The following is a 53033-nucleotide window of genomic DNA, read 5'->3' as shown; positions in this document are numbered from 1 at the left end:
AATTATGAGTTGGCTCTGGGGTCTAAAATTCAAAATTTTTCATTATAACATAGATTTTTTTTGCAAGAGGTCTAATCAAGTTAGCTAAGTTATGTTAGAAAAAAAACAATTATTGAATATTGACTTATTATCTAATCGTACTGCTGGATCGCTACTTGCTGCGGCAGCGGGTGATGCAATGGGGTGGATGACTGAGTTTATCCGATCGCCCGATGACCTCCAACGCAAAATGGGAGTCGATCGCATCACCGAATATCAAGCATGGAGTAAGCGAGTTGGTGGACGATTTCAAGGTTATGAAGATTATATTGCCCCTGGCGATTACTCTGATGACACCCAATTAACCATCTGCACTGCCGCTTGTATTTCCCCGAATGGCTCTTTTGACTATGGGACTTTTTGCACCTTGGAGTATCCGATGTGGCTGGAGTACGCTCGTGGTGCGGGTGGTACCGTCAAAGAAGCCGCAGAGAAAATCCAGCGCAAATCGGCTGATTGGAATAATAATTTTTTCAACCGGAAGATGAAACAAGGAACGATAGATTATCGGGATGGCGGTGCTAATGGTGCGGCTATGCGAATTTCCCCTCATGTCTTGGCTAATGTTGGACGTTGGACCCAAGCTGAGGCTGATATCTGGCGCAATTCAATTATTAGCCACGGACATCCCCGAGCGATTATTGGAGCGATTCTCTACGGATATGCATTGCATCTGGTTTTAGAGGGGTCAGCACCTCCTGTCCGGGAGGAGTTAATTGAAACACTAGGCAACTGGGTAAAATCCTTAGAAATTCCCCAAATCCCTGAGTTGAAAACCTGGATAACTGAATGGAATAAGGGAAGGGGAGAATCTTTCAATACGGTTTTTGCTAACACTAAACAAGAGGCTGTTGAGCAGTTGCGTTTAGTCTGGTCAGCATTACATAAGGATGAATCACCAAAAAGTGTACTGGACAAATTAGGATGCTTTGACCGCAATACTAAAGGGTCTGGACTAGGTACGGCGATCGCTGGAATTTATCTGTTTGGCCGTAATCCCGAAACTACCCAGGAAAATATTATCACCGCCGCGAATATGATAGGCAGCGATACGGATTCGATCGCCGCTTTTGTGGGGGGATTGGGGGGTGCAGCTTTTGGATTACAAGCAATTCCTGAAACTTGGCGATCGCAAATTCAAGATGCTCGATTTCTGATTGAGCTAGGCAAGCATTTAGCTACCATTGCCCTTCAGAAACCGGACAACCTGAAGATTCGCCCTGGCGCAAGTGGGATGAAGTTAGGAAAACCCTTATCTCGCCTGAACCTAAACAACAATCTGCAAGTTTTACATCGTCGCTTAGGGATGGGGACGATCGCAGCCGTTGATACACAAGCTCTACTCACCCAAGGGCGAACCGCAACCATTGTCAACATTAATTTTGAGGTGGGTCAAACTTGTAAGTTTGTCTTCCGTAACGACGCTCCCCGGGAAACGTTATTTCTCCTTTAAACTGTTCTCTTGTTCTCTTTCGTTGCTCGGTTGATTCATCCAAGTAGGGAAGGCCTCGCTAACCGTACTCATAGGTATTCGGCGGATCTCTCCAATTACCAATCCCAGGTTTCAAATAGCTCGGAAACGGCTAGGGAAAAACCGGGGATAATATCTTCGCCATCGAGCCGATCGCCTGAGCGCAAAAACCCATCGGGTTCGGGGGTATGGTAAACTAAAACAAACTTTTCATCGGGATGAATCACCCAGACTAACTGGGTATCATTCTCGAAATATTCTACGATTTTACTATGAATTTCTTCTACAGTATTGCTGGGAGATAAAATTTCAATGGCTAGATCCGGTGAGCCTTGAAAAAATCCTCGGGGGGGTCGGGTTAACCCTTGCAGTCGGTTTTTGGCAACAAACGAAACATCTGGAGCGCGTTTATTCCCATTTTTTAGGGTAAAGGCTGTACTGGAATCGCAAATGGCCCCGAGTTTATTGGGTCTGACTATGGTGATTAAAGCGGCTACTAAAATGCAGGCGATATAGCCATGTTCCATCCCAGAATTTCCCATGTCTATGACTTCTCCATTGACTAACTCGTACTGATTTCCATTTCGGGATAAGGCGATCAATTCTTCATCGGTCCAGTGTTTTTGTTCCGTGGAAACGGTCATAATTTTTATCAATAAATGAGGAGGGGAAGTTTTATTATAGACTTGGGGAATGGGGGAGAGGGGGAAACGACAGCAAGTCGTTAGAACAAACATTTATTTCCCCTATCTCCCCTATGCAACCAGAATTGATGATTATTGGAGACGAGTGAGGGCTGCTCGGAGTTGTTGTTCGGATTGGGGATTAGTTTTAACGATTTCGGTGATTTCGTTAAAGCGTTGGATGGTTAATCCGTTACTGGTGACTAAGTTTTTTGAGCTTTCGCAATAGTTGACGACGATCGCTTTGACTTCGCGATCGAGTTGGTTGACTGCATCAGCATTTCGGCAGTCAATGGCGGGAACGTAATTGAGGATTGTTTGGACTTCTTGGGAAGCTTGCGATCGCTGTTGTTCGATCGCCAGGATGGAACGGGCGTAGTTATCCATTTCTTCGGGGGTAATGCTTTGCGCCGAGGCTGAATACGTCCCAATCCAGTTGGCAGAATCGAGGGACAGATGGGGAACGGACCCGGTGAGGATTCCCAAGGCGGAAAGTACACTGATGCAGAGGAGTTTCACTCGGATTCTCTGAACATGAACAGGGGACAATTTGAACATTATCATAACATCTATTGGTGATAAATTAACTCAGCAAGAATCAGGATAAGTTGAAAAAACAAGTTTTTTTGACAGCAATTGTTAATCCCTTACAGAAGGATGAAACTTAGATTTAATAATTGTTTTTCTTCTGATTTATGGTATGATATGGATTCACTTAGCTGATTTTGGGGCTGCTTTTTATGATTCAATTCTACCGGGTTTAGTTCCGGTTGGGTGGGTCGAGAGGGCGGCTTTACAGAAATTTTACCGAAAGGAAGTGGGACGACAGAGTTGGCATAGTTCTATGGTTTTGGTTTGTAAAGTGGAGAGTTCTTCTGTCCCTCGTTTGAGGCTGACTTCTAGTTCGAGGAGGAGGGCTAAGATTTGTTCTAATTGACTAAGGGAGAGGGAACTGACTTCTTTTCTTAAGAAGTAAATTCGGTTAAAGTTGCCGATTTCCGCAGCAGCAGCGATCGCCTTTTCGTCACGCTCACCACTTTCTATCATCAGTTTAACCCAGAACCAGGTTCTAAACTGCCTGGTGAGGGTAGCGGAAATTTTCAGGGCGGGTTCGTTGCGGTTAATCAAATCTGCGACTAATTCTAAAGCAGTTCCTACGTCTCCTTGGCGAATGGCACTGGCAAGCTGTAAGCTGTTTTGAGTCGTTGCAGTGACGAGTTGATCCACGGTAGCGGCACTCAGGGGTTGAGGTCCGGCACTCAGGGAATACAGGTGCAACTTTTCCAGGGCATTATACAGCGATCGCGTATCATTGCCGACGGATTCGGCCAACAGGTCCACGGCATCCGGGGTGAGTTTGACTCCCACTTCCTGGGCGGCTTTGCGGACGGATGAGACGATTTCATTATGTTTTAAGGGGGGTAAGGGGGAAAATTCCTGGACTTGGGCGTACTTTTGTAACAGTTTGGTGGTTTTGAGTCGGCCATCGGGTTTGTTGGGGGTTGTCAGTAGCAGGACGTTGGTTTCGGGGATCACCGGCAGGGTGCGTTCCATTTCTGCTAAGACTTCGCCGGATGCCTGTTGACAAACGTTGGTATCCACCAACCAGACAAAGCGCCCCCCACTGCCAAAGGGCGGGGTGACGGATTGATTAAGGCCCTGAATCACGGCATCGGACTGTTCGGGGGAAATTTTGTCGGCGTTAAAGGTCGCCCAAGCAGGATCCAGGGTGCGATCGCGCAAAGAATCCACCGCTTTTGCCATTGCAAAGTCATCTGATCCCCAATAGAGGTAAATTGTCATATAGAAGACTATGGATAAGATCCCAGGGTCAAAAACACAGGAGGGTTAACCCTTCCTTTAGGATAAAAGAGATTGGCAATGGTCATCTCACTGATCCCCGTTCAGAGCAAAAGGCTCAGAATGGAGTCATTCTCTAGCACCTAAGACTAGCGCGAAAACCTTTATAGATATAGACAAGAGAGGCAATAAGAATTGGACGATACTTTACAAACCTATTTGAATCGAGTGGCGCGGATGACCCTGAAAGATGCCTATCAGTCGGGACTCCAGCATATTCAAACCTCTCCCAAATTTCAGGTCCAAGAAGGTGGGGCCAGAAAGCCGGTGTCTTTTCCGGGGTACACGGTGATTACCCCACCGATGGGAGAAGATGTTGAGAATCAAGAGTTTTATAAAAATATCGAGAGTTGCCAGCAACAACTTCTGGAGATGCTGGAACCGGGTTTAATGGTGCCGGTCCCGGCGGATAGCTTTCATGTCACCCTAGCGGATTTAATTTGGGACGGCAGTTACCGAGATGCGTCGGCGGAAAATCCGAACTATGATAAGCAACTGCGATCGGCGATCGCCCAAAGTTTCCAGCAATGCCAGTCCCTTGCTGGAGGTCCCCCGATTCGCTGGCAGGCCCTGGGGGTAATGTTGCGGACTCGGGCGATCGGGATTTGTTTAGCGCCAAAAAATGAACCCTCTTATGAGCAAATCGTCCAATTCCGGCGATCGATTTATCAAAATCAACAATTAATGGGGTTAGGAATCGAGCAGCAGTATCATTTTACTGGCCACATTACCTTGGGCTATTTTGGTGAAATTCCCTCCAGTTTGGACCGGGAGCATCTCAGCAGTATCTTGGCGGACTTTAATGATAAATGGCTGGATAGTCCCCAAGAAATTTTGATTCAACAAGCCGAAATTCGCAAGTTTGACGATATGACTCGTTACTATCGCGAAGAAGATTGGCCGGTATTTCAATTTTAAGAAGGAGATTACTGTCATTGGTCTTATGTCCTTTGTCCTTTGTCCTTTGTCCTTTGTCCTTTGTCCTTTGTCCTTTGTCCTTGGGAGGAATGACCAGGGACCAATGACAAAGGACATAAGACCAATAACCAATGACCAATAACCCATGACCAATGACCAATGACCCCCTAATTCACCCGATACTGCAACAGAGTTTTGCCGTCATTGATGCGGAGATTGGCGAACATTCTTTTACTACCGCTGAATATGAAATTATTCGGCGGGTGATTCATAGTACCGCCGATTTTGAATTTAAAGACTTGATTGTGTTTAGTCCGGGGGCAATTGAAGGGGCGATCGCCGCCTTGCGTCGGGGGGTTCCGGTGGTGACTGATGTCAGCATGGTGAAACAGGGAATCAGTGGGTTGCTTGCCAAAACTTTTGCGAATCCCTTACACTCAGCGGTAGAACGGGTCCCGGTGGCTACGGAGGGCAAAACCCGCACAGAAATGGGGCTGTTGCAATGCTTTGCGGAATTTCCCGAGGCGATTTATGCGATCGGGAATGCGCCTACGGCTTTGTTAGCCCTATGCGAGGTCCTCCCCCAGTCCCCGATTCAACCGGCGCTGGTGATTGGCGCACCTGTGGGGTTTGTTTCGGTGGTGGAATCTAAGGCGGTACTGGCGCAACAGAATGTCCCTCAGATTATCATCAAGGGTCGCAAAGGGGGTTCTCCTGCTACGGCAGCGATCGTTAATGCGTTAATTCTGTTGGCTTGGCAGCCAGAAAATTAAGACCGAAAAATCCCTAGCTTTGGGATTATTATAACCCTAGAGAGCATCTGGCTCGCTTCCTATAAAAACTTTAAATCAAGAAGAGAATGAGCAGTGCGAGGAACTGGCTCACCTGCTTTTTTAAAAAATAGCGATGTTTGGAAGTTTAATGGTATAAACTCAGTGGTGATCGCAACGAATATAAACGGATGATTCATGTCATAGGAATTGGGTTGGATGGGGTAGCGGGACTCACGGAAGCCGTGCGCCAAATTATCGAATCGGCGAATCTTCTTGTGGGAAGCGATCGCCACTTGAGTTATTTTCCCCTGCATCCCGCCGAACGCCTGGTTATAGAAGACATTGGGGTAACCTTTAAAACCCTCTGCCGTCAATTAATTCGCTGGAATTCCGGTTCATTAGAGAGCCCTGCGGGGCGAAATCTTGTGGTTCTCACCAGTGGGGACCCGTTATTTTTTGGATTAGGACGGTTACTGTTAGCAGAACTCCCTGCGGACCAGCTTGATTTTCATCCCCATTTAAGCTGCATTCAATTAGCTTTTAGTCGGATTAAAGTCCCCTGGCAAGATGCCCGAATTGTCAGTGCACATGGACGCGCTTTAGATGAATTATTAACGGTATTACGGGAAGGTGCATCCAAAGTTGCTATCCTCACCGATGGGAAAAATACCCCGAGTACAATTGCGCGTCTGCTGCTATCATTGGATTTACCCAGCCGTTATGACTTTTGGGTGTGTGAAAACCTCGGCGGTTCCGAGGAGCGCATCCAGACTTTTTCAGTTCAGCAAACTGATGATATTATCGCCTTAGAATCCCAAACGTTTTCCTCTTTAAATGTGGTGGTTTTGGTGCGGCAGGTGGGTCATCCCCATGAAAGATTAGAGATTCAAAATTTACCCACATTTGGATTACCGGATAGTACCTTTTTAACCTTTAGCGATCGCCCCGGTTTGATGACCAAGCGAGAAATGAGAATTCTTATCCTCGGGGAGTTAGGACTCCAATCCGGTCAAATTGTCTGGGATATTGGGGCGGGAACGGGTGCAGTTTCCATTGAAATTGGGCGCTTATTTCCCAAATCTCAAATTTATGCCATTGAAAAAACAGGCGCGGGGATTTCTTTAATTGAGCAAAATTGTCAACGCCTCCAGGTCCGAAATGTGATTTCAATTCATGGTAGCGCCCCAGATATTTTAGATAGACTTCCGGTTCCCCATCGGATTTTTATTGGGGGAACGGGGGGACAATTGCGGACGATTCTGGGGTTTTGTGGGGGACAATTGGCTAAAGGAGGAACCATGGCGATCGCCTTAGCCACCCTAGAACATTTGAATGAAGCATTAAATTGGGTCAATGAACACCAGTGGGATTATCACATCTTGCAGGCGAATTTATCCCGTTCCGTTCCCATTGCTCATCTCACCCGGTTTTGCCCCTTAAATCCCGTGACCATTCTCACCATTAATAAGCCGGAATTTTAGAAATTGAGTACAGCAGCGGATTGAAACAACGGAATTTTAAACATTTTTTTGATAGAGAACAATAACCCTAATAAAAACCTAATTTTTCATCCTCCAACTGACGCAACTTTTCAAAGAGACGATACATATCCTGAGCAAACTTTTTAGGATTCCACAAGGGGGCGAGAGTTTCCGCTGTTTTGGATTGGATTAACTGCTGTTTAATTTGCTGATGGAAGCGTTTATCGCATCCGAAGCGGACCCCCCACTCCACATACTCCTCCCAACTCCATGCCACTCCCGCTTGAATTCCCAAAGCTTGTAAGAAAGAATAGCCCATTCGAGAGAGAAATTGTTCTCCACTGCGGGTCACCAGGGGGAGGTTAAACCATAACGCTTCTAAGGTATGGGTTCCGCCATTATAGGGATAGGAATCGAGTAAAACATCGGCTAATAAATAGAGGGTTCGATGTTCTTCTTCAGTGCGAGTTCGGGGTAAAAAATGAAGGCGAGAAAAACTGACATTTTGTAGCTGGCATTCTTGTTGATAAGTGGCAGAAATGACAGCGCGATCACCTTTTCCTTTGTACAGTAAAACACTATCAGGAACTTGCTTGAGAATGGCAACTTGAGCGCGGACTAAATCCCCATTGAATTTACGTCCTGGGGCGACACAGAGATAAACCACCTGGTTTGAATTAATTCCCAAAGAATGTCTCAAAGTATCGCTGTCAGCTTTCATTCGCTCAAATCCCGAACTCGCCACAAAGGAATCCGGCATTCGGATTAATTGTTCTTGATAGTAGGATTCGCTTCCCTGGGGGTGAGTCTGCCAATCCCCAAGAAAGTAGTTTTTTGAGGAAATAAACGGGGCCTCAAAGCCCAACCAAGAAATACAAATAGGGGCGGGATGAGAGGCTATAATTTCAATATTCGTATCAATAGTTAGCGAGTCTAAATCAATTAAAATATCTAAGTTATCATTCTGGATTTCTTCAAAAATAGTTTGACGACTGACTCCTTCAGAGGGATGATAGAATTTAGCGGCTAAGTTTTCAAAAATAGTCGTGCGATCGTCCGGTTGGAGAGGACCTGTGACATACAGATACAAATCCGGCGTGAGTAGAGATAACTCGCGAAGGATATCTGCACTGCACCAACCCACGGAATGTCGCCTGTAATGGGGAGAAATGATGCCAATTTTTAACGGGGTTGAGGCAAGGCGAGGGGAGAGATTACGGGATGGAGGGGGAGTCTGGAAGCGAGGTATGGTGGGAAGAAAGCGTTGAGAAATTTGGCGATAAAAGTGAGAATTTTGGCGCAGATTATCGCGGATATTGGTGAGGATATAAAAGCTGTTGTAATAGAGGCGTTGGATATCCCGATCGCAAAGGTTGTCTAAATTTTTCAGGACTTGCGACTCTAAAGTTAAAAAATGCTGGTAGGCATTTTGAGCGCTGCCTGCTTTGAGATAGGCACTAATCCAGGCGATCGCTGCCATCGATTGCCCTTCCCCTTGACAGTGTTCTATATAGCAATCAGCAGATTTACGCGCAGCGGCAAAATTGTTAGAACTGCTGAATAATTCATATAAATTCCAATGCGCTTCTACTAAATCCGGTTGAAGCGATATCGCTGTTTTATAGCTATTGATGGCTTCTTCCATCCACCCTTGTTGCCGGTAAATGATGCCTAAATGAACATGAGCTTCCGCTGAGGTAGGTTCAAGTTCTAAAGTTGTTTGAAACAGGGAGCGCGCTTCTTCTAACTCGCCTTGATTCAGCAAGTCTGTACCCAAGGTAAAATAACCGGAAGCGCCGACTAATTTGGGATTCATATTAAGGGCTTCTTTTTGATAAAATATCCCTTGATTGAGCTCTCCGGTTTCTTTGAAGACTTTCCCTAAGTTCCAGTAGAGTCCCGCTAAATTGGGGTTAAACTCTAGGGCGGTTTGATAGGCTGCGATCGCCTGTGTAAAATCTCCTTGCTGATAGTAAAGGGTCCCGAGGTTTCCGTGGGCTTCTGCAAACTCAGGACAGAGGGCGATCGCCATTTGGTAAGCCCGAATCGCCCCCTCACGTTTCCCCGTTGATTGCAAGACATTTCCCAAGAGTTTGTAACTAGGAGCAAAATCGGGCTGCATCTGAATCAATTGATGGCAAACCGTCAGGGCTGACTCTAATTCTCCCTGACGGTAATATGCCTCCGCTTGCTCAATTAATGGTTCAACGGGCTTATCCTCTTTTTGGATGAGGTTGGGCTGATTCATAATTAATTAATATTATAAAAATAGGTGATTTAATGAGCCAACTTCGCCAAATCTATTAATTTTACGAGAGATTCAATATTGACATAAATATCGTCAGTTCTTGCCTCCTTATAAATTCGCTTAAGGGGACGAATCTGGGGTCTGGTAGCGTAGTAATTTTCCAGACTTTCTCCAATTAAATAATAATAGTTTAAATTGATATGATTGCTTAAAATCCAATAACAGTTTTCGACATAGCGGGGGGCAAAGATTTCAATCAGTTTCGTCCCGGGTTGACAAAATACGGCATTACTGAGTCCGGCACCATGAGGGGCAACTATCGCTTTTGCCGATGCCATAATTGCAATCTGCTCAGATACAGAAAAAGATTCTAATATAACCATTTTAAATCCAAATTTCCCCAAACAGTCTAATATTTCCTCTTCATTTACAAATCGCCGAAACTGTGAGCGCTGACGGCTAATATAGATCCGTTCATATCCCTTCAATGGGTTGGGTGCCGCTAGAGGCATCAATTCTTGACGCAGAAATTTACACACCCAGGGAGGTACTCCCTGAATATAATTGCCAAACCATTTCGGTATGCTGCTAGGAACCGAGGGGACGATTAATTGAGAAGCTTGAATATGGGGATATTCTACACTGGTGATGATTTTTTCTTCTGGTATCCCCAAAAAATTCAAAGTTTCTCTTTGAAAAGCGTGTTTGTAATTATTAATGACAAATTTATCAATATTATTCCAGTCAATACCCTGATATTGAAGTAACTTGAATCGGGGTAAAATGTCCATCATCCAATGGTAATAAGTATCACCGCCTATGGCCGATAAAAATGCTATAGTTCCATCAATTTTTTTAATTCTAGGGAGCTTATTGACTTGCGTAAAATGAGCAACATTTCCGGTAGAGAGTTCGGCCAGGAGTTGATTTTGTTCGGTCAAAATAGCGGTGGTAATTAAATCTCCCCAAGCCCGCCCATTGGGGAGAATTGCCAGATACCTTTCTGGAAACTCTCCCCACCTTTCTTGGAGATTAGGAGGGACTTGAGGGAAGTTACCTGAATAATTTTTGGGAGATCGGAGATACACGGATTGACCGGAGTTAATTTTAATATAGGTTAAATTGGGTTTATTTGTATCAAAATCAACAGCAATATTTGCTAGTGATAAGCAGACGGTTTTAGTAGGATAAGTGGGAACCGCTACTAACTGATTAAGAGTCGCTTCTAAATGATTTTGTCCTTTAAAAAATAGCAAAGATAAGTCCGGTTGGAGTTGAAAGGCTTTGTGAAAAGCTGCGATCGCCTCACATAATTTTCCCTGGAGTTGCAGGGACATCCCTAAGTTTCCGTAGGCAGCAGCAAAATCGGGTTGAAGTTCACTTGCTTTTTGCAAACAAGCGACGGCTTCTTCCAGTTGATTGCTTTGTTGAAAAACCTGTCCTAGCTTATGGTAAGCATTCGCATAATCCGGTTTAATTTCAATAGCCTTTTTTAAATAACAAATCGATTCCGTAAATTTACCTTGCTCAAATAATAAAGCTCCTAAATTACCATACAGTTCTGCTAAATCAGGCTTTAAAGTAATTGCTTTTTTTAAACAGTTAACCGCCTCACTGAATTGATTGAGTTCGGCCAAGAGGTTAGCTAAATTTCCATAAGCCTCAGCTAAATTGGGTTTAATCTGAATTGCTGTGGTAAAACAATCAAATGCCCGTTTTCGGTCTTCCACCTCATGTAATAAAATTCCCAACGTGCAATAAGCCTCGGCTGAGTCGGGTTGTAGAATAATTTGTTTCTCTAAACAGGCGATCGCTTTTTCTATCGCCCCAATTTGGATTAAACTATCTCCTAAATATGCATAACATTCGGCTAACTGGATAGAGCCATTAGGGGTTTTTTCAAATAAATCTATTCCCGATTGGTAAGCGCGGATTGCCGCCTCCAGTTTTCCTGATAATTGCAATATATTTCCTAGGAGTTTGTAACTAGGCGCAAAATTAGGCTGGAGCTGAATCACTTGACAGCAAACACTCCGGGCCGAATCTAATTGTCCCAGTCGGTAATATACCTCTGCTTCCTGAATTAATGGTTCAACTAACTTATCCATTTTTTTTGCTTAATTTTGGAAATTCTTGTTAAGAACTGCAAGTTAACGCTAATTTCTACCCCTAAACAAACCCCGCCCATTTCATCAGTTGAAATAAAGATTCTATTTTAACATAAATATCTTCAGCCCGAGGGGGACGATTCAACGAATTGGGGCGCAAATGGGGATATTTTTCATAATAATTTTTCCCATTGTCCCCAATCAGATAATAATAGTCTAACCCCACTTGATTACTAATAATCCAATAACAATCGGGAACATATCGGGGAGAAAAAATCTCCAGGAGTTGAGTACCTGGTTGACAGAATAGAGTATTCGTTAATCCGGCCCCATGTGGAGCTATAATCGTTTTAGCCCCGGTCATTAAAGCAATTTGCTCCCGGACAGAAAGCGCTTCTAACATGACCGTTTGAAACCCCAAGGATTCTAAAAAAACGCTAATTTCATCTTCATTAATAAAGCGACGTACCTTGGCTTTGCGACGGCTAATATAAATTTTTTCTGGGGTTTCAGAACTCGGGAAATCAGCCAGAGAGGTAAATCTTTTTCGGAGAAAGTCGCAGACCCATTTTGGCGGACCTTCAATAAAAGGACCAAACCATTTTTCCGTACTACTGGTAACGGAAGGAACCAATAACTGAGTGGCTTGTAGGTGGGGATAGTCCAGACTGGTTATCAGTTTTTCGGGTGGGATATTTAAGGTATGAATTAAATCTTTTTGGAAAGAATGACGAACATTATTGATTACAAATTTATCAATTTTATCCCAATCGATTCCACTGCGGCGTAAGAGTTCTAGTCGCGGAATAATATCTACCCACCAATGATAATAAGTATCTCCTCCGAGGGTTGAAATAAAGGCCACAGTTCCTTCAATTTTATGAACGGGAGGCAATTTATCTAATGCGAATAAAAAAGGGACATTTCCTGTAGAGAGATCCGCTAAAAGAGTATTGTCTTCAGACCAAATCACACTGGTATATAAATCACCCCAAGCGCGTCCATTGGGGACAATCGCCAGATAGGTTTCCGGCGAATATCCGTGGGTTTCGGGGAAATAAATCGGAACTGCCTCATCGTTGAGTGCAAGGGTTTTCCCTGCTGCTAAATGAACCGGGATACGCGGACTCATTTCCAAATAAGTGATATCTGATCCGGGATAATTTAAGTTAAATTGGGTAGCTAAATTTTGAGTGAATCGACAGACTTTTTTAGGTGAACTCACAGGAAGTTCCACCAACGATTCCCGAGGTATGGCTTCTAAATGGGGTTGACCTCGGAAGTAAAGCATCATGAAATCGGCATCATATTTTATCGCGTTTTGGAAACAGGAAATGGACTCTTCCAGTTCCCCTTCTCGGTGTAAAATATTCCCTAGATTGCCATAGGCCATTGCTAAATCAGGTTCTAGGGCGATCGCATGATGCAAAGAGGCTTTGGCTTCATCCAGTCTGCCTTGTTGTTCCAGAACATAGCCTAAATTGCCATGGGCGAGGGCAAAATTAGGCTCAATTTTAATACAGTCTCGCAAACAAGCCTCCGCCGCTTCTAGCTTGCCTTGTACTTGAAAGGTGGTTCCTAAGTTACGGTAAGCTTCTGCAAAATTTGGGTTAATTTCAATGCCTTTTTTAAACCAGAAAATTGCTTCTTCTTCCTGATTAATTTTTCTTAAAATTAACCCTAGATTATTGTAGGCTTCAATCCAATCCGGTTGCAGTTCTATCGTTGCTTTAAAACAAGAAGTTGCAGATTGAAGTTCATTTTTTTGTTGCAGTAAATAGCCCAATTTAAAGTGAGCAGCGGCGAGATTGGGTTGTAGAGTGATTGCTTTCTGAAAACAGGCGATCGCCTCTTCTATTTTACTCTGTAATTCCCAAAATATCCCTAAATTCAAGTAAGCGGGACCCCAGTCTGGGTAAGTCTCGGTAAACCGCTGATAAAATGCTGTGATTTCTTTCAAAGTTGCCCGTTTACTTAACTCTAATCCCACTTGATTGTGCAGATCCGGGGGAAACTGACTCGGATTGAGGTTTAAAGCTATTTTCTGATACTCAGTCCCCTCATCGACTCGTCCTTGTTCCTTAAAAACTTTTCCTAAATTCCAATAAACCCCGGCCCAATTTGGCTGAAGGGTCAAAGCTTTTTGATAGCAGAGAACCGCTGAGTCTAACTCACCGATTTGATAAAAAATTGTCCCCTGATTGGCATGAACTTCGGCAAATTCTGGATTAAGAACTAATGCGCGATGGTACGCCCGCATTGCTGCATCTAGTTTACCTTGAGCTTGTAAACTATTGCCCAAAGTTTTATAAATTGGAGCAAAATTTGGCTGAATTTGAATGAGTTGATGGCAGAGGGTCACTGCCTCGGTCCACTTACCATCCTGATAATAGCGTTCAGCTTGTTGATTGGTTGCAGTCGCCTCAATATGCATCACGGTTCCACTTTTCTCGTTTGTCTGGTTATCCCTATACAGGGATGACCCACGGAAACAGTTAAAAGGACGGGGATATTATATCATTAACCGCGATCAAGATGGAAGGCTTTAGCCCCCCTTGTCAAGGGGGGTTGGGGGGATCCAAGACTATTATGGTTTTTGAAAAAGGCGAGATATTATCATAACAATCGCCCCAATGGGAAAGGGGTGCAGTTTTTACTACACCCCTTGGGATTGATGAAGCGTGATAAATTATAGACCTCTTGCAAAATAGCGGAGAGATCCCCCCAACCCCCCTTAAAAAGGGGGGCTTTTGAATTGTTTAGAGATACTCTGAGACAAAGGCTGGATTTTGTTGTTTTTCAAGATATTGAATTAAGGCATAAGCTAAGTCGTTTCGCGTCATGGGTTCTAAGGGACGAATGGCTTGATTGCGATCGGTATTGACAAACCCTTCTTGTAAGGCGGTTGCTATTGCTTGCTTGGCCCAATCCGGGATATTTAGGGCATCGGGATGCTGATTTAACAAGTCGGTAACGGCATTTTCAGATAGTTGAAATACCCCATAAGCTTGGGCAAAAATTGCCAATCCTTCAGCGCGAGTTACGGGGCGATCGGGGAAGAATCGGCCTTGATTATCCACGGTCATTGTGCCAGTTTTTAAGGCAATTTGAATGGCGGCATAATCCGGTCGATCGCTGGTCATATCTTGAATAAAAATCGCTGGATTTTCCGCTGTAGTGCGTTGGTGTAACTTAAAGGCTTTTCCCAGAACTTGTGCTAGTTCTGACCGAGTAACTGATGCTGTGGCATCAAAGGTTTCATCCTTGTCAGAATGAGATATCCAACCCATAGAAAAGAGTTGTTCTATCGAGGTTTGGTTCGATTGATTTTGAGGCATCATTATCCCTGGTTATAGTCTAGGTGAGTCTGTTTTGTTGACTTTCTGTTCTTACGAGAAGAGGACAGGAAAATCAGGAATTTTTACTCGCTATCCAGGGACACCTGATAATTTTATCGGGCTGAAATTAAATGCAGTGCAGAACTTTAGTCCCTCAAACTCTTTGTTAAATATCCAAGATAACCATTGCTATCCATCCCTCTGGGGTGGATTCAAGTTTAAATTGATGTAAGGTGACTGCTTTGACATCAACCCGCTGTTCATGGCGATCTGGGTCCAGGGTTTCTCCTTTGGCGATCGCCTCTAAATGATAGACTCCATTCTTCTGGGCGATCGTCACCTGTTGTCCGAGTAATAACAACTGTTCACTATCTTTATAATACAGGAATTCCTGTAAATAATTAAACAGCAACATATCCAATTCATCGTTTTCTAAAGTGAAGTGACGCTGTTCAGTTAGGGCAATAGTTTCTAACTCAAAAATCATTGCATTAACCGTGGCATTTCCAGCGGCAAGAAATAATTCTTCTAACTCTTTCCCTTGGGCCACAAAGGCGATATCCGCTGTGGCTACTTCTTCTAAAAATTCATAAGGCATCGGCTATTCCTCACAGGATTGCAATCGCTGGATGATGTCAGATTGGCGAATCGGCATTTGTTTACCAATAAACACTAACTCGGTTCTTTCCCATTGAAAGGGTTCCAATTCCCAGCGTCCAGCGACGAAATTAAACAGATAATTCCCCTCAGCAAACCGGATGAATCCTTTGGCGCGATAAACCTCGGATTCTAGGCTATCAGCGAAGGATTCAAACCGGGAACGATGGAAGAGTTGGTGCGAGGTATAGCTAAAGGAATCAAATTCCGGCTGATGAACGTGATGGGGTGGTTTTTGAATGCGATCGCGATTTAATCCAAACAGCAAATCAGGATCTACTTGACAGCGTTCGGTTTTAACAATCGGGGCGATACTATTAATCTCCGTTAGCTTCCTCTCAATTTCCCTTAATTGTTCCTCATCGACCAAATCCACCTTATTTAAGAGGATAAAATCCGCCCCTTCAATTTGCAGGCGGCTGGTATGACCAATCGTGGGATATTTAACTAAACCATCGGCATCAATGGTGGTAATCACGCCATCCAAAATCACTTGAGTTAAAGTTTCTTGAATGTCAAACACCAAAGCATCGGGTTCAGCAACCCCAGTAGTTTCTACCACAATTACTTCGGGGTGAATCGTTTCGAGAATTTCCTCAACTGCTGCCTCAAATTCCCCCGCCAGGGAACAGCAAACGCAACCCCCGCCTAATTCAGCAATCTGAATATTTTTCCCCTCAATGACTTTGCTATCAATAGCTATTTCGCCAAATTCATTCATTAAAATAGCAATTTTGCGGGGAACTGTCTCCAAAATATAGCGCAATAAAGTGGTTTTTCCACTGCCTAATGGTCCCGTAATCACCGTAATCGGAGTGCGTGTTTTCATGGTGATTATCCCTTGACATTTCCAATCGGAACTAGGCGAACTACCCGCTTACTTAATCCTGCTAATTCCGTGGCTTTGACCACAGCATCCACGTCTTTATAAGCACCTCCAGCTTCCTCAGCTAAACCCCGCCAGGAGGTGGTTCTAATGTAAATCCCTTGCTTCTGCATATCTTTTTGTAATTGTTCCCCATTCCACTGTTTTCGCGCCTTGGTTCGACTCATGGTTCGTCCGCTACCGTGGGCGGTACTAAAGAAACTTTGAGCACCTGTGGATACCCCTGCTAAAAGATAGGATCCGGTTTCCATACTGCCGCCTAAAATCACCGGCTGACCATAAGGTTTATAGCGGTCGGGAATGCCTTCCATTCCTGGACCAAAGGCGCGAGTGGAACCTTTGCGATGGACCAGTAGCGATCGCATTTTGCCATCCACAATATGATCTTCTAATTTGGCCGTATTGTGGGACACATCGTAAACTTGATGCATTCCTAATGCTTCAGCCGACTTTCCAAAAACATCAGAAAAGACTTCGCGAATCCGGTGTAAAATCACCTGGCGGTTAGCAAAAGACATATTTAATCCACATTTCATGGCCGCAAAATAATCCTGCCCTTCCGGAGAATTAAACGGCGCACAAGCTAGTTCTCGGTCTAAGATATTAATCCCATATTTGGATTCCATAACTTTGAGAAAGACTTGCAGATAGTCCGTCGCCACCTGATGCCCAAATCCGCGACTGCCACAGTGGAACATTACCACCACTTGATTAGGAATGGTAATCCCAAAGGCTTCGGCTAATTCGGGGTCAACAATATTTTCAGGACGGGCGACTTGAATTTCTAAATAGTGGTTACCGGACCCCAAAGTTCCGATTTGATTGCAACCGCGATCGATGGCTTTGTCGCTAATTTTAGAAGCATAAGCCCCGGCAATACAGCCATTTTCTTCCGTGAGTTCTAAATCCTCGTCCCATCCGTAACCCTGGTTAATACACCACTTGGCCCCCTCTTGAACCACTTGGCGAAATTCATTCCGAGAGACTTTCACAAAGCCTTTACTTCCTACTCCTGCGGGAACTCGTTCATACAGCTTATCAATTAATTTTTTAATCTTAGGCTTGACCTCTTTTTCCGTGAGATTGGTCACGAGTAAGCGCATTCCACAGTTAATATCAAAGCCAATGCCTCCGGGAGAAATTACCCCTCCTTCAGCAATATCCATTGCGGCAACACCGCCAATAGGAAATCCATAGCCAAAGTGACCATCGGGCATACATAAAGCACTTTGGGTAATTCCTGGCAGCGTTGCCACATTGCTGATTTGGTCCGCCACCGCTTCATCCATATCGTGGATTAACTGTTCCGTGGCATAAATTCGGGCGGGAACGCGCATTCCGGGTTTGTAGGAGGTGGGAATTTCCCAGAGATAATCAGAAATTCGTTCTAGGGGTTTCATAAAATTATTTGGAGGACAAAATTGGGAAAAGTAACAGGTAGGCAGAAAACTCAGGGATGGATTACCGCCCCTAAGTTATCTACCTCTATTCTGTCTATCCTAACCTTTGCCTCAGTCTTTTGCCTACTCCGGTGAGATTGTGAAGGTAAATCCTGTAAACAATAACTACCGTCTGCCCTTTATTTTAGCCTTCAGACTGCAATAAAATATGAGATTGTTGTGGTTTATTTGCGCTTTTTATTCTTTTTATTTCCAGATTTCTTCTGAGTTTCAGCGGACCCAAACCCAGAGGCGACTTGGGGTTTAGAACGTTTTTTGTGATGTTCTTCAAGCAAGGCTAAAATCCCATCGGGGTTTTTCAGTTTCTTCTTGGGTTCTTTTAACCCCAACGCCACCTGGACGAGTTCCCAATTGTCGCACCAATCTTTATTAATGCGATCGCCTGCAAATGCTGCCTCAATTTCCGAAGCTGCTTCCACTGCTTTTAATCCAACTAAACTGAAAACAATAAAACCGTTTAAAATTTGAGACTCGGGATCCGAATAGGCCAATCTTTCGGTTAAAATTCTTACACATTCGTCCCGGACTTCTGGATGCTGAGTCGCTATCGCTTCCAGAGAATTGGCGGCAGAGGATCGGGCGGAGGCATTATAATCAGGATTGGCTAAATAATCTCTCAAAGCTGGAATTGCGACTGGGCCAATTTGGGCCAAAACGTGAGGGAATTCGTCTATAAACCAATCGTCTTCATCTAATAGGGTAACCAAGGAGAGCAAGGGATGAATCGCCGCTTCATTCCGGAGTTCTCCCAGCGATCGCCAAGCATGAATCGGTCCCCAAACTTCCAGACTTTCAGAATCTGCCTTGTTTAATTCCTCATCACTTACCATCCGAATTAATTCGGGAATGTGTTCTGCTGTAAATCCAAATTTTTCGAGATAAAGTGTACTGTTTTTGAAGTCATACTTTAAAACCTCCCCATAAGTCAAAAGTTGGCTAACCGGGGGAGCATAAGTGTGTAAAGTCGTCATTTTTTGTTCCTTACTTAACTATTTTTCAGCGTTTTATCTGGCACTAAAGAAAAAACTTAAAAGCCATTTTCTTCAGAAAAACCCAAAAATTTAAACCTGTTCGCGCCGCATTTTCTCTCGACGTTTGCAAATTTGAAAGCTGAGAATTGAGACATTCAGCCAAGCAAAACCCGTGGCATATCCGGCTAAAACATCCGTGGGCCAATGCAAACCGGCATACATTCGACTCCAACCGATCGCCAATACGAGCAGCAGGGTTCCCAGATAAATTAACCACCGCCATCGGGGAAAATATCGGCCTAACAAATAGCCACAAAACCCATAAATCACTAACGCATTGGTCACATGACCACTCGGATAGCTGGAGGTATTCAGGTGATCATGCAGCAGCGGCACCCACAGCAGGGGTCGAACCCGATTGAAACCGGCTTTAATCAACAGATTGACCAGACTTCCGCCTCCGGCTGCTACCAACAATCCAAACAATTCAATCCGTTGTCGGCGCAGCCAAAACTTTACCGCTAATCCCACAGAAATCCCAATTAAAACAATAGGTCCGCCTAGATGAGAAAAGATTCTCATCGGTATGTCGAGAAGGGGAGTATGAGTTTTTTGAATGGCGAGCATGATGTTTAAATCCAAATCCCTAGTCTCTAGGTTTAGCACCCCATTGGTAATATACCCAAATGCTCCCATTGACAGCAAAAATAGTAAAATTTGCTGAACCAGTCCAGGGGAGAGAAGGGAAAAAAAGGATTGAAAATTAAATTGCTTCTTTCCAAACTGAACTAATTGCGCTGCTTTTTGGCGAAACCTGAAAATCGTCATCTTAAATCCAAATAATTAACCTAAACAAAACCTGAGATGCTCCCTTGAGTTTAGGAGGAAAAGACTCCGGTAGAAATTAGACTGGTGAATAAGCTGCGATCGCCCCCTATGGAGATGTTTTCCATCCGGTCTCAAATGGTGCAGTTTTTGGATATGATTAATCATTTGCAAGCACTGGTTGAAAACATAACTATGACCCAAAACTACCGCATAACTCTTCTTCCCGGCGACGGCATCGGCCCTGAAATTATGGCGATCGCGGTAGATGTCTTAAACCTCGTCGGACAGCAACTCGACTTGAGTTTTACCTTCACCGAAGCGGCGATCGGCGGATCTGCCATTGATGCCACCGGAGAACCCCTGCCTTCGGAAACCCTCAAACAATGCCAAGATAGCGATGCCGTCCTCCTCGCGGCGATCGGCGGCTACAAATGGGACAACCTCCCCCGCCACCAACGACCAGAAACCGGCTTACTGGGACTGCGTGCCGGTTTAAATCTCTTTGCCAACTTACGACCCGCGACCATTTTACCGCAACTGGTGGATGCCTCTAGTCTCAAGCGGGAAGTGGTCGAAGGCGTTGATATCATGGTGGTCCGAGAACTCACCGGCGGCATTTACTTCGGTCAACCGAAAGGCATTTTCGAGACAGAAACCGGAGAAAAACGCGGCGTCAATACAATGGCCTATACGGAATCAGAAATCGACCGAATTGGGCGCGTTGCCTTCGAGACTGCCCGTAAACGCCAGGGTAAATTATGTTCCGTGGATAAGGCAAACGTCCTGGATGTCTCCCAACTCTGGCGCGATCGCATCACTCAACTCGCCGCAGAATACAGCGATATAGAACTCTCTCACCTGTATGTGGATAACGCTGCCATGCAATTAGTCCGCTGGCCCAAACAATTCGATACCATTGTCACGGGCAACCTGTTTGGAGATATTCTCTCCGATGCTGCTGCCATGCTAACGGGCAGTATTGGAATGCTGCCTTCTGCCAGTTTAGGTTCGTCGGGTCCTGGTTTATTTGAACCCGTCCACGGTTCGGCCCCAGATATTGCCGGACAGGATAAAGCCAATCCGATCGCCCAAGTCTTAAGTGCAGCCATGATGTTGCGCTATGGGTTAGATCAACCGGAAGCAGCAATCAAAATTGAACAAGCCGTTCTCCAAGTCCTTGATGCCGGATATCGCACGGGAGATATCATGTCCGAAGGCATGAAACTGGTGGGATGTCGCCAAATGGGTGATGCTTTACTTCAAGCATTAGCGGGATAAACCCCCCACAACCCCCTGTAAACCTGATGATTTATGGGTTTAAGTTAATCTAGCCCTTCCCTGTGTCTTGGGGAGGGTTGGGTGGGGTCCTTCGGTGAGTGGGCTAATTTAGAATAGGTCTTTAAAAACCAAATTTAAGAACAATCAGGGATGCTGAAGGAATGAATCATGTGGGAGCACATTGCTAAACAGATTACTGAGGTAACCAACGAGAAATTTGCCCTGGGCGATCGCCGTTCTGTGGGCGGGGGTTGCATCAATCAAGGGTATCGCCTCACTGGGGGCAGTCGCACCTACTTTGTCAAGCTGAATCGCGCTGTGGATCTGCCGATGTTTGAGGCGGAGGCATTGGGATTACAGGAAATGTGGGACACCCACACCATTCGGGTCCCCAAACCCATCTGTACCGGCATTGCCGATGATTCGGCCTATATTGTTTTAGAGTGGCTGGAGTTGGCTTCTCGCGCGGATGCCCAAGTCTCCCGAGAAATGGGGCGCAAACTGGCTGCTTTGCATCAACATTCCGGTTCACGCAAATTTGGCTGGGGTCGAAATAATACCATTGGTTCCACCCCACAAATCAATACTTGGACCACTGATTGGACTGAGTTTTGGGTGGAACATCGCATCAGGTTTCAACTGCAACTGGCGCGGCGAAAAGGGGGGCAGTTTCCCGAAGGCGATCGCCTCCTGGATGCGATTCCTCAATTATTAGCAAATCATACCCCCCAACCCTCCCTCGTCCACGGAGATTTATGGGGAGGCAATGCCGGAGTGACCCAAGCGGGGGAACCCACTATTTATGACCCCGCCACCTATTATGGCGATCGGGAAGTTGATATTGCCATGACCGAATTATTTGGAGGATTTTCCTCGGCTTTCTATCAAGGATACAACGAAGTTTGGCCCTTGCCTGGGGGATATGAACAGCGCAAAACCCTTTATAACCTGTATCACATCCTGAATCATTTTAATTTATTTGGCGGCGGGTATGGGTCCCAAGCAAACCGGGCGATCGCCACCCTATTGCATTAACTTATCCCCCAAATCAGAAGCCCAGACGCTTAAGCATCTGGGCTTCTTTTATCAGCTAACTGGCGGTTATTAAAAACAATCGAGGGCTTGGGGCATCGAGAGCCAGTTAGCGGTTTTTAAAACTCTATTAAAAGCCGTCAAAAAAAGTTTATAACCGTTGCTGGTTTACAAGATAAGCAACCAATGTGAATATCTGATGAAGATTTTCCTAACTTGGAAAAAAATTTTTTGGGGGGTTCGGGCCTCCAAACCTCAGTCCCCACCTCTGGGGGCAATCCCCTTAAAATAAAGGGTTCCATCCCAAAAAAAATCGAATTAAAGGTCCCTATACCGGGATGCCCCTCCAAAATAATACACCCAGCTCCGGGGGGAGCTGGGAGAATGTTATAGACCGGCTGACGGTTATTCAATACAACCAGGAGGGGGCAAGACAAAATGTCAGCCAGTGGTGTTTAAAAGAGCTTTGAAATGAGTAAAAAAAAAGTTAAAACCTTTATTAATTCTTACTATATTTAAGAAATGTGAATATCTTATGAAGAGTGGAGGAATTTTCTAAAAATTTTTTGAGGGGTATGAGTCCCCATGAGGAGGGCCTCTCATTTCCGCCTCATGGAGTATCCACGGGCTAAAATTAGCTCAAAAAATATAACCAGGCCCTCATGGGCCTGGTTATTTGATATTTTTATAAACTGGCTGAGTCCTTATACAAGAAACGATTGTAAAAGGCATCAATGCAGCCAGCGGGTTTTAAAAGGGCTTTGAAAGAAGTTACGAACAGGTTTAGAACCTTAGCTGATTATCAAGATAATCGAGAGCTGTGAAAATCTTGTGAAGATTTGCAAAATTTTCCAAAGTTTTTTACGGGGATTGTGGGGTCCCCTTTTTCGGGGCTACATCCCAACCCAGTCACTCTCCTGGGTCATCGGGGTTCCGGGGCTGGGAGCCTGCATGAATTGTAACAGCAGCGATGCGTGATGTGAGCTAAAATGATTTCCCGGATCGCAGCAGCAGCCGGAGAAGGGCGATCGCTCAAGGGACCCGGAAACCTCAACCGCTCAAAGAACCGTCCGAGGCAGAGAAGTAAAGAGGGATCACCAACTGGCTAAACTGTTGAAAAGGATTGCCTTGTTCCCCGTAATGACTCGCCCCCATAACAAATTAGCTATATGAAAAAACGCGCGTTTGTGACTTTGAGACTGTTATCCCTGGCGATCGCACTCCCAGCAGTAACTCAAACCCTGTGGATTCATCCGGCGATCGCTCAGGGGGTCGTCAACGCCCGAAGCTCCCAGTCCCAGCCCTTCCCCTCCTTTAATAGTCAGCGACTCGACGAACAACTGATCCGCTATCAGCAGCAGTTGAACCAATCCGGACCTCCCGATATCTTAATCGTCGGCAGTTCCAGAGCATTACAAGGGGTAGACCCCCTCGCCTTAGAACTCGCCTTAGCCCATTACGGACATCCGGGACTGAGAATTTATAACTTTAGCATCAATGGGGCCACCGCCCAAGTCATTGACCTCTTATTACGGAGAATCTTGACCCCAGCTCAACTTCCCAAACTGATTATTTGGGCAGATGGCGTGAGAGCTTTTAATAATGGTCGTCCCGATCGCACCTATCAAGCGATAGTTGAATCCGAAGGATATCGCCTCCTCTCCAGTGGCGTGCGTCCCCTGCAAACCCCTGGTTCATCCACCCCCACCAGAACCGGACCGGCGAGACGTCGGCAAAGTGTGGTCCCAGCAGATTCTCCTAACACCGACCCCTTGCCCCCACTCACCACCAATGATGACCCCCGAGAAGCGCTTGCCACCACCTATCAAGCCATGAATGTCTGGTTTAGTCAGGTCCGAGAAGAAATTGCCGCCACCTACAACGACGAGGCGCAACAGGCAATGTGGATGCGACGAAGGGACCCGGCAGATAGTCGCAATAACCAAAGACCCACTGCACCCACCCCGGGAACTGGGAGACCCCCACTCCCGAGAATCGAAGCCCTGATCGCCCAGCAGACCCCCAACCAAATGCAATCCAGGGGGTTCGTGCCCGTGAGCGATCGCTATAATCCCGAGACTTACTATCAGAAACATCCGCGAGTACCGGGACAATATGATGGAGATTATGCAGCATTTAGCTTGCAGGGACCACAGACGAGAGCATTAGAGGCGATCGCGCAATTCACCAACAGCCAACAAATCCCCCTAGTTATCGTTAATCTCCCCTTAAACAGCGATTATCTCGACCCAGTGAGAAGTTCTTCCGAACAACAATTCCGGACTCAAATGCAACGCATGGCCACTCAACGAGGCTTTATCTTCCGCGACCTCGGACAACTCTGGCCCACCCAGGATAATTACTTTGCCGACCCCAGTCATCTCAACCGCTACGGAGCCTTTTCCGTCGCCGTAGAACTTGCAGCAGACCCGACCATTCCTTGGGGGAGAGCGAGATAAACTGATGGTTAATTTTCAGGATAATTAGCAATAAGTGAAACAGGTATTTTAGGCTGTCATTTCATCGATTAGAAACCGGGCTTATTCACTAAAACTGGGGCAAGTTCTCACATTTTGGACAGAAACCCGGTTTCTTGTTTTGAGCAATCTAATCCCCTTCAGCGTTCCCTTCAGTGGCTTGGATTTGCTGCATAACTGATGCTTGAAGTTTCCGCTCAAAATCTGGATCATCCACAGTTGTGATTACATGACGGGGGCGATCAGCGAGCCTATCCAAATACGCTCTCAGCGCCAACTTGTCCTCCCGATGCCTGAGAAAATATTGTTTTAATTCTCCATCAGACATCGCCCCATAGTTAACTGGATTCATTAAAATACCTGCCCTTGTGGAGTAATCTGGAATTCAAGGTTGTCCGTATTCCCCGCCAAAACATACAGGTTGCTTGTACGCTCATCAATGCAAACCAAGTGAATCGGCTGAACCATAACATAAGTCAGCCAGTAGCTGATACGATATAAACTTTTTAAGTGGGCCGCCGTAGGCATTAATCTTTCTCTAAATGTAAATTTATTTTGCTCTCTAACCCGGATATATAACGGCCTGAACGTTTGATAAGAATGACGTTATAGCGTTTTTCAAGCTATGGAGGGACGCTATAAGGGTCAAAATCCCCCTTATCAAGGGGGATTTAGGGGGATTTTTCGGAGTTTATGAGCTGGGAAAACCGCTATAGTTACTTCAATATTTAGCCAAGAATGAGCCGAATTTCAGTCTGTCTCGTAATCTCCCCATCGTGGTTAATCTATATTTTCATACCTCATCTGAGATGAATTGATTGTATTTTATCATATTTTCAGCCATAGCCTTTGTGGAGGTGAGGGGTCAGCGGCGAGTTCTACAGAGCCTTTTCCGTACGCGCGTTTGGCTGATTTAATAGAAGCCATTAATGTGACAGAGATTCAGGAAGGTCTTCCCCATCCTTTACAAGGCGATCGCCCTGGACAATTTGCGCTCAATCTGGTGCCTCCAAAGCATTTAGTATTTAAACCAGCTCATGAAACCCTGCCTCGACTAGAGGATGGTGGCGGCGATCGCGCGCTAAGTTGCCTGGGGAATGGTGATGCGATCGCCAATTCCGGCAAGGGGTCAATGATTCCGCTGTTAACTATGAACGCAATTAACCATAATCTCGAACTGCCCTTCACCCAAATTCAAGAGTTTTGCTAACGCTGGCACATCACAGAATTTGCCCTATTTGGCTCGGTCTTGCGCGATGATTTTCGCCCCGATAGTGACCTTGATATGCTCGTCACGTTTGACCCTGAATTTCGGCGGGGTTTAGCCGAAACAATCCAAATGCGTCAGGAGTTAGAAACCCTTTTTGGTCGGGAAGTTGACTTTATTATCAAACCGGCGATCGTCAAAAGCGAAAACTGGCTACGCCGTCAACAGATACTGGAATCAGCCAAAGTTATCTATGCCACAAGCTTTAGACTCCCTGATTGATATTGAAAAGTTTGAAGGAAATATACCCGGTTGGTTATAATACAAAGACCCCCTTACTCCCATTCACCCCTGCAAGCGATCGCATTTAAAACCATTCTCCAAAACGGAATGATTAGCCTTCCCTCGGAATACTCCCACCAGTGGGAATGTAAAATCATCCGCGTCATTGTTTTAGAAGACATGGAAAGCACTTCCCTATCACTTGAACCGAACCCCCTCAAAGGAAGTGTTCTGTTTGAAGATGACCTGATTTCTCCAATTGATGAGCCTTGGGAAGCAGATCAATGATTATTCTCGATACCCACCCTTGGATCTGGTGGGTCAATGAATCTCCAAAACTGGCCCCCGCGTTAGGGAAATCATTAACAGAGCAGACAGAATCGAAATTTCAGCGGTTTCAAAAGATGAGAAAATTCAGCAGTGGAGTTAGTGACAGGTTATTGGGTCATGAACCTCACCATACATTCTAGTCAAATTAACCCTTGCTTCTAGTACAATAGAACAAGGCGATCTCCTGCTAGTTTGCCAGAGGAATCGTGATGCGATCGCCAATTCCGGCAAGGGGTCAATGATTCCGCTGTTAACTATGAACGCAATTAACCATAATCTCGAACTGCCCTTCACCCAAATTCAAGAGTTTTGCCAACGCTGGCACATCACAGAATTTGCCCTATTTGGCTCGGTCTTGCGCGATGATTTTCGCCCCGATAGTGACATTGATGTGCTCGTCACGTTTGACCCTGAATTTCGGCGGGGTTTAGCCGAAACAATCCAAATGCGTCAGGAGTTAGAAACCCTTTTTGGTCGGGAAGTTGACTTTATTATCAAACCGGCGATCGTCAAAAGCGAAAACTGGCTACGCCGTCAACAGATACTGGAATCAGCCAAAGTTATCTATGCCACAAGATCTAGAATCCCTAATTGATATTGAAAATGCCGCCAAGCGCATCCTCCGCTATGCCAGTGGTATTGAGCCACCTGAACTGATCACTAATGATGAAAAGGTTTCGGCGATTCTCTATCAGATTACAATCATTGGAGAAGCCACAAAGCGCCTTTCAATGGAATTTCGTCAACATCACCCAGAAATCCCTTGGCGAAACTTAGCCGGGATGCGTGATGTGATTGTTCATGAATACGATCAAGTTGACCTCGATATTGTTTGGGACGTAATCCATCGCGAAATACCTAAACTTCTCGTACAACTCGAACCTCTGGTGATTAAGCCTCACGAACCGTAAATGCTAACCATTTTCATCCTGCCTCTTTTCCCGCTCTAGTAGCTACCCGAAAGTGAAAAAATGTTAACCTAATGATTGAAAATGACTCCTCAACCCACCCACAAAAAAATCCTTTATCTTGAGTTTCTGAATACTGAACTTAAACCCATTCCCTATCCCGGTGTTCAACCGTTGGTGATTGACCTGTTTTCCGGTTGTGGAGGATTTGCACTAGGATTTGAAGCCGTGGGATTTAAAACCATTGGATATGAAATGGACCCCGATGCCTGTATGACTTATCGGAAAAATCTCAATTCTCTTTGCTACAGGGTTCTGTTAACCCCTGAGAGTGAATTTGTGGAAGGTGCATCGGTAATTATTGGAGGTCCTCCTTGTCAACCTTTTAGTGTCGGAGGAAATCAGCAGGGAGTCAAAGACAGTCGAGATGGATTTCCAATTTTTATCAAGGCGGTAGAACGCCATCAACCGGCGATCGCAATCTTTGAAAACGTGCCCGGAATGCGATTTCGCAACAAAGCCTATTTTGAACAAATTATCAGCAGCTTAAAAGCCTTAGATTACATCGTCGAATGGGAAATCCTTACGGCAAGTGATTATGGTGTACCTCAACGCCGACAGAGATTATTTTGTATCGCCCATAAAGGCGGGTGGGAATGGCCAAAAAAGACTCATCACTCTCATCCCTACACCGCTGGAGAAGCCCTCGGAGAACTGGCATTTATGGCACCTCCTAACTCCAAATTTCTCACTCCTAGCATGGATGAATATATTAGAAAATATGAAAAAGCCTCTAAATGTGTCAACCCCAGAGATTTACATTTAGATCGACCCTCCCGAACTATCACCTGTCGCAATCTCAGCGCACCCACTGGAGATATGTTAAGAATTCGCTTACCGGAAGGACGGAGACGGCGGTTAACTGTTCGCGAAGGCGCACGCCTGCAAAGTTTCCCCGATTGGTTTGAATTTTATGGCAGCGAAGAAAGTCAGTGTAAACAGATTGGCAATGCTGTTCCACCTATTTTGGCAAAGTCTTTAGCAGTTAGGGTGAAGCTGTACTTAGAAAATCGGGGGCGATCGCCCTCAAAAAAATGTCTTAGGTTTGAGGAAACTCTCCAGCTATCTTGTAATTTCCTAACTTAAGATATTGTAGAAATGACTGAACAAAGCCATTTTTTCTATACAGTCAAGCGGTCCAGAAGCTTCGTTGTCTGAACTGGAACAAACAGTGATGTTCCAGTTGGTGAAGGTGGGAAGGCCGGTTACTTGGACAAAATTAATACAAACTAATACCATAGACCCTACGGATCTGCTGAATGGGCTGCACTCTTGATCGCGACGTGGCTGGGTGGAAAAACGAGACGATCGCTACAGTCTGTCCGTTGTCCTGACTCAGTATATCAAGAGTCTCATCCCTTTGTAAACTAGGCAAAAGGGCTATGTTTATCTCGCCAAATCTTTATTCCAGAAGGTTTTCAGCCTTTGTCAGCTAGGGAGGTGGGTAGAGAGTTGTTGGGGATTTTTGATGGGTTGGAAACAGTTTTTAAAAGTAACCGGATTTTGTGTATGGGTTTTGTTTTTATTAAGCTTGAACTGATTATCAAGGGTCTATTTTAGATAATTTTATTAAACAATCCTGAAATTTTTAGGGGTAGTTGTAGGAGGAAGTGACCAATTTACCTCTACCATTTTCATGTTTAAACAAGTAACTTCCATCGTTTTTTTAGGTTTAGTTATTGGTACGGTAATTGGGGTGCCTCAACTTAAAGACAATCTCAGTAAGACCACGGAATTTATCAGTTCAAATCATACTCCGAGTATTGATTCAGTCACGCAACAAAATCCGGATGAGAAAAAATGTACGATTCCTCGGGGTAGCGGGAGAAGAGATGAGTGTTCTACTCAAGCATTTACACAACCCCGTTCCCAGGAGATGAGACAAGACTCTGTTGCCAGTTAATGAATACCAATTTGAGTGGAATGGTTAAACCCAGTAGATCACCTACTGGGTTTTTTCAGGGTGGGGAATTGTTTGGGAGTGATGTTATAACCCCTGAGAAAGGACAGGGGGAGGTGATGCTGTCCGATCGCCTCTGATGGATTCCCCAGTCCCAGAGATTCAGGGACCCTAACCCTCGCTGATCTCTGTTCCAGGGACGGAGGTAGCGATCGCCTCTCAACGAATGCAACAATAGAATACCTGTTCACTCAATGAAAGTCGTTAACTAACTCATGCCTGCTGTTCCTGAATCCCTCTCCGGTAACCAAATCCGCGAAAAGTTTCTGAATTTCTATGCCGCTAGGGGTCATCAAATCCTACCCAGTGCCTCTCTAGTCCCAGAAGACCCTACGGTTTTACTCACCATTGCCGGGATGCTGCCGTTTAAACCCATCTTTCTCGGACAGCGCACTCCGGAATTTCCTCGCGCTACTACCTCTCAAAAGTGCATCCGCACCAATGATATCGAAAATGTGGGACGCACCGCCCGCCATCATACCTTTTTTGAGATGTTGGGCAATTTTAGCTTTGGGGATTACTTCAAAGAACAGGCGATCGCTTATGCCTGGGAACTCTCCACCCAAGTCTATGGACTCCCCAGCGATCGCATTGTCGTTAGTGTCTTCCGCGAAGATGACGAAGCGTTCAATATCTGGCGCGACAAAATCGGCATTCCCCCCCATCGCATTAAGCGCATGGATGAAGCGGATAATTTCTGGGCCTCCGGTCCCACGGGTCCCTGTGGTCCTTGTTCAGAATTGTACTATGATTTCCATCCCGAGCTAGGGGATGACAACCTTGATTTAGAGGACGATACCCGCTTCATCGAATTCTATAACCTGGTGTTCATGCAGTACAACCGGGATGCTGAAGGCAATCTCACCCCTTTGGCGAAAAAGAATATTGACACGGGATTGGGGTTGGAACGGATGGCGCAAATCCTCCAAAAAGTTCCCAACAATTATGAAACGGACCTAATTTTTCCGATTGTCAAAAAAGCGGCAGATATTGCCGGAATTGATTACGCCACGGCAGACGAAAAAACCAAAGTCTCTCTCAAAGTGATTGGGGACCATTCTCGCGCGGTGGTACAGATGATTGCTGATGGGATTACCGCCTCTAATATCGGCAGAGGGTATATTCTGCGCCGGTTAATTCGTCGGGTGGTGCGTCATGGACGGTTAATTGGGATTCAAGGGGTGTTTACTCCCGAGGTAGCAGAAGCGGCGATCGCCTTGGGAGAAGGGGTCTATCCCAATCTGCGTGATCGCGAGGCAAGTCTGAAAGCAGAACTGCAACGGGAGGAAACAAGGTTTTTAGAAACCCTGGAACGGGGTGAGAAACTGTTAGCAGAACTGATGGAGAAAAACCCCCAAGAAATTCCGGGACGGGATGCGTTTATCCTTTATGATACTTATGGTTTCCCCTTAGAACTGACTCAAGAGATTGTGGAAGAACGGGGAATCACGGTGGAATTGCCTGGGTTTGAGGCAGCAATGGAAGAACAACGGGTGCGATCGCAAGCGGCCCATGAAACCATTGACCTCACGGTTCAAGGCAGTTTAGATAAACTCGCTGAACATATTCGCGGTACTGAATTTTTAGGCTATTTTGAACCCGTGACTACCTCAGAAGTGACGGTGATTTTGATGGGGGGGAACTCTGTTGAGTCAGCAACCTCTGGCGATCGCGTTCAAATTGTCTTAGACAAAACGCCATTCTATGCCGAATCCGGGGGACAAATTGGCGATCGCGGATTTCTCTCGGGTCAAGATAGCTTAGTCCGGATTGAAGAGGTCAAAAAAGAATCCGATTTCTTTGTGCATTTCGGACGGATTGAACGGGGAAGCATCGCTGTCGGCGATCGCATTACTGCCCAAATTGACCGCGCTTGTCGTCGTCGCGCTCAAGCCAATCATACCGCAACTCACTTGCTCCAAGCCGCCTTAAAACTGTTGGTGGATGAGGGAATTTCTCAGGCGGGTTCCTTGGTTGATTTTGACCGTTTGCGCTTTGATTTCAACTGTCCTCGTGCTCTGACTCCTGATGAGTTGAAACAAGTGGAGGACCGGGTAAATACCTGGATTGCGGAAGCACATCAAGCCCAAATTGAGACGATGGGACTGACGGAGGCGAAGGCAAAAGGTGCAGTCGCCATGTTTGGAGAGAAATATGCCGATGAAGTACGCGTGATTGATTTTCCCGGCGTTTCAATGGAATTGTGCGGGGGAACTCATGTGAGTAATACCGCTGAAATAGGCGCATTTAAGATTGTTTCTGAATCGGGGGTTGCTTCCGGGGTCCGGCGGATTGAAGCAGTGGCGGGACCGGCGATTTTGGACTATTTGGAAGTGCGCGATCGCGTGGTTCGGGAGTTGAGCGATCGGTTTAAAGTCAAACCCGAGGAAATCTGCGATCGCATTGATAGTATTCAAGGAGAATTGAAGTCCACCCAAAAGCAATTAGAGGCCATAAAATCCGAATTAGCTATTGTTAAATCGGAGCAATTACTCGCGGATGCTGAATCCATTGGCGAGTTTAAATTGATTGTAGCTAATCTCGGCGAAGTGGATGCGGAATCGTTGAAAACTGCCGCAGAACGCTTACTGCAAAAACTTGGAAATGGTGCAGTAGTTTTAGGTTCCGTTCCTAGTTCTGATAAAGTCAGTTTAGTGGCTGCCTTTAGCAAAGAAGTGAATGCCAAAGGATTGCAAGCGGGTAAATTTATTGGCGCGATCGCCAAAATTTGCGGTGGCGGTGGCGGCGGACGTCCAAACCTGGCGCAAGCTGGGGGACGCGACCCGGACCAGTTAAAACAAGCGTTAGAAACCGCTAAATCCGAGTTACAGGACGGGTTGCAGTAAAGTTAATGGGGTGGGCTTTTGTCCACCCTGGTAGCCAATCCCGATGAAGCAAAAGCAGGCGAAGATTTTGATTGTTTTGATGAGCTAAAGAAACCGGGTTTTTTCCTAAATTTACTCTCAAAGCAAAAATTAACGCAGAAACCCGGTTTCTGAGTCCTTTGCAGTAGGTTAGAAACCGGGTTTCTTTCCTAAATTTGGGGGAGGAGCCAAAAATTAACGCAGAAACCCGGTTTCTGGTCCCGTAGAGAGGGCTAACGCCTATTTTGATGATTTTTTAGCTTGAATCACTTGTAAACTCCCCCCGGCATAAAGGCGAGGAGAATCAACTTTAAAGCCAATTTCTTGCAGCAGTTCGGGTAAATTAGTTTGAAGTAATTGCCAAGCGGTTTCGGTTTCAAAGAGCCAGAAAAATAGGGTCAATCCGGGCCAGAATAGGGGATTGGTGGGCGGATGAAAATCAACCAGGGCAAACATTCCTCCCGGCTTCAGGACGCGATAGACTTCCTGGAGAATTTGCCGCAATTGTTCTGGATCCATTTCATGCAGGGCGGCGCTGGTATGCACGAGGTCCAATTCATTGTCGCCCAAGGGAATATTTTCGGCGAAGGCTTCAATGTAGGAAGCTTGGGGGACATTGTTTCGCGCCCGATTCAGGGAGAGGGGAGAGGCATCCAAGCCGGTGACGTTGTGGGAAGATTGGACGAGGTAGGCAGTGGCTTGACCACTCCCACAGCACAAATCTAGAATTTTGCTATCGGGATGGAGGGTGAGTCCTTGGAGGGCTAACTGACGAAAGCGAGATTCCCCTCCGACGCTGAGGGCCGCAATGCGGGAGATGCCATCGTAAAGCCACTGATAGCGATAACTCCAGTCTCTAAGAATTGTTGCCACGGATACCCCCTTGAATAAAAATGCAGATTTAACTCAAACTGTGACTTAATAAACGGTATTATTGTTAAAATAAGTAAACAATAATGAAAACACTAAGGAAACTGTGACTGCTATGGGCCGTGTAGGGGTACTGTTACTAAATTTAGGTGGGCCGGAGCAAATTGAGGATGTCCGACCCTTTTTGTACAACCTGTTTTCTGACCCGGAAATCATTCGGTTGCCTTTTCCGTGGATGCAAAAACCCCTGGCATGGCTAATTTCGAGCCTGCGGAGTAAAAAATCCCAAGCCAATTATATGGAAATTGGTGGGGGTTCGCCTTTGCGTGGGATTACCGAGGAGCAAGCGATCGCCTTGCAACAAAGTTTACAGGACAAGGGACAGGATGTTCAAGTTTACATCGGAATGCGCTACTGGCATCCGTTTACGGAAGAGGCGATCGCCCGCATCAAGCGCGATGGCGTCGAACAATTAGTCATCCTCCCTCTGTATCCCCAATTTTCCATTAGCACCAGCGGGTCCAGTTTCCGATTATTGGAAAAAATTTGGACAGACAACCCCTCTCTCGCCCCTCAAGAACACACGGTTATCCCCTCCTGGTATCAGCGTCCCGGTTATCTGCAAGCAATGGCGCAACTGATCGCCCGAGAACTGGATGGGTTTGAAAATCCAGACCAAGTGCATATTTTCTTTAGCGCTCATGGGGTCCCGGTTAGCTATGTGGAAGAAGCAGGCGACCCGTATCAGCAGGAGATTGAGGAATGCACCCGACTGATTGTGCAAACCCTGAATCGTCCCAATCGTCATACCCTGGCCTATCAAAGTCGAGTGGGTCCGGTGGAATGGCTCAAACCCTATACAGAAGATGCGATCGCCGAGTTAGCGGCAGAAGGCATTAACGATTTACTCGTAGTCCCGATCAGCTTTGTCTCGGAACATATCGAAACCCTTCAAGAAATCGATATGGAATATCGAGAAGTGGCAGAAGAGGCAGGAATTGAACATTTCCATCGCGTCCCGGCGTTGAATACTCATCCGGTGTTCATTGAGGATTTAGCTAATTTAGTGGTAGAGGCGATCGATGCGCCACCCCTGACCCTGGATCAAGTCATGCGTCCCCAGAAAAACTTCAAAATGTATCCTCAAGAACGCTGGGAATGGGGGATGACCACCGCAGCGGAAGTCTGGAACGGACGACTGGCGATGCTGGGGTTTATGGGACTGTTGATTGAATTAATCAGCGGTCATGGACCGTTACATTTTATCGGATTGCTGTAATTACTGCCGGAGACTGAGGAATTTCTCAGTAACCGGCAGCGCCTCACAGGGATAGAGAACCGGAAGAGTCCCGGATTTTGGGACTAATTTAATCCGGTTCGGTTTTATGCTGACGCGGATTTTTCCGCGCACCTTGCTGGATATACCAGCGATACCACTCCTGGGAGGAACGAATCGCTAACCATAACAGGAGTAAGGCAATAATGCCGCCCTCGGTCGGTGCGTCGAAGGCGAAGAGAACCAGGCAAACACATAAGGCATCTTGAGCGAGAATCGCCCACAGGGGTAATTTCCCGAGGCGATAAAACCACCCGACTTGCACCAGTTGTAGCACCAGGGCCAATAATCCGCCGACGATGCCAATTAGAGCAACGATAAAGGTGGGGGCGTCACTGTCGTCCCGAAAACTGGCAGCGGCGATCGCCATCCCCATAATTGAGCCGACAAACGGACTACACAGCAGTTGCACGTTTTGGAGGAGGCGCTGTCCCCAGGGTTGTTTGGAGGCAAATAGTTCAAATAAGGACCAACTCACCAACACCCCGATCGCCACCTGGGGGGAAATTCGTGACAACACAGGGACGTGCGACCATAATTCATCGGCATTTAACAAGCCGATTAACAGAAGGGGTAGGGCAATCCGCAGACCCCCTGCTGCTGAGGCCGATAGCGCCGCTAGGAGTGGAATCATCATATTGGCAATTTAGTCTCTTGGAATCTTATGGTTTCCGCTCACCCAGTCCAGCTATCGGAGTTTAAGCTTTTCGGCGATCGCAGATAGGTTTTGGCCGCAACATCTTGATGTGGGTGGCGATCGCACCCCGTCTCATTTCGGGTTTTGCTGTCTCCCTTGTTCATAGTTTAAATGCTTAGGCGGTTATCTGCCTGCAACGGGACGGAGTTCGGTTCGGGTTTTCTTTACCCCTGCATGATTACCTCCCGCCTACCCCCGCCAGGGTTCCTTCTTCCCCTGACCAATTCCTTGCCGTTCTAGTTTAAATTCCATCGGGGATCAAGGAGTTCGATATGGGTCTCAAGGAATTATCGCTTAAATAAGCTATAGTCGCTGCTTTCAATTATATTAAAACTGGCTGAAAAACTGTATAATAAACTACAGTAGTGCCTTGCTTACAAACCGAACTGCCCTGTCTTTTCACAGTATAAGCCTAAAATATTTTTTTGGATAATTCAATATTGTAGACTTATAAATACCTGAAAACGCCTCCAAGGGGTCTCTGTGGACTCATGGAAGAAGCTCATTATTCAGATTCACCCAACTTGAAATTCCCTCCCCAATTAGAAACCCAGGGTAATGCAGGGTTTGCACTACCAGCGCGATCGCCAATATGGAGAACACTAAAATGTCAGATTCACTCTTTGCCGATGCCAGCAAACGCTTAGAACGGGCCATGAAATACGTCTCGATTTCAGAAGATGCCCTAGAATATCTCAAATATCCCAAAGCTAGTTTAAACGTCTCCATTCCCGTGCGCATGGATAACGGTTCCTTACGCATTTTCCAAGGCTATCGGGTCCGCTACGACGATACCAGAGGTCCGGGAAAAGGAGGCGTCCGTTATCATCCCAATGTTTCTATGGATGAAGTCAAATCTCTCGCCTTTTGGATGACCTTCAAATGTGCGGTTCTTGACTTACCTTTTGGCGGTGCAAAAGGAGGCGTCACCGTCAATCCCAAAGAACTTTCTAAACTGGAATTAGAACGATTAACTCGGGGTTATATTGATGCGATCGCCGACTTTATTGGACCAAACATCGATATTCCCGCCCCAGACGTTTATACTAACCCCACCATCATGGGCTGGATGATGGATCAATATAATATTATCCGTCGTTCTCTCAACCCCGGTGTTGTTACCGGCAAACCTGTCACCCTAGGCGGCAGTTTAGGTCGGGATACCGCCACCGGAAGCGGGGCCTATTATGTCATTGAAGCCATTATGGGGAAATTTGACCGTCTCCCCCATCAAACTACCGTCGCGGTTCAGGGATTTGGTAATGCCGGTTCCGTGGTGGCTGAACTCCTCGCCAAAGCAGGATACAAAGTGGTCGCCGTCAGCGACTCTCAAGGGGGAATTTATGCCAAAAAAGGGCTAGATATTCCCAGCATCCTCCACTACAAAAAATCCCACCCCGGGATTCAAGCCGTCTATTGTCAAGATTCGGTTTGCAATATTGTGGAACATGAAATTATCACCAATGAGCAACTGTTGGCCTTAGAGGTGGATATCCTGATTCCCGCTGCGTTAGAAAATCAAATTACTGAAGCCAACGTGCAAGATATCAAGGCGAAATATATTTTTGAAGTGGCCAATGGACCGATTAGTTCCGGGGCCGATCGCCTCCTAGAAGACCGAGGAATTTATGTCGTTCCCGATATTTTAGTCAATGCTGGAGGGGTGACGGTCAGTTATTTTGAATGGCTCCAAAATCGCAGTGGTTTATATTGGGAATTGGAGGAAGTTGAGGAACGCTTGCAGAAGAGAATGCGAAAAGAAACGGAAAAAATTTGGCAGATTGCTGATGAATTCTCCATTTCCATGCGAACTGCTGCCTATGTGCATGGGTTAAACCGCCTGGGAGAAGCCCTCAGCGCCAAAGGAACAAGGGATTATTATGTGAAGAAATAAGTCAGCATCAGGCTCAGAGGGCGGTGGTAGGTCCCCAAAAAACTCAGCCACCGCTGTCTACCCGCCGAAGCAGGGGGCATTGAAATTTCGGTCAATTCATGGTAGAGTAGGTCTCGATATTTAAGGGTGCATCTAGGGTGGCGATCGCCTCAGCAAGAGGGGGAGTTTGATCAGAAGTCTACTCAACCGTGTGATGAGAAAATTAGGATTAACCCGTTGAGGAAAAGAAGTATGAGTCGCGGAATTTATATTATTGCTAATGACCGGGTTAAGGAGCAGGCGATCGCCCTGCTGAATAGCATTCGCTTCTATGATCCAGATGTGCCGGTTGTGATGATTCCCTATGACGAGACTTATCAAGAAGTGGCTCACACCCTCCAGGAAAAATTTGGGGTAAAAGTTTATGAAGATTTAGACTTTATTAAACGGTTAGCTAAAAAACTTCAGGAAATTTTTGGCGAAAAATTTTTTGCGCGTCCCAATCAATTTAGAAAACAAGCCTGTTGGTTTGGACCCTTCGATGAATTTGTGTATATCGATACCGATATCGTTGTTTTTGAAAGAATTAGCGACAATTTCAACTATCTAAACGACTCCGATTTTATTTGTTGCGATTATCAACATTCCGGAGGAATCACTAATGTTTTTACTCCTCAAATCCTAGAATCCGGAGTCTTCACCTCAGAACAGCTTCAGGATATTTTTAATGGCGGATTCTGGGGGTCAAAGAAGGGGTTAATCACCGAACAAGATTTATATGACACCTTTGCCGAATGTGCCGCCCATCCGGAGTATTTCGACTTTTCTAAAAAAACCTCAGATCAGCCGATTATCAATTACATGATCTTGAAGAAAATTCAGCGCCGGTTTAACATCGTGCGCCGCCCGGGGAAAGCCCCCGGCAACTGGGCAGGAAGCAAAAAATTTCAGCCCATTGATGGACCCAAACTATTTGACCCGGATAACAACCAACCCCTACAATATTTGCACTGGGCCGGATTTAGGATTGAACCGGGATGTCCCTATTGGGATATTTGGGAACATTACCGCTATCTGAATGAGCCCAAACCCGATCGCCCCTACCAGAAACCGGCCAAAAAAAGCCTCATGAATGCACTGCGCGATCGCCTCAGAAAAATCAAAGCCCAATTTTGAGGCAGCGCAAATTCCGCTGTCAACGACCTGTTTTCTCCGTGACAGCGGGATTTGTAATGAGGTCTTTCAGATTAGCCTACCGAGTCTTGACGTCGGTTCGCATTGTCCCTCTAAGCAGACAGGGATAACAGCCCAACTTGATGGGAAATAGGAATTTCCACCTCAAAGATAGTGCCTTGATTTGGCGAGGAGATACAGCGGAGATTTCCTTTATGTTTTTCTACTACAATTTGCCATGTAATCGAGAGTCCGATTCCGGTTCCTTTCCCGGGGGGTTTAGTTGTGAAAAAGGGATTGAATATACAGCCTCGGACCGCTTCAGACATTCCGGGTCCATTGTCGGAAATGCGGATAGTGACCTGATTTTTGCTCGTGACTTCAGTGCGAATCACAATTTGCGTGGGATGCGCTTTCATTTCAGGGAGGCTTCGGCGATCGTTCCACTCATCGAGGGCATCGATCGCATTTGCGAGAATATTCATAAACACTTGATTGAGTTCGCCGCCATAGCATTCCACTGCCGGTAAATGAGAATCATACTCCCGGATTACTTGAATCTCTGGGTGCTCCGGTTTGGCTTTCAAGCGATTATTTAAAATCATCAGGGTACTGTCAAGTCCTTGATGCAGGTTAACCGGCTTCATCTGAAATCCCTCATGACGGGAAAAATGCCGTAAGGATAAAACAATTTCTCGAATCCGCTCAGCCCCCACTTGCATGGAGTCTAAAATTTTTGGTAAATCTTCTTTGAGAAACGATAATTCAGTAGATTCTATCGCTTCCTCTATCTCAGGAACCGGCGTGGGGTAATATTGTTGATACAGCTCGATAATTTCGATCAGGTCTTGACTATAGTTATGAGCGTAGGTGAGATTACCGTAAATGAAATTAACGGGATTGTTGATTTCATGAGCGACCCCGGCTACCAATTGTCCTAAAGCCGACATTTTTTCAATTTGAATCAGTTGGCTTTGCATTTGCTGGAGTTGCAAGAGGGAGCGTTCGAGTTGTAGGGCTTTCTGTCGCTCTCGGTTTTCGGACTCTTGTAAGGCGATCTGGGCTTGTTTCCGTTCATTAATTTCCTGGCTGAGGCGATTGTTGGTTTCCAGCAAGGCTTGGGTCCGCTGTTCGACCCGGTGTTCCAACTCTTGGGCAAGGCATTCCAGTTCAGCCCTGGCGCGATCGCGTTCCACAATTTCCGCTTCCAGCTTTTGCGTGAGATGGCGGATACTCAAATGAGTCTTGACCCGCGCTAAGACTTCTTCATGCTGAATCGGCTTCGTAATATAGTCTACGGCACCGGCATTAAACCCTTTGACTTTATTTTCCGTATCGTCTAGGGCCGTCATAAAAATGACGGGAATATCTCGGGTAACCGGATTTTGTTTCAACTGTGCGCAGGTTTCAAAGCCGTCCATTTCGGGCATGAGTACATCTAACAGGATTAAGTCCGGTTGAGAATACTCGACTTTTTTTAAAGCACTTTTTCCGCTGCGAGCTACCCAGATTTTAAACCCCGATTCGCTCAAGAACTCGACCACCGACCCTAAATTGGTGGGCATATCATCGACGATTAAAATCGTCCCTAACTCCAAACTACGATCACTCATTGTCCAGCCTCCATATACCCTTGAACAAAAGCTAGTAATTCCTCTTCGGCAAAGGTGGTAGCCAAGTGAATCACCTGAGTTGCAAATGGTGCATAACGCTCATCGCCATCTACCAAGCGTTGCACTCGTTCTTGAATCGTGACCAATTCGCCCTTCATGGCCAAATCGAATAAGATAGCTAATTCCTCTGCTTTAGGGGCGATCGCTTCACGCCAGTGAGGAGGGATAGAAGCAGGTCTCAGACTGGATTCAGCACTCCCAACTGCTTGCTCCTCATATATCCATTCTAAATCTAAATGGTTTCCTAAGCAACTTAAAAGTTGCTCATCTCGAATCGGTTTGAGGAGAAAATCATTACAACCAATCTTCAAACAAGATTGTTCCTGGGACGAAAGAATACTCGCTGAGGTCCCGATTGCGACCACATTTTGTGCCTCGGGCATTTTTCTAATCCGACGCATCGCTTCAAACCCATCCATCACGGGCATCACTAGATCAATGATGATGCAATCCGGTTGGAAAGAAGACATTTGACTTAGGCAATCTTGCCCGTCAATTGCTTCTTGGACTTCAAATCCCAAGGGAGTGAGTAAATTCACTAAGACCGAGCGATTTTCCCATCGATCATCCACCACCAGAATTTTTCGAGGTGCGCCCACAAATCCGCGAATAATTTTTGGCGATTCTTTGAGTTCTTCGGCGCAATTTTCTACCCTAGGTACTTCGACTTCCAACCAAAACTGGCTACCCTTTCCCACCTCACTTTCCACATGAATCGAACTCCCCATCATTTCGACTAATTGGGAACTAATCGCAAGTCCCAATCCCGTCCCCTCGGTTTGACGAACGGTCCCATTCACCTGCTCAAAGGGTAAAAAGATGGTGGGGATCTGCTCCGGTTCAATCCCAATTCCCGTATCCTCGACTAGAAATCGCAGGGTAATTAGAGGCTGCTCGGGGTCGAGGGTCGGCGAGGGGAAAGATTCCACTTTAAAGGTGACTCCACCGCTTTCGGTAAATTTGACCGCATTCCCCAGCAAGTTAATTAACACTTGGCGCAAGCGTTTTTCATCGGCATAAACCCCCAGAGGCAGGTGAGAAGAGGGTTCATAAACTAGGGAAATCCCTTTACTTTCGGCGCGAACCCGACAGATGTCGGCAATACTTTGTAAAAACTCCGGCAGATGGAACTTGTTAGGGTGCAATTCCATTTTTCCGGCTTCTATTTTCGACAAATCTAAGATATCGTTAATGAGAGTCAGCAAGTGTTCGCCGCACTTGTGAATAATTTTCACCCCGCTTTTTTGAGCTTGACTGAGGGTTTTGTCTCGGTTGAGAATTTGTGCATAGCCTAAAATTCCGTTGAGGGGGGTTCGCAGTTCATGACTCATGCTGGCGAGGAATTGACTCTTGGCCCGATTTGCAGCTTCAGCGGATTTTTCAGCGCGTTGTCGTTCTTGAATTTCGATTTCTAAGCGGTCATTTTTAGTTTGTAATTCCTGGGTCCGCGCTTCGACTTTGAGTTCTAGGGTATGGTAAAGGGTGGCATTTTCAAGGGCGATCGCTGCTTGGCTCGATAACATCTTAAGCACCTCTACTCGCCTCGGGGTAAAAGCTCCAGCAATCAGATTGTTTTCTAAATAGAGAATGGCGCTGAGTTTTCCTTGGTAGAGGATGGGTAAACACAGCAAAGACTTGGGTTGGTGTTCGCGGATATAAGCATCGCCACTAAACATTGCCTCTGCACTGGCATCGGTGAGAATGACATCTTTTTGGGTGCGCGTGACATATTCCACAGCGGCGATCGCCACCTCGCAACTCTGATGAATCGGAGCAGATTGCATCACCTCCACTCTTTCTTGATTTCCCTGGGCTTCAATCACCCATTCCCCCTCTGAGCAGAGGAGCAATGCACCTTTTTCGGCCCCAGCATTTTCGATTAAAATCTTCATCAACTTTTCCAGCAAGTTAGGGAGCAAAATTTCCCCAGAAATTGCTTGAGTTGCCTTAATTACCGAAGCCATATCCAGAAGACTGGGGTCCATCAGGCTCGTACTTTGTCGCGTGTCTGTCCCCCGTTTAAGACTGGTTTCAGGGGGAGCCAGATCCAGGGTTGCATTCACCACTGCTGCTAGTAATTGGGGATATTGTTCTTCCAAGTCTTTGACTTTAGCTTTAGCTCCCCAGCGCATATAAGCATAATAGGCATCGGTGAGATAAGAGTTGGCAATTTTGCCTCGACCAATGGAGGTATAAAAGGCAGCGGCTCTTTCATTGGCTAAAGCTTCTTCCTGATTATATTGATGCGCTCTGGCTCCTTCAATAGCGCGATCGTACCAGTCCATTGCCTGTTGCGTCTGTCCCAAACAGCGGGCTTTTTCAGCTTCTAACAATTCATATTTATGTTGACAATTGGCCGGACCGTGAACAGCCCAGTTTTTCAAAACTTCCAACCCGGTCAAAGCCTCGGTCATATAGGCTGTTTTGGATTCCTCATCGGCACTGTCTAAAGCTAAGGCAAACAGTGCCAAAGTTTGGTAAAATTTATGCATCACATTGATGCTTAATCCTACCCCAAACTGGGCATAATTCGAGACAAAATTTAGGTGAAATAAACCCGAGTCATATTGCTGAAACAGATAAAACAAAAATCCTTTGGCAATATGATAGAAAAACAGCAAGTTTCCATTGTTAGCGGATTGAATCTCCTCTAGCTGGGTTGATTCATCAAAACTTTCTCCGATGAGTTCATATTTGTTCGAGGCTTTTCCCAAGAGGTTTTGAACCAATTGCCGATAAATTCGGATGCTATCGGCATCATGCTGATGCTTGAGCTTAATGGTTAAATCCAGATAATTCTTTTGCTCTCGTTCCACATAGCTTAAATCTTGGCCACTGAGAAACAAGAAATAACTGTAATTATGAGAATTATGACAAGCAAACTCTAAATCCCCAACTTCCAAAAACTTATGAATTCCTGCCTTTAAGGGAGCTAAATTTTTTTGAATGGGATTTTTCCAATGTTGGCTCAAAATATGATTTAAGAAAATAACTTTTAGTTGCAGAGGTTTTGCTTCAAATTTTTCAATTGAGCGCACAGCCAACTGACCAAATTGATAGCCGGTTTCAATTTCTCCCATTGCGCCACATAAAAGCGCTGCATAAAACACATAGGCATAAGCGGATTCCGGAGAGTTTCCATATTGCTGGGACAGAGCAATCATGGTAAACAAAATCGGAGGAAGCATTGCACCTTTGACAATATAAGCCGCTGGAATGATACTGATTAAAATCCGCATCGCTGCTTGTTTATCACGGTCCGTCATCGCCGGAAGTTCGGCAAGTGCCTCCACCTGTAAATCGGGAGGCGGTGCTTCCTTGAGGGGAATTTCTAACATTTGTAAAACTTCCATCCCGGTGTCGATCGCCGATTCCATCTGATTTTGTGAAAACTCTACCTGAATTTTCATTTCATAGACTTTTACTTTGTCGAGTAGGGTTTTGGCGCGGGTGAGGGTGAGGTCTGAAAGTTGCTGCGATCGCTCAAAATTGGTCCTCGTAAATTCCACCTCCGCCGCTTCTAAATATAACCGAAACGTCAGCTCATACTGGCTTTCCCAACTCTCCTCTTTAAGCTGTAATAAAGCGACATTTAAGTATTTTGCTGCCGACTCATAAGCCGTCGCTGCTTTCGCTTTCTGTCCGGCGATTAAATTCAGCCCTGCTAGTTCATATTTCTCCTCATCCCGGGTGAGTAATTCCAGCCCATAATTAAGCTGATTAACCAGACTAAAAATATTTTCTCTCCGTTCCTCTGGAGTGGTATTTTTTAAGAGCAGTTGCCCAATTTTGAGGTGAGTTTCTTTCTTCTTATCCTCGGGAATTAGCGAATAGGCAGCTTGCTGCACCCGGTCATGTAAAAACCTATAATCAACCTTAACATCCTTTAAACCAATCTCTTGGGATTCCTCCGGGGTAAAAGCCAGGGGAATTTTATATTCATTACTTAAAGGTAAAATCAAACCCGCTTGTAGTGCGGACCATAACTGTGCAGCGGTTAGGGAGTTAGATTGCTCATTGACAATGCCGAGGACCTCTAGGTTAAAGGTATTCCCAATACAAGCAGCCAAGGTTAAAACTTTTTGGGTCTCTTCCGACAGTTTCCGAATATTTCTAGCCATCAGTTCCACCACATTATAATCGGTAATTCCAATGGCCTGAATTTGAGCAATATCCCATTGCCACCTGCCTAAGTGCAAGTCATATTGCAACAAATCTTCTTGATAGAGCGTTTTCAGCAATTGAGTTAGGAAAAACGGATTTCCTCCGGTTTTATTAAACAGCAAATTTGCTAAGGGTTGAGACTCAACAGCTTCAGGTAAGGTATCGGTGATTAAGGCTTGGACATGGGACAACTGTAAGGGAGACAACACCAGATTATCCACCGTTGTCCCCGCTTCTTGGATTCGTTCAATGGTCTGGATGGTGGGATGAACCGCAGAGACTTCATTATCCCGATAAGCACCAATGAGTAACAAATACTGACTTTCCGTATCGGTCATCAGTAATTCAATCAATTTCAACGAAGCTAAATCAGCCCATTGTAAGTCATCTAAAAATACGACTAGGGGATGTTCTTTGGTCGTAAATACCCCAATAAATTGTTTAAAAACTCGGCTAAATCTATTTTGAGATTCGGTGCTTCCCAGTTCAGGAACCGTAGGCTGTTTCCCGATAATTAATTCCACTTCGGGAATCACATCGATAATGACTTGTCCATTATTTTCCAAGGCAGATAAGAGTCGCTCTTTCCACATTTGGATTTGGGCGTCTCGTTCAGTCAGCAGTTGCAGAATTAAGGACTGGAAGGCTTGAATCAGAGAGGCAAAGGGAACATTGCGCTTAAATTGGTCAAATTTACCGGCGATAAAATAGCCCCGTTGTCGCACAATGGGTTTGTGGACTTCGGCGACTAAAACCGTTTTCCCAATCCCGGAATACCCGGAAACGAGCATTAGTTCAGTCTGGCCATTAGCCACCCGTTCAAAGGTGTTTAATAGGGTGGCAATTTCTGCATCCCGTCCATAAAGTTTTTGAGGAATAGTCATTTGTCCCGCTTTGTCCGCCAAACCAGGAATAAACTGGGTAATTTCTCCGGTGGTTTGTAACTGGATTAAGCAGGTTTCGAGGTCAAATTTTAATCCTGCTGCACTTTGGTAGCGCTCTTCTGCGGTTTTGGCGAGCAATTTCATAATCAAGGCAGAAATTGCTTCAGGAATTTCTGCCTTGATTTGATGGGGGGAAATCGGAGTTTTGGCAATATGACTATGGACCAGTTCTAAGGGGTCGTTACTGGTAAAGGGTAAGCTTCCCGTTAACAGTTCATAGAAGGTGACTCCCAGGGAGTAAAAATCACTCCGGTAGTCTAAAGTGCGGTTCATTCTGCCGGTTTGTTCCGGGGACATATAGGCCAAAGTCCCTTCCAATAAGTCGGGATGACTGAGGGTGGGATTTTCTCGTTCGAGTCGTGAGGCGATGCTAAAATCAATCAGTTGAACAGCTTCTGTGAGGGGATTGATAATAATATTTTGAGGTTTGATATCTTTATGAATAATGTGATAATTGTGGAGTTCGCTCACAGCATCCACGAGGGGAATGGCGATTTCCAGAAATTTAACCAGAGAAAGAGAGTGAGAAACTATCCAATCACTTAAAGATATTGACCCGGTATCTTCTAGGAAAAGCGCCCACCCGTTTTTATAGGTTTCTAAACCGAGGGGTTGGATAATGGTGTTGATCTGGAGGTTTTCTAAAATTTGATATTCGTGGCGCAGGCGGGTAATGTCAGCTAGACTGGGGTATTCAGACTTAAGGGTTTTGACGATCGCCTTGGACCCATCGACCTGGTTTTGAGCGCGATAAATAACTGTTCTGCCTCCTGAGTGCAGGGTTTCCAGGAATTGATAGTTATTCAAGTTAACAGTCATTCTGATTCTCCCAGGTCTGAAATTGAGGATGAGGGTTTGATTGTGAGTTGGAGGTTGAGCGCTTCCCCCTGGCGATCGCCTTTGATCCGCAGTCCTCCTGTGCCATTAGACTTCTGGCAAAAAAAAGGATTGCTCCCCCTTTCCCTCCCTAATTAAGGGGCGCTTGAGAGATGTTTGCAAGGGGTCTATTCCATCAGCGACTTCAAAACCTGTCATCTCAAACCCCAGGCTCTACATCCCTTAAATGCTGAGACTCCCGTTAAGTTTAGTCAGGTTTTACTTTCCTCTAGAATGTCACAGCCCTGTCATAAAGATTTCAACTTTAATAAAAATTAATCTAACTCGGAACCAGCACTCTCCTCATCCCTGACGTCGGTCCTGTGGGCTTTAATTTTTAGTAATAATACTTAACCCTCCAGGAGTTTAGACAGAATAGACTACTTGCTGAATTATCCAAAGCCCCCCTTCACAAATGAGGGGAGCTTTTGAAAATTGGGCAATAAATCTAATTATTTACTTCTAGTAAACCCGGGGGCGGATTGATTTCGACGCGACCGGCTGCCATATCCACAATGGGGACAATTTCTTTCACAAATGGAATTAAAATGTTTGGCTTTGATTTGCGTTTTGAGGGAGTTTCCAGAGTTTCGGAAATCTCAGAAATATCAGGAGTTTCAACCGCTGGAACTGGAGGTTTAATTGCCAAGATATCATGACCGGCGGTGAGGATTTCGACCACTGTCCCGATTTCCTCCCCCGTGCGTTGGTCGATCGCCACTAATCCAATTAAATCCTGGATGTAATACTCATCTTCCTCTAAATGAGGGCGATCGCCTTCGGGAACTAACATCACACAACCCCGCAACGCTTCCGCCTGATTGCGATCGGTTACCTCGGCCAGTTGTACGATAAAAATTCCCTTATTTTCAATCAATCGACCTTGCACTAACTCCACAGGTTGAGGGGTGGATTGATTGGGATACTTCAACCATCGCTGTCCCGGTTCCTCAAACCGTTCTGGGAAGTCCGTGGAGGGATATACTCGAACTTCACCGTTGAGACCTTGCACGCCAATGATTTTACCAATTTCGATCCACTCATCGGAAGGGCGCGTTTTCGGAGTTGAGGGCTTTTGTTTCATGGTTATCAGGACAAAAATACGGAAGGATAGAGAATCCCTGCGGCGATAGCGGGCGATCGCCATCATGACAATCGCCCGCTTTTAAGTTCCGCGCGTCCAGAATAAAGGGCGAAAACTGCACTGTTCACTCAATGCGATCGCCCTAATCTGAGGGTTAAGGATTTAAGACAATTTTAATGCAATTGTCACGCTTATGCTTAAATATTTCATACCCTTGAGGTGCTTCCTCCAAACTCATCTCATGGGTAATCACAAAGGTTGGGTCAATATCCCCCTTCTGAATGCGCTCAAGTAACGGTTTGAGGTATTTATGGACATGAGTTTGTCCCGTTTTCACCGTTAACCCTTTAGAAAATAACGCCCCCAACGGAAACTTATCTACAAATCCGCCATACACCCCCGGAATTGATAGGGTACCGCCTTTGCGACAAGCGACGATCGCCTGTCTTAATGCCGTTGGGCGATCGGTTTCCAAGCGTAAACTTTGTTTTGCCTTATCATAAAAAGCATCCAATCCCGTCCCGTGAGCTTCTAATCCTACCGCATCAATGCAAGAATCGGGTCCAATACCGCCCGTCATTTCTTTAAGCGCTTCCCCAGCATCGATTTCTTCATAATTAATCGTTTCCGCTTTCCCTTCTCGCGCCATCGCCAACCGTTCCGGAACCCGATCAATGGCAATCACCCGCTGTGCACCTAACATATAGGCACTGCGGATAGCAAATTGTCCCACGGGACCACAACCCCAAATCGCCACCGTATCGCCCGGTTGAATGTTACAATATTCCGCCGCTTGATAGCCCGTGGGAAAGATATCCGTGAGAAATAGCACCTGTTTATCGGTCAATCCTTCGGGTATTTTTAAAGCTGCCGTATCTGCAAAGGGAACTCGCACATATTGCGCTTGTCCTCCGGCATATCCGCCCAACATATGGGAGTAGCCAAATAAGGCCGAAGGTGTGTGACCATAAGCCTTTTCCACAATTTTACCATCAGGGATGGAGTTATCGCACAAAGACCACAGATCTCGATTACAAAAGAAGCAGTGACCGCAAGCAATTGTAAACGGAATCACCACGCGATCGCCTTTATTCAGGTTCTTTACTTCTGAACCTTTATCCACCACTTCACCCATAAACTCATGGCCGAGAATATCTCCCTTTTGCATCGTCGGAATATACCCATCATAAAGATGTAAGTCCGACCCACAAATGGCTGTAGAAGTAATTTTTAAAATGGCATCTCTAGGATTTAAAATACTGGGATCCGGAACGGTATCCACCCGCACATCGTTCTTCCCATGCCAGCATACTGCTTTCATTTTTTGAGTTCTCCTAAACTTTAATTAATGGCGATTTATTTATGTAACACTTTCCGGACTGCGGGTCCAGATATCTTGTGTCTCTAAGGAGCAAAATGCTCTACAGCCTTAACTCAATCAGTCCAGTCCCGGGACCAACGCACAGGGGAGGGTGAGGGTGGGGTTCTCCCCTACTTTCAAAGAAAAAATTATCCCTACTTAATCCGGTTCCCTCCCCTGTGGGTTGGGGAGGGTGAGGGTGGGGTTCTTCCCTACTTTATCCCGTCCACTCCCCGGACCAAAGGGAGAGCTTTGGAGCGGTGGAGAGTAGACACCTGGGTCTCAATTACCGGCGATCAGAACGAGTGGAGGACCGAGTTCCGGGAGCATCGGGGTTATCCGGATTCCGGGTCTCCTCAATATTCTGCTCAATCACTTTGGGAATATTTTTCCCCAAGTTGCGAATATTTTTTAGACCTGTATCCCCAATTTCTTCACTGGGGAAATCTTCCGCACTGTTTTTAATTTTCTTAACCGTGGCTTTGTCTACCTGCTCTGGATTGTAGTCAGAAGTCACTAATTTAGCGGCGTGGGCGCTATTATCGGTGATGCTTCCGAAGGTAAATCCAAGCAGCAAAGTGAGGGTGGCCAGACACCAGCCAATCGTGCGATTGAGGCGAATATTTTTTAGCCAAGTTCTGTTTAAATTCATAAGCTCAATTTGGTTTTAATGGTTTTCAAGTTTTTGGTTAAAAACTTATTTTCATTGGAACAATGATTAGGGAGTTTTGTATCCTTCTTTAGGAATAAATTATCATTCCAATTTGGGATTTAATTTAAGAACCCCCCTGGGGCTGACCTTCTATGGTAGCAATTTCTCCGGCTTCGGCCAGCATTTTAAAATGACGAATATCATCACGAATTTGCTGTTCAGCAGATTGTCCCACCAAGTGAGCAAAGGCATCGGTGAGTTTGCCTCCGGGGGGTTTGTATTCCAAGACTACTTTTACTTCAGTGCCTCGGTTTCCGGGGGCAGCTTTGAAGCGGACAAATCCGGAGTTTTCAATATCAGAATTTTCAACGGAAGTCCAGGAAATCAGTTGATTTTTCCGGTCCGTGATAATTTCCGCATCCCATTCTAAGGTCATATTTAAAGGAGCTTGGGCGACCCAATGCGATCGCGTTTCATCCAGAACTTTGACGGACTGGATATGCTTCATAAACAAGGGCAGATTTTCAAAATTGCGCCAGATGTGGTAGAGTTCATCTGGGGTACGATTGGCGATCGTGACGGTTTGTTCAACGGAAATTGTATCACTGCCTTGAATCACCGATTCGACGGCAGATTTCAAACTGCTTTCAGTGGTGGCGGCACGATAGGCTAAACCACCGCCCGCGATCGCGAGTAAAACACCGCGTAAAGAAGCTTGTTGCAATCCCATTAAAACCATTGCACCGCCGCCAATCAACGACCCCCAACGTTCAGTATCGCTCATGGTGCTATTTTCAGGCGATCGCGGTTGAGAATTGGGAACCGAGTCGGATGTGGGTGACATAAATTTTTCCTCAAATCAATCGGAGTGGTCCGCAGAACGGGCGACCCACGAATAACAAATAAGTCTGCTGACCATTTTAATCCGGGGGCACTCCTCTCCACTCTGTCAAAAGGGTGAAGCAATGCTCACTCGGTAGGGATAGATTCCTCAGCGATCGCCCGGTGATCAATTCATTTTGATCCCGTTGAGGAATAAAACTACATTCTAGCGGATTCGGCTATAGAGAAAATGGATTTTAACAAACCGGATTAGGTTGCAATTCCCGCCTAAGCGGGAATAAAAGCAGTAGAATCTCGACAGGTTGGGCTTGCCTTTAATTCGGTTCACCTAAAGGTTCAGCAACCTGAACTTTTAAGGGAAATTCCCCACAAATACGCCACTGCCTGTCCTGAAACACCAGTAAAGTTAAATGACTAGCCGAACATTCATAATACAACTCACGGTCTTTAAATTCGGCCCATCCCATATTAAAATGATGCCTTCTGAGATCTTTAAAGGCGATCGTCATGTGCGGTGAAAACGATCGCCCCTTAGATTTCGCGTCATAAATTCCCAGAGACGAGTTGAGTTCCCCTGCTAACTCCGACTGAAACAACAACAATTCTGGAGTTTTCTTAACATTAATATAAACCACTCGCGGAGGAAACGAACCAAACCCCGACAGGACCATTGGCACAGGTGCGCGGACCTCGGCAAACCCTCTGAGAAACTCTTCCAGTAGTCCCTGTTTTTGCGCCTCCCATTCAAAAGGGGGTTGCAGGGTAACATGGGGGGGAGACTTGAGTGCCTGACGAGTTTGGTAGTTCTCAGCAAAGTGCTGTTTGTATCCGGTGACTTCCTCCTGAATTGCCTCCGGGGGCAAAAGAGCAATAAAATATAAAGTTGACTCGGTTGAAATCATGGCATTCCTGGGGTGTTAAGATACAATCGGTTTGTTCATCGGGGCCTTAAGCTTAGAGTATCCCTGAGGTAATCGCCCTCAACCGGAGAACCCTGGAGTCCTGACCCAGATAAACTTACGATAAATCATTCCGTCAAGGATATAGGGTAACCTAATCCTCAATCCCTTGGCTCAGTTTGGAAAGGGATTTGCAGCCATTATTCCAGTACAATAAGCTAAATATCCCCTAGTTTGCGCCAAGGCGGAAAAATCCTTAATCCCCTTGAGTGCTGGATTCCGGGGTGAAATATCAGCAAATCATCATGACTGATGCGATCGCTTTAAAAGATATGTCCCGAAGCATGACTACTGAAAGTTCTCTCGTTCCCTTGAATACCCTAAATCCCTTTGATTCCCTGACTGCGGAACAGATTTCCGAGTGGGCCGGATATCATTTGCAATATGTGGATTTTAAAGATGTGGTCAATGAGGAAGGACTCCATCAACTTCCTGATTTTCCCGGCTTATATTTTGTCTATTTTATAATTTATGATGCCAAGGGTAAATGGACCGAAAATTTAGTTTATATTGGCATTGCCACAACCAGTATCAGTCAGCGATGGAAGTCCAATCATCAAGTGCCGATGTTTGGAAAAATGCACAAATTGGGCATTGAAATTTTGATTAGAACTTTTACCCTCCTGCCTGGAATGGTCACGGCTGAAACCTTGCAGATGTGGGAGCAATCCTTAATTCAAAAGCTCCATCCGGTGTTTAATGAGGAGATGTAATTATTAGAATTCTTGCCAAATTCTCAAATTTTAAAAAGCCCCCCAGGAATAAAACATTGATTCCCCGGGGGGTTAGGGGGAGCAATTGGAATTTCTATGATTCTTATCCCATCCCTTGTTCTGATTGGATAAAATCCACAAATTGACGGGCAGTCCTTCCCGAACGACCATTATGGCGAGTGGCCCATTGTAAGGCTTGAAACTCTAAGTCTGTGGGGGATAAATTTAATCCAGCTTCTGCGGCTAAATGATGGACGATCGCCAGATATTTCTCTTGATTGGCAGGTTCAAACGTTAAGGTTAATCCAAAGCGATCGCTAAAGGAAAGTTTTTCCTGAAGGGTATCCCAAGCATGAACTTCATCCGCCTGAGACGGGCGGGGTCTCTCATCAAAAAACTCCCGGACTAAATGACGACGGTTAGAGGTAGCATACACCACCACATTCCGAGGACGGGCAGTGAGTGTGCCTTCTAAAATCACTTTTAATGCCTTAAACGAATCGTCATCCTCTTCAAAGGATAAATCATCCACAAAAATAATAAATTTCTGAAGAGCAGGGCGAAGTTCATCGACAATTTCCGGTAAATGTTCAAGTTGAGATTTGGGAATTTCAATTAATCGTAAGCCTTGCTCACTATACTCATTTAATAATCCCTTAACTAAGGAAGATTTACCCGTTCCCCGACTGCCATAGAGTAAAACATTTAAGGCGGGTTTACCGGCTAATAAAAATTCCGTATTCTTTTTTAAAGTTTCGCGCTGGAACTCATAACCCACTAATTGCGTCAACCGCACCGGGTCAGGGTGTGGGATGGTTTTTAGTTTCCCTGACTGCCAAGTAAAGGCTTGATACTCTGTAAATTGCCCGGTACCCTGTGTTTGGTAATAGGCAACTAACTCCTGGAGAGTATCAGGCCATTTTTTTGGGGATTTGAGGGCGGCGATCGCCCGTTTTCGGGAGCCCAGAGGCAATTGATCTATCGCCTCGGGTTCCGTAGACGAGGAGTTCCAAAGTAAGGGGGGAATGGGGATACCACTGGCAGATTCCACCCACTGACGGAGGCGATCGCCCGAACAGTCATAGAAACATTGCAATCCCTCTAAATCATGTTTAACCGCTGCAATTAATGGCGGAGGAATTTCTTCAAACGGCTTGCGTTGCACCTGGTAGGTAAATGGATTTTCATCCTTCAGGATGCGATCGAGCAGATAGTCTTGCCAGCTCATTTCTTCTTCTGCCAAGCGTTTAAACCAACAGCCATAAGCCTGTAGGCAATTTAATCCCATCCGGCCTCCAGCGCCGCCCCCCGAACTTTCATAGATCAACTGGATCAATTTGAGAAAAGATTTCCCCAGTTCACTCCTAAAAACCCCTTGATACAGCAATAAAGAGGCGGCTTTAATTTCTAAATATTGAATTGAAATAACTGTTTCACTATCCATTTTAGGACTCAAATTAAGGGTTATAAATTAAAACCTCCTTGCACCCAATTCAGAGGTTTCCAGGGGTTTTTTCTAGGGGGAGCATCTCCCTTTAGACAGTTTGCTCTCATCCCCCCGCCCTTCTCCCAAAAAGGGGAGAAGGGACACCGGATTTAAAGACCCTCTCCCTGGAAGGACTATGCGTTACTCACATATTTCTTAACAATCTCGTAAACCTAATGCCTGTATTGGTTAGCGGGATAATTAACCTCAA

At 45.6% G+C, this 53033-nt stretch carries 44 protein-coding genes; 19 read left to right on the top strand and 25 right to left on the bottom strand.

Annotation, left to right across the window (positions count from 1 at the left end):
• The first annotated feature begins 91 nt into the window (after positions 1–91).
• Entirely contained in the window at positions 92–1492 is a 1401-nt protein-coding gene (locus tag NG792_RS24245; protein WP_261237089.1) for an ADP-ribosylglycohydrolase family protein, read from the top strand.
• Between the two features lie 95 nt (positions 1493–1587).
• On the opposite strand, the gene NG792_RS24240 is transcribed toward NG792_RS24245, so the two are convergent.
• The 3 genes from NG792_RS24240 to holA all read right to left on the bottom strand — a co-directional run bounded on the left by NG792_RS24240 (position 1588) and on the right by holA (position 3996).
• Complete coding sequence (locus NG792_RS24240) at positions 1588–2154, bottom strand: Uma2 family endonuclease (protein WP_261237088.1); 567 nt, start codon at positions 2152–2154, stop codon at positions 1588–1590.
• Between the two features lie 132 nt (positions 2155–2286).
• The gene (locus tag NG792_RS24235; RefSeq protein ID WP_261237087.1) at positions 2287–2712 is read right to left on the bottom strand and encodes a DUF4168 domain-containing protein; all 426 of its coding nucleotides are present in this window, start codon (positions 2710–2712) and stop codon (positions 2287–2289) included.
• A gap of 285 nt (positions 2713–2997) precedes the next feature.
• Positions 2998–3996 carry a DNA polymerase III subunit delta gene (gene holA, locus NG792_RS24230; protein WP_261237086.1) on the bottom strand — a complete coding sequence of 333 codons (999 nt, stop codon included), beginning with the start codon at positions 3994–3996 and terminating at the stop codon, positions 2998–3000.
• Between the two features lie 192 nt (positions 3997–4188).
• Here holA and NG792_RS24225 point away from each other — a divergent pair, with 192 nt between their 5' ends.
• The 3 genes from NG792_RS24225 (at position 4189) to cbiE (ending at position 7225) form a co-directional block, all read left to right on the top strand.
• Entirely contained in the window at positions 4189–4971 is a 783-nt protein-coding gene (locus NG792_RS24225) for a DUF1868 domain-containing protein (RefSeq protein ID WP_261197984.1), read from the top strand.
• A 152-nt stretch (positions 4972–5123) separates the two neighbouring features.
• A complete protein-coding gene (locus NG792_RS24220; protein ID WP_261197983.1) occupies positions 5124–5744 on the top strand; it encodes a precorrin-8X methylmutase in 621 nt (206 codons plus the stop codon).
• Positions 5745–5932: 188 nt separating this feature from the next.
• Positions 5933–7225, top strand: a complete 1293-nt coding sequence (gene cbiE / locus NG792_RS24215; RefSeq protein WP_261237085.1) for a precorrin-6y C5,15-methyltransferase (decarboxylating) subunit CbiE — start codon at positions 5933–5935, stop codon at positions 7223–7225.
• Positions 7226–7292: 67 nt separating this feature from the next.
• Here cbiE and NG792_RS24210 read toward each other — a convergent pair whose 3' ends face one another.
• From NG792_RS24210 to NG792_RS24170, 9 genes are all read right to left on the bottom strand, one after another.
• Positions 7293–9473, bottom strand: coding sequence for an O-linked N-acetylglucosamine transferase, SPINDLY family protein (locus NG792_RS24210; RefSeq protein ID WP_261237084.1), 2181 nt, complete (start codon positions 9471–9473; stop codon positions 7293–7295).
• A 29-nt stretch (positions 9474–9502) separates the two neighbouring features.
• Positions 9503–11581, bottom strand: coding sequence for a tetratricopeptide repeat protein (locus NG792_RS24205; protein WP_261237083.1), 2079 nt, complete (start codon positions 11579–11581; stop codon positions 9503–9505).
• A 61-nt stretch (positions 11582–11642) separates the two neighbouring features.
• On the bottom strand, positions 11643–14015 hold the full coding sequence (locus NG792_RS24200; protein WP_261237092.1) for a tetratricopeptide repeat protein: 2373 nt from the start codon (positions 14013–14015) through the stop codon (positions 11643–11645).
• Positions 14016–14340: 325 nt separating this feature from the next.
• The gene (locus NG792_RS24195; protein WP_261237082.1) at positions 14341–14922 is read right to left on the bottom strand and encodes an S-layer homology domain-containing protein; all 582 of its coding nucleotides are present in this window, start codon (positions 14920–14922) and stop codon (positions 14341–14343) included.
• 163 nt (positions 14923–15085) lie between these two features.
• Positions 15086–15517, bottom strand: coding sequence for an archease (locus tag NG792_RS24190; RefSeq protein ID WP_261197978.1), 432 nt, complete (start codon positions 15515–15517; stop codon positions 15086–15088).
• A gap of 3 nt (positions 15518–15520) precedes the next feature.
• Positions 15521–16405: a CobW family GTP-binding protein gene (locus NG792_RS24185; RefSeq protein ID WP_261197977.1), complete on the bottom strand. Its 885-nt coding sequence runs from the start codon at positions 16403–16405 to the stop codon at positions 15521–15523.
• A 5-nt stretch (positions 16406–16410) separates the two neighbouring features.
• Positions 16411–17862: an RtcB family protein gene (locus NG792_RS24180; protein WP_261197976.1), complete on the bottom strand. Its 1452-nt coding sequence runs from the start codon at positions 17860–17862 to the stop codon at positions 16411–16413.
• Between the two features lie 224 nt (positions 17863–18086).
• A complete protein-coding gene (locus NG792_RS24175) occupies positions 18087–18893 on the bottom strand; it encodes a DUF1186 domain-containing protein (protein ID WP_261197975.1) in 807 nt (268 codons plus the stop codon).
• A 90-nt stretch (positions 18894–18983) separates the two neighbouring features.
• Positions 18984–19721, bottom strand: a complete 738-nt coding sequence (locus NG792_RS24170) for a phosphatase PAP2 family protein (protein WP_261197974.1) — start codon at positions 19719–19721, stop codon at positions 18984–18986.
• A 192-nt stretch (positions 19722–19913) separates the two neighbouring features.
• On the opposite strand from NG792_RS24170, the gene leuB reads away from it, so the two are divergent.
• The 3 genes from leuB (at position 19914) to NG792_RS24155 (ending at position 24490) form a co-directional block, all read left to right on the top strand.
• The gene (gene leuB, locus NG792_RS24165; protein ID WP_261237081.1) at positions 19914–20999 is read left to right on the top strand and encodes a 3-isopropylmalate dehydrogenase; all 1086 of its coding nucleotides are present in this window, start codon (positions 19914–19916) and stop codon (positions 20997–20999) included.
• A 168-nt stretch (positions 21000–21167) separates the two neighbouring features.
• A complete protein-coding gene (locus tag NG792_RS24160) occupies positions 21168–22034 on the top strand; it encodes a fructosamine kinase family protein (protein WP_261197972.1) in 867 nt (288 codons plus the stop codon).
• A gap of 1166 nt (positions 22035–23200) precedes the next feature.
• Positions 23201–24490 (top strand): DUF1574 domain-containing protein, encoded by a 1290-nt coding sequence (locus NG792_RS24155; protein ID WP_261237080.1) that lies wholly within the window; start codon positions 23201–23203, stop codon positions 24488–24490.
• A gap of 148 nt (positions 24491–24638) precedes the next feature.
• Here NG792_RS24155 and NG792_RS24150 read toward each other — a convergent pair whose 3' ends face one another.
• Positions 24639–24860, bottom strand: a complete 222-nt coding sequence (locus tag NG792_RS24150; RefSeq protein ID WP_261197970.1) for a DUF6887 family protein — start codon at positions 24858–24860, stop codon at positions 24639–24641.
• Positions 24860–25036, bottom strand: coding sequence for a DUF6888 family protein (locus NG792_RS24145; protein ID WP_261237079.1), 177 nt, complete (start codon positions 25034–25036; stop codon positions 24860–24862). Before NG792_RS24145 ends, NG792_RS24150 begins: the two co-directional genes overlap by 1 nt.
• Before the next feature lie 376 nt (positions 25037–25412).
• Between NG792_RS24145 and NG792_RS29020 the strand changes: the two genes are divergently transcribed.
• From NG792_RS29020 to alaS, 8 genes are all read left to right on the top strand, one after another.
• Entirely contained in the window at positions 25413–25718 is a 306-nt protein-coding gene (locus NG792_RS29020) for a hypothetical protein (protein WP_261237078.1), read from the top strand.
• A 9-nt stretch (positions 25719–25727) separates the two neighbouring features.
• On the top strand, positions 25728–25997 hold the full coding sequence (locus NG792_RS24135; protein ID WP_261237091.1) for a nucleotidyltransferase family protein: 270 nt from the start codon (positions 25728–25730) through the stop codon (positions 25995–25997).
• A gap of 30 nt (positions 25998–26027) precedes the next feature.
• Positions 26028–26285 carry a hypothetical protein gene (locus NG792_RS24130; protein WP_261237077.1) on the top strand — a complete coding sequence of 86 codons (258 nt, stop codon included), beginning with the start codon at positions 26028–26030 and terminating at the stop codon, positions 26283–26285.
• Positions 26286–26583: 298 nt separating this feature from the next.
• Positions 26584–26922, top strand: coding sequence for a nucleotidyltransferase family protein (locus NG792_RS24125; protein ID WP_261197967.1), 339 nt, complete (start codon positions 26584–26586; stop codon positions 26920–26922).
• A complete protein-coding gene (locus NG792_RS24120; protein ID WP_261197966.1) occupies positions 26894–27238 on the top strand; it encodes a HepT-like ribonuclease domain-containing protein in 345 nt (114 codons plus the stop codon). Before NG792_RS24125 ends, NG792_RS24120 begins: the two co-directional genes overlap by 29 nt.
• Before the next feature lie 81 nt (positions 27239–27319).
• A complete protein-coding gene (locus NG792_RS24115) occupies positions 27320–28381 on the top strand; it encodes a DNA cytosine methyltransferase (RefSeq protein ID WP_261237076.1) in 1062 nt (353 codons plus the stop codon).
• Positions 28382–28931: 550 nt separating this feature from the next.
• Positions 28932–29198: a hypothetical protein gene (locus NG792_RS24110; protein WP_261237075.1), complete on the top strand. Its 267-nt coding sequence runs from the start codon at positions 28932–28934 to the stop codon at positions 29196–29198.
• Positions 29199–29470: 272 nt separating this feature from the next.
• Positions 29471–32101, top strand: a complete 2631-nt coding sequence (gene alaS / locus NG792_RS24105; RefSeq protein WP_261237074.1) for an alanine--tRNA ligase — start codon at positions 29471–29473, stop codon at positions 32099–32101.
• A 258-nt stretch (positions 32102–32359) separates the two neighbouring features.
• Here alaS and NG792_RS24100 read toward each other — a convergent pair whose 3' ends face one another.
• A complete protein-coding gene (locus NG792_RS24100) occupies positions 32360–32992 on the bottom strand; it encodes a class I SAM-dependent methyltransferase (protein ID WP_261237073.1) in 633 nt (210 codons plus the stop codon).
• A 112-nt stretch (positions 32993–33104) separates the two neighbouring features.
• Between NG792_RS24100 and hemH the strand changes: the two genes are divergently transcribed.
• Positions 33105–34268, top strand: a complete 1164-nt coding sequence (gene hemH, locus NG792_RS24095) for a ferrochelatase (protein WP_261237090.1) — start codon at positions 33105–33107, stop codon at positions 34266–34268.
• Between the two features lie 88 nt (positions 34269–34356).
• On the opposite strand, the gene NG792_RS24090 is transcribed toward hemH, so the two are convergent.
• A complete protein-coding gene (locus NG792_RS24090) occupies positions 34357–34959 on the bottom strand; it encodes a DUF4126 domain-containing protein (protein WP_261198020.1) in 603 nt (200 codons plus the stop codon).
• 41 nt (positions 34960–35000) lie between these two features.
• Positions 35001–35126 (bottom strand): hypothetical protein, encoded by a 126-nt coding sequence (locus NG792_RS24085; RefSeq protein ID WP_261237072.1) that lies wholly within the window; start codon positions 35124–35126, stop codon positions 35001–35003.
• A gap of 503 nt (positions 35127–35629) precedes the next feature.
• On the opposite strand from NG792_RS24085, the gene NG792_RS24080 reads away from it, so the two are divergent.
• Together NG792_RS24080 and NG792_RS24075 are read left to right on the top strand one after the other, a co-directional pair.
• Positions 35630–36916 carry a Glu/Leu/Phe/Val family dehydrogenase gene (locus tag NG792_RS24080; RefSeq protein WP_261237071.1) on the top strand — a complete coding sequence of 429 codons (1287 nt, stop codon included), beginning with the start codon at positions 35630–35632 and terminating at the stop codon, positions 36914–36916.
• Positions 36917–37147: 231 nt separating this feature from the next.
• Positions 37148–38071, top strand: coding sequence for an Npun_R2821/Npun_R2822 family protein (locus tag NG792_RS24075; RefSeq protein ID WP_261197958.1), 924 nt, complete (start codon positions 37148–37150; stop codon positions 38069–38071).
• 110 nt (positions 38072–38181) lie between these two features.
• On the opposite strand, the gene NG792_RS24070 is transcribed toward NG792_RS24075, so the two are convergent.
• The 7 genes from NG792_RS24070 to NG792_RS24040 form a co-directional block, all read right to left on the bottom strand.
• Positions 38182–39681: a hybrid sensor histidine kinase/response regulator gene (locus NG792_RS24070; RefSeq protein WP_261237070.1), complete on the bottom strand. Its 1500-nt coding sequence runs from the start codon at positions 39679–39681 to the stop codon at positions 38182–38184.
• The gene (locus tag NG792_RS24065) at positions 39678–45668 is read right to left on the bottom strand and encodes a hybrid sensor histidine kinase/response regulator (RefSeq protein WP_261237069.1); all 5991 of its coding nucleotides are present in this window, start codon (positions 45666–45668) and stop codon (positions 39678–39680) included. The genes NG792_RS24070 and NG792_RS24065 overlap by 4 nt, the downstream gene beginning before the upstream one ends.
• Positions 45669–46173: 505 nt before the next feature.
• Entirely contained in the window at positions 46174–46875 is a 702-nt protein-coding gene (rimM, locus tag NG792_RS24060; RefSeq protein WP_261237068.1) for a ribosome maturation factor RimM, read from the bottom strand.
• A gap of 88 nt (positions 46876–46963) precedes the next feature.
• Positions 46964–48130, bottom strand: coding sequence for a zinc-dependent alcohol dehydrogenase (locus NG792_RS24055; protein ID WP_261237067.1), 1167 nt, complete (start codon positions 48128–48130; stop codon positions 46964–46966).
• A 325-nt stretch (positions 48131–48455) separates the two neighbouring features.
• Positions 48456–48821 carry a hypothetical protein gene (locus NG792_RS24050; RefSeq protein WP_261197953.1) on the bottom strand — a complete coding sequence of 122 codons (366 nt, stop codon included), beginning with the start codon at positions 48819–48821 and terminating at the stop codon, positions 48456–48458.
• A 124-nt stretch (positions 48822–48945) separates the two neighbouring features.
• Positions 48946–49665, bottom strand: a complete 720-nt coding sequence (locus NG792_RS24045; protein ID WP_261197952.1) for an SRPBCC family protein — start codon at positions 49663–49665, stop codon at positions 48946–48948.
• A gap of 313 nt (positions 49666–49978) precedes the next feature.
• Positions 49979–50566 carry a 2'-5' RNA ligase family protein gene (locus NG792_RS24040; RefSeq protein WP_261237066.1) on the bottom strand — a complete coding sequence of 196 codons (588 nt, stop codon included), beginning with the start codon at positions 50564–50566 and terminating at the stop codon, positions 49979–49981.
• A 281-nt stretch (positions 50567–50847) separates the two neighbouring features.
• On the opposite strand from NG792_RS24040, the gene NG792_RS24035 reads away from it, so the two are divergent.
• Positions 50848–51336 carry a hypothetical protein gene (locus tag NG792_RS24035; RefSeq protein WP_261197950.1) on the top strand — a complete coding sequence of 163 codons (489 nt, stop codon included), beginning with the start codon at positions 50848–50850 and terminating at the stop codon, positions 51334–51336.
• A 103-nt stretch (positions 51337–51439) separates the two neighbouring features.
• Here NG792_RS24035 and NG792_RS24030 read toward each other — a convergent pair whose 3' ends face one another.
• Positions 51440–52780, bottom strand: coding sequence for an ATP-binding protein (locus NG792_RS24030; protein WP_261237065.1), 1341 nt, complete (start codon positions 52778–52780; stop codon positions 51440–51442).
• Positions 52781–53033 lie beyond the last annotated feature (253 nt).

It is taken from the genome of Laspinema olomoucense D3b, assembly GCF_025370785.1.
Lineage (GTDB): Bacteria > Cyanobacteriota > Cyanobacteriia > Cyanobacteriales > Laspinemataceae > Laspinema > Laspinema olomoucense.
Note: the sequence above shows the minus strand (reverse complement) of the source record. Positions and strands in the feature narration are given on the sequence as shown.

Excerpts from the sequence above, each read along its gene's own strand:
- NG792_RS24205 (WP_261237083.1), bottom strand. The coding sequence starts at position 11,581 with ATGGATAAGTTAGTTGAACCATTAATTCAGGAAGCAGAGGTATATTAC.
- NG792_RS24125 (WP_261197967.1), top strand. The coding sequence starts at position 26,584 with ATGAACGCAATTAACCATAATCTCGAACTGCCCTTCACCCAAATTCAA.
- NG792_RS24200 (WP_261237092.1), bottom strand. The coding sequence starts at position 14,015 with ATGCATATTGAGGCGACTGCAACCAATCAACAAGCTGAACGCTATTAT.
- NG792_RS24065 (WP_261237069.1), bottom strand. The coding sequence starts at position 45,668 with ATGACTGTTAACTTGAATAACTATCAATTCCTGGAAACCCTGCACTCA.
- NG792_RS24150 (WP_261197970.1), bottom strand. The coding sequence starts at position 24,860 with ATGAATCCAGTTAACTATGGGGCGATGTCTGATGGAGAATTAAAACAA.
- NG792_RS24220 (WP_261197983.1), top strand. The coding sequence starts at position 5,124 with ATGACCAATGACCCCCTAATTCACCCGATACTGCAACAGAGTTTTGCC.
- NG792_RS24050 (WP_261197953.1), bottom strand. The coding sequence starts at position 48,821 with ATGAATTTAAACAGAACTTGGCTAAAAAATATTCGCCTCAATCGCACG.
- cbiE (WP_261237085.1), top strand. The coding sequence starts at position 5,933 with ATGATTCATGTCATAGGAATTGGGTTGGATGGGGTAGCGGGACTCACG.
- NG792_RS24185 (WP_261197977.1), bottom strand. The coding sequence starts at position 16,405 with ATGAAAACACGCACTCCGATTACGGTGATTACGGGACCATTAGGCAGT.
- NG792_RS24030 (WP_261237065.1), bottom strand. The coding sequence starts at position 52,780 with ATGGATAGTGAAACAGTTATTTCAATTCAATATTTAGAAATTAAAGCC.
- NG792_RS24170 (WP_261197974.1), bottom strand. The coding sequence starts at position 19,721 with ATGACGATTTTCAGGTTTCGCCAAAAAGCAGCGCAATTAGTTCAGTTT.
- NG792_RS24245 (WP_261237089.1), top strand. The coding sequence starts at position 92 with ATGTTAGAAAAAAAACAATTATTGAATATTGACTTATTATCTAATCGT.
- NG792_RS24090 (WP_261198020.1), bottom strand. The coding sequence starts at position 34,959 with ATGATTCCACTCCTAGCGGCGCTATCGGCCTCAGCAGCAGGGGGTCTG.
- NG792_RS24085 (WP_261237072.1), bottom strand. The coding sequence starts at position 35,126 with ATGAACAAGGGAGACAGCAAAACCCGAAATGAGACGGGGTGCGATCGC.
- NG792_RS24075 (WP_261197958.1), top strand. The coding sequence starts at position 37,148 with ATGAGTCGCGGAATTTATATTATTGCTAATGACCGGGTTAAGGAGCAG.
- alaS (WP_261237074.1), top strand. The coding sequence starts at position 29,471 with ATGCCTGCTGTTCCTGAATCCCTCTCCGGTAACCAAATCCGCGAAAAG.
- NG792_RS24045 (WP_261197952.1), bottom strand. The coding sequence starts at position 49,665 with ATGTCACCCACATCCGACTCGGTTCCCAATTCTCAACCGCGATCGCCT.
- NG792_RS24080 (WP_261237071.1), top strand. The coding sequence starts at position 35,630 with ATGTCAGATTCACTCTTTGCCGATGCCAGCAAACGCTTAGAACGGGCC.
- NG792_RS24055 (WP_261237067.1), bottom strand. The coding sequence starts at position 48,130 with ATGAAAGCAGTATGCTGGCATGGGAAGAACGATGTGCGGGTGGATACC.
- NG792_RS24070 (WP_261237070.1), bottom strand. The coding sequence starts at position 39,681 with ATGAGTGATCGTAGTTTGGAGTTAGGGACGATTTTAATCGTCGATGAT.
- NG792_RS24240 (WP_261237088.1), bottom strand. The coding sequence starts at position 2,154 with ATGACCGTTTCCACGGAACAAAAACACTGGACCGATGAAGAATTGATC.
- NG792_RS24110 (WP_261237075.1), top strand. The coding sequence starts at position 28,932 with ATGTTTAAACAAGTAACTTCCATCGTTTTTTTAGGTTTAGTTATTGGT.
- hemH (WP_261237090.1), top strand. The coding sequence starts at position 33,105 with ATGGGCCGTGTAGGGGTACTGTTACTAAATTTAGGTGGGCCGGAGCAA.
- NG792_RS24145 (WP_261237079.1), bottom strand. The coding sequence starts at position 25,036 with ATGCCTACGGCGGCCCACTTAAAAAGTTTATATCGTATCAGCTACTGG.
- NG792_RS24160 (WP_261197972.1), top strand. The coding sequence starts at position 21,168 with ATGTGGGAGCACATTGCTAAACAGATTACTGAGGTAACCAACGAGAAA.
- NG792_RS24210 (WP_261237084.1), bottom strand. The coding sequence starts at position 9,473 with ATGAATCAGCCCAACCTCATCCAAAAAGAGGATAAGCCCGTTGAACCA.
- NG792_RS24120 (WP_261197966.1), top strand. The coding sequence starts at position 26,894 with ATGCCACAAGATCTAGAATCCCTAATTGATATTGAAAATGCCGCCAAG.
- rimM (WP_261237068.1), bottom strand. The coding sequence starts at position 46,875 with ATGATGGCGATCGCCCGCTATCGCCGCAGGGATTCTCTATCCTTCCGT.
- NG792_RS24040 (WP_261237066.1), bottom strand. The coding sequence starts at position 50,566 with ATGATTTCAACCGAGTCAACTTTATATTTTATTGCTCTTTTGCCCCCG.
- NG792_RS24195 (WP_261237082.1), bottom strand. The coding sequence starts at position 14,922 with ATGATGCCTCAAAATCAATCGAACCAAACCTCGATAGAACAACTCTTT.
- NG792_RS24190 (WP_261197978.1), bottom strand. The coding sequence starts at position 15,517 with ATGCCTTATGAATTTTTAGAAGAAGTAGCCACAGCGGATATCGCCTTT.
- leuB (WP_261237081.1), top strand. The coding sequence starts at position 19,914 with ATGACCCAAAACTACCGCATAACTCTTCTTCCCGGCGACGGCATCGGC.
- NG792_RS24115 (WP_261237076.1), top strand. The coding sequence starts at position 27,320 with ATGACTCCTCAACCCACCCACAAAAAAATCCTTTATCTTGAGTTTCTG.
- NG792_RS24180 (WP_261197976.1), bottom strand. The coding sequence starts at position 17,862 with ATGAAACCCCTAGAACGAATTTCTGATTATCTCTGGGAAATTCCCACC.
- NG792_RS24175 (WP_261197975.1), bottom strand. The coding sequence starts at position 18,893 with ATGACGACTTTACACACTTATGCTCCCCCGGTTAGCCAACTTTTGACT.
- NG792_RS24155 (WP_261237080.1), top strand. The coding sequence starts at position 23,201 with ATGAAAAAACGCGCGTTTGTGACTTTGAGACTGTTATCCCTGGCGATC.
- holA (WP_261237086.1), bottom strand. The coding sequence starts at position 3,996 with ATGACAATTTACCTCTATTGGGGATCAGATGACTTTGCAATGGCAAAA.